The organism is Gordonia hankookensis, assembly GCF_014673215.1.
GTDB lineage: Bacteria > Actinomycetota > Actinomycetes > Mycobacteriales > Mycobacteriaceae > Gordonia > Gordonia hankookensis.
Genome location: NZ_JACWMS010000001.1, coordinates 1 through 57,671 on the forward strand (window position 1 = coordinate 1; position 57,671 = coordinate 57,671).

51 protein-coding genes and 1 tRNA gene (1 of these 52 running past the window's edge) are annotated in these 57,671 nt (G+C 66.1%); 13 read left to right on the top strand and 39 right to left on the bottom strand.

What is annotated here, in order from left to right:
- Positions 1 to 337: 337 nt before the first annotated feature.
- From tyrS to infC, 17 genes are all read right to left on the bottom strand, one after another.
- Positions 338 to 1,633, bottom strand: coding sequence for a tyrosine--tRNA ligase (gene tyrS / locus IDF66_RS00005; RefSeq protein ID WP_190265319.1), 1,296 nt, complete (start codon positions 1,631 to 1,633; stop codon positions 338 to 340).
- A gap of 54 nt (positions 1,634 to 1,687) precedes the next feature.
- Entirely contained in the window at positions 1,688 to 1,915 is a 228-nt protein-coding gene (locus IDF66_RS00010) for a Trm112 family protein (RefSeq protein WP_190265320.1), read from the bottom strand.
- Between the two features lie 112 nt (positions 1,916 to 2,027).
- Positions 2,028 to 4,997, bottom strand: a complete 2,970-nt coding sequence (locus tag IDF66_RS00015) for an AMP-binding protein (protein WP_190265321.1) — start codon at positions 4,995 to 4,997, stop codon at positions 2,028 to 2,030.
- 113 nt (positions 4,998 to 5,110) lie between these two features.
- Positions 5,111 to 6,553 (bottom strand): argininosuccinate lyase, encoded by a 1,443-nt coding sequence (argH, locus tag IDF66_RS00020; RefSeq protein ID WP_190265322.1) that lies wholly within the window; start codon positions 6,551 to 6,553, stop codon positions 5,111 to 5,113.
- On the bottom strand, positions 6,550 to 7,749 hold the full coding sequence (locus tag IDF66_RS00025; RefSeq protein ID WP_164309426.1) for an argininosuccinate synthase: 1,200 nt from the start codon (positions 7,747 to 7,749) through the stop codon (positions 6,550 to 6,552). Before IDF66_RS00025 ends, argH begins: the two co-directional genes overlap by 4 nt.
- A 105-nt stretch (positions 7,750 to 7,854) precedes the next feature.
- Positions 7,855 to 8,382 (bottom strand): arginine repressor, encoded by a 528-nt coding sequence (locus IDF66_RS00030; protein WP_164309427.1) that lies wholly within the window; start codon positions 8,380 to 8,382, stop codon positions 7,855 to 7,857.
- Entirely contained in the window at positions 8,379 to 9,302 is a 924-nt protein-coding gene (gene argF, locus IDF66_RS00035; protein ID WP_190265323.1) for an ornithine carbamoyltransferase, read from the bottom strand. The genes IDF66_RS00030 and argF overlap by 4 nt, the downstream gene beginning before the upstream one ends.
- On the bottom strand, positions 9,299 to 10,510 hold the full coding sequence (locus IDF66_RS00040) for an acetylornithine transaminase (protein WP_190265324.1): 1,212 nt from the start codon (positions 10,508 to 10,510) through the stop codon (positions 9,299 to 9,301). Before IDF66_RS00040 ends, argF begins: the two co-directional genes overlap by 4 nt.
- Entirely contained in the window at positions 10,507 to 11,376 is an 870-nt protein-coding gene (argB, locus tag IDF66_RS00045; RefSeq protein ID WP_190266216.1) for an acetylglutamate kinase, read from the bottom strand. Before argB ends, IDF66_RS00040 begins: the two co-directional genes overlap by 4 nt.
- Positions 11,377 to 11,594: 218 nt before the next feature.
- Positions 11,595 to 12,860 (bottom strand): bifunctional glutamate N-acetyltransferase/amino-acid acetyltransferase ArgJ, encoded by a 1,266-nt coding sequence (gene argJ / locus IDF66_RS00050; RefSeq protein WP_190265325.1) that lies wholly within the window; start codon positions 12,858 to 12,860, stop codon positions 11,595 to 11,597.
- The gene (gene argC, locus IDF66_RS00055) at positions 12,857 to 13,894 is read right to left on the bottom strand and encodes an N-acetyl-gamma-glutamyl-phosphate reductase (RefSeq protein WP_164309432.1); all 1,038 of its coding nucleotides are present in this window, start codon (positions 13,892 to 13,894) and stop codon (positions 12,857 to 12,859) included. Before argC ends, argJ begins: the two co-directional genes overlap by 4 nt.
- Positions 13,895 to 13,943: 49 nt before the next feature.
- On the bottom strand, positions 13,944 to 16,418 hold the full coding sequence (gene pheT, locus IDF66_RS00060; RefSeq protein WP_190265326.1) for a phenylalanine--tRNA ligase subunit beta: 2,475 nt from the start codon (positions 16,416 to 16,418) through the stop codon (positions 13,944 to 13,946).
- Between the two features lie 75 nt (positions 16,419 to 16,493).
- Positions 16,494 to 17,525, bottom strand: coding sequence for a phenylalanine--tRNA ligase subunit alpha (gene pheS / locus IDF66_RS00065; protein WP_190266217.1), 1,032 nt, complete (start codon positions 17,523 to 17,525; stop codon positions 16,494 to 16,496).
- 182 nt (positions 17,526 to 17,707) lie between these two features.
- On the bottom strand, positions 17,708 to 18,523 hold the full coding sequence (locus IDF66_RS00070; RefSeq protein WP_190265327.1) for a TrmH family RNA methyltransferase: 816 nt from the start codon (positions 18,521 to 18,523) through the stop codon (positions 17,708 to 17,710).
- 34 nt (positions 18,524 to 18,557) lie between these two features.
- Positions 18,558 to 18,938: a 50S ribosomal protein L20 gene (gene rplT, locus IDF66_RS00075; RefSeq protein ID WP_164309435.1), complete on the bottom strand. Its 381-nt coding sequence runs from the start codon at positions 18,936 to 18,938 to the stop codon at positions 18,558 to 18,560.
- A gap of 75 nt (positions 18,939 to 19,013) precedes the next feature.
- Complete coding sequence (rpmI, locus tag IDF66_RS00080) at positions 19,014 to 19,208, bottom strand: 50S ribosomal protein L35 (protein ID WP_161058883.1); 195 nt, start codon at positions 19,206 to 19,208, stop codon at positions 19,014 to 19,016.
- Between the two features lie 107 nt (positions 19,209 to 19,315).
- Positions 19,316 to 19,975 (bottom strand): translation initiation factor IF-3, encoded by a 660-nt coding sequence (infC, locus tag IDF66_RS00085; RefSeq protein WP_164309508.1) that lies wholly within the window; start codon positions 19,973 to 19,975, stop codon positions 19,316 to 19,318.
- A gap of 236 nt (positions 19,976 to 20,211) precedes the next feature.
- Between infC and IDF66_RS00090 the strand changes: the two genes are divergently transcribed.
- Entirely contained in the window at positions 20,212 to 20,637 is a 426-nt protein-coding gene (locus tag IDF66_RS00090) for a DUF1844 domain-containing protein (RefSeq protein WP_190265328.1), read from the top strand.
- 82 nt (positions 20,638 to 20,719) lie between these two features.
- Positions 20,720 to 21,076 (top strand): PspA domain-containing protein, encoded by a 357-nt coding sequence (locus tag IDF66_RS00095; RefSeq protein ID WP_190265329.1) that lies wholly within the window; start codon positions 20,720 to 20,722, stop codon positions 21,074 to 21,076.
- Positions 21,077 to 21,095: 19 nt separating this feature from the next.
- Here the strand turns inward: IDF66_RS00095 and uvrA are convergent, their stop codons facing one another.
- Complete coding sequence (gene uvrA / locus IDF66_RS00100; RefSeq protein WP_190265330.1) at positions 21,096 to 23,978, bottom strand: excinuclease ABC subunit UvrA; 2,883 nt, start codon at positions 23,976 to 23,978, stop codon at positions 21,096 to 21,098.
- A gap of 271 nt (positions 23,979 to 24,249) precedes the next feature.
- Here uvrA and IDF66_RS00105 point away from each other — a divergent pair, with 271 nt between their 5' ends.
- The 4 genes from IDF66_RS00105 to IDF66_RS00120 all read left to right on the top strand — a co-directional run bounded on the left by IDF66_RS00105 (position 24,250) and on the right by IDF66_RS00120 (position 29,234).
- Entirely contained in the window at positions 24,250 to 24,933 is a 684-nt protein-coding gene (locus tag IDF66_RS00105; protein ID WP_190265331.1) for an MBL fold metallo-hydrolase, read from the top strand.
- 130 nt (positions 24,934 to 25,063) lie between these two features.
- Positions 25,064 to 26,194: a DoxX family protein gene (locus IDF66_RS00110; RefSeq protein WP_190265332.1), complete on the top strand. Its 1,131-nt coding sequence runs from the start codon at positions 25,064 to 25,066 to the stop codon at positions 26,192 to 26,194.
- A 176-nt stretch (positions 26,195 to 26,370) separates the two neighbouring features.
- Positions 26,371 to 26,919, top strand: a complete 549-nt coding sequence (locus IDF66_RS00115) for a hypothetical protein (RefSeq protein ID WP_190265333.1) — start codon at positions 26,371 to 26,373, stop codon at positions 26,917 to 26,919.
- Positions 26,916 to 29,234, top strand: coding sequence for a HelD family protein (locus IDF66_RS00120; protein ID WP_190265334.1), 2,319 nt, complete (start codon positions 26,916 to 26,918; stop codon positions 29,232 to 29,234). The genes IDF66_RS00115 and IDF66_RS00120 overlap by 4 nt, the downstream gene beginning before the upstream one ends.
- A gap of 43 nt (positions 29,235 to 29,277) precedes the next feature.
- Here IDF66_RS00120 and IDF66_RS00125 read toward each other — a convergent pair whose 3' ends face one another.
- Together IDF66_RS00125 and uvrB are read right to left on the bottom strand one after the other, a co-directional pair.
- Positions 29,278 to 29,721: a universal stress protein gene (locus IDF66_RS00125; protein ID WP_164309441.1), complete on the bottom strand. Its 444-nt coding sequence runs from the start codon at positions 29,719 to 29,721 to the stop codon at positions 29,278 to 29,280.
- Positions 29,722 to 29,889: 168 nt separating this feature from the next.
- Positions 29,890 to 32,052: an excinuclease ABC subunit UvrB gene (gene uvrB / locus IDF66_RS00130; protein WP_164309442.1), complete on the bottom strand. Its 2,163-nt coding sequence runs from the start codon at positions 32,050 to 32,052 to the stop codon at positions 29,890 to 29,892.
- Positions 32,053 to 32,128: 76 nt separating this feature from the next.
- Here uvrB and IDF66_RS00135 point away from each other — a divergent pair, with 76 nt between their 5' ends.
- Positions 32,129 to 32,662: a DUF402 domain-containing protein gene (locus IDF66_RS00135; protein ID WP_164309443.1), complete on the top strand. Its 534-nt coding sequence runs from the start codon at positions 32,129 to 32,131 to the stop codon at positions 32,660 to 32,662.
- Between the two features lie 149 nt (positions 32,663 to 32,811).
- On the opposite strand, the gene IDF66_RS00140 is transcribed toward IDF66_RS00135, so the two are convergent.
- The 6 genes from IDF66_RS00140 to rpsA form a co-directional block, all read right to left on the bottom strand.
- Complete coding sequence (locus IDF66_RS00140) at positions 32,812 to 33,255, bottom strand: hypothetical protein (protein ID WP_190265335.1); 444 nt, start codon at positions 33,253 to 33,255, stop codon at positions 32,812 to 32,814.
- Between the two features lie 198 nt (positions 33,256 to 33,453).
- Positions 33,454 to 33,930, bottom strand: a complete 477-nt coding sequence (locus IDF66_RS00145; protein WP_190265336.1) for a hypothetical protein — start codon at positions 33,928 to 33,930, stop codon at positions 33,454 to 33,456.
- 189 nt (positions 33,931 to 34,119) lie between these two features.
- Positions 34,120 to 34,506, bottom strand: coding sequence for an SET domain-containing protein (locus tag IDF66_RS00150; protein ID WP_190265337.1), 387 nt, complete (start codon positions 34,504 to 34,506; stop codon positions 34,120 to 34,122).
- A gap of 172 nt (positions 34,507 to 34,678) precedes the next feature.
- Positions 34,679 to 35,872: a dephospho-CoA kinase gene (gene coaE / locus IDF66_RS00155; RefSeq protein ID WP_190265338.1), complete on the bottom strand. Its 1,194-nt coding sequence runs from the start codon at positions 35,870 to 35,872 to the stop codon at positions 34,679 to 34,681.
- Between the two features lie 52 nt (positions 35,873 to 35,924).
- Positions 35,925 to 37,163 (bottom strand): zinc metallochaperone AztD, encoded by a 1,239-nt coding sequence (gene aztD, locus IDF66_RS00160; RefSeq protein ID WP_190265339.1) that lies wholly within the window; start codon positions 37,161 to 37,163, stop codon positions 35,925 to 35,927.
- 138 nt (positions 37,164 to 37,301) lie between these two features.
- Positions 37,302 to 38,765 carry a 30S ribosomal protein S1 gene (gene rpsA / locus IDF66_RS00165; protein WP_164309449.1) on the bottom strand — a complete coding sequence of 488 codons (1,464 nt, stop codon included), beginning with the start codon at positions 38,763 to 38,765 and terminating at the stop codon, positions 37,302 to 37,304.
- A 207-nt stretch (positions 38,766 to 38,972) separates the two neighbouring features.
- On the opposite strand from rpsA, the gene IDF66_RS00170 reads away from it, so the two are divergent.
- From IDF66_RS00170 to IDF66_RS00180, 3 genes are all read left to right on the top strand, one after another.
- Positions 38,973 to 39,563 carry a 2'-5' RNA ligase family protein gene (locus IDF66_RS00170; protein WP_190265340.1) on the top strand — a complete coding sequence of 197 codons (591 nt, stop codon included), beginning with the start codon at positions 38,973 to 38,975 and terminating at the stop codon, positions 39,561 to 39,563.
- A 63-nt stretch (positions 39,564 to 39,626) separates the two neighbouring features.
- Positions 39,627 to 40,709, top strand: a complete 1,083-nt coding sequence (locus IDF66_RS00175) for a methyltransferase domain-containing protein (protein WP_190265341.1) — start codon at positions 39,627 to 39,629, stop codon at positions 40,707 to 40,709.
- Positions 40,710 to 40,714: 5 nt separating this feature from the next.
- Positions 40,715 to 41,554 (top strand): class I SAM-dependent methyltransferase, encoded by an 840-nt coding sequence (locus IDF66_RS00180; RefSeq protein ID WP_190265342.1) that lies wholly within the window; start codon positions 40,715 to 40,717, stop codon positions 41,552 to 41,554.
- A gap of 125 nt (positions 41,555 to 41,679) precedes the next feature.
- Here IDF66_RS00180 and IDF66_RS00185 read toward each other — a convergent pair whose 3' ends face one another.
- The 12 genes from IDF66_RS00185 to IDF66_RS00240 all read right to left on the bottom strand — a co-directional run bounded on the left by IDF66_RS00185 (position 41,680) and on the right by IDF66_RS00240 (position 55,101).
- The gene (locus IDF66_RS00185; RefSeq protein WP_317628526.1) at positions 41,680 to 42,453 is read right to left on the bottom strand and encodes an amino acid ABC transporter ATP-binding protein; all 774 of its coding nucleotides are present in this window, start codon (positions 42,451 to 42,453) and stop codon (positions 41,680 to 41,682) included.
- Positions 42,440 to 43,402 (bottom strand): amino acid ABC transporter permease, encoded by a 963-nt coding sequence (locus IDF66_RS00190; protein WP_190265343.1) that lies wholly within the window; start codon positions 43,400 to 43,402, stop codon positions 42,440 to 42,442. The genes IDF66_RS00185 and IDF66_RS00190 overlap by 14 nt, the downstream gene beginning before the upstream one ends.
- Positions 43,403 to 43,406: 4 nt before the next feature.
- Complete coding sequence (locus IDF66_RS00195) at positions 43,407 to 44,321, bottom strand: ABC transporter substrate-binding protein (RefSeq protein ID WP_190265344.1); 915 nt, start codon at positions 44,319 to 44,321, stop codon at positions 43,407 to 43,409.
- Between the two features lie 158 nt (positions 44,322 to 44,479).
- A complete protein-coding gene (locus IDF66_RS00200; RefSeq protein WP_190265345.1) occupies positions 44,480 to 45,532 on the bottom strand; it encodes an isocitrate/isopropylmalate dehydrogenase family protein in 1,053 nt (350 codons plus the stop codon).
- Positions 45,532 to 48,297, bottom strand: coding sequence for a DNA polymerase I (polA, locus tag IDF66_RS00205; RefSeq protein WP_190265346.1), 2,766 nt, complete (start codon positions 48,295 to 48,297; stop codon positions 45,532 to 45,534). The genes IDF66_RS00200 and polA overlap by 1 nt, the downstream gene beginning before the upstream one ends.
- A gap of 56 nt (positions 48,298 to 48,353) precedes the next feature.
- Positions 48,354 to 48,923, bottom strand: a complete 570-nt coding sequence (locus tag IDF66_RS00210; protein WP_190265347.1) for a GNAT family N-acetyltransferase — start codon at positions 48,921 to 48,923, stop codon at positions 48,354 to 48,356.
- A gap of 39 nt (positions 48,924 to 48,962) precedes the next feature.
- Positions 48,963 to 49,742, bottom strand: coding sequence for an ABC transporter ATP-binding protein (locus IDF66_RS00215; protein WP_223309073.1), 780 nt, complete (start codon positions 49,740 to 49,742; stop codon positions 48,963 to 48,965).
- Positions 49,726 to 50,697 (bottom strand): ABC transporter ATP-binding protein, encoded by a 972-nt coding sequence (locus IDF66_RS00220; RefSeq protein ID WP_317628527.1) that lies wholly within the window; start codon positions 50,695 to 50,697, stop codon positions 49,726 to 49,728. The genes IDF66_RS00215 and IDF66_RS00220 overlap by 17 nt, the downstream gene beginning before the upstream one ends.
- Positions 50,694 to 51,923: a branched-chain amino acid ABC transporter permease gene (locus IDF66_RS00225; protein WP_164309458.1), complete on the bottom strand. Its 1,230-nt coding sequence runs from the start codon at positions 51,921 to 51,923 to the stop codon at positions 50,694 to 50,696. The genes IDF66_RS00220 and IDF66_RS00225 overlap by 4 nt, the downstream gene beginning before the upstream one ends.
- The gene (locus IDF66_RS00230) at positions 51,920 to 52,960 is read right to left on the bottom strand and encodes a branched-chain amino acid ABC transporter permease (RefSeq protein ID WP_164309459.1); all 1,041 of its coding nucleotides are present in this window, start codon (positions 52,958 to 52,960) and stop codon (positions 51,920 to 51,922) included. Before IDF66_RS00230 ends, IDF66_RS00225 begins: the two co-directional genes overlap by 4 nt.
- A gap of 83 nt (positions 52,961 to 53,043) precedes the next feature.
- Entirely contained in the window at positions 53,044 to 54,276 is a 1,233-nt protein-coding gene (locus IDF66_RS00235; RefSeq protein ID WP_164309460.1) for a branched-chain amino acid ABC transporter substrate-binding protein, read from the bottom strand.
- Positions 54,277 to 54,474: 198 nt separating this feature from the next.
- Positions 54,475 to 55,101, bottom strand: a complete 627-nt coding sequence (locus IDF66_RS00240) for an ANTAR domain-containing response regulator (RefSeq protein ID WP_190265348.1) — start codon at positions 55,099 to 55,101, stop codon at positions 54,475 to 54,477.
- A gap of 140 nt (positions 55,102 to 55,241) precedes the next feature.
- Here IDF66_RS00240 and IDF66_RS00245 point away from each other — a divergent pair.
- The 3 genes from IDF66_RS00245 (at position 55,242) to IDF66_RS00255 (ending at position 56,829) form a co-directional block, all read left to right on the top strand.
- Positions 55,242 to 55,318 (top strand) — tRNA-Leu (locus IDF66_RS00245).
- 144 nt (positions 55,319 to 55,462) lie between these two features.
- Positions 55,463 to 55,624: a hypothetical protein gene (locus IDF66_RS00250; protein WP_190265349.1), complete on the top strand. Its 162-nt coding sequence runs from the start codon at positions 55,463 to 55,465 to the stop codon at positions 55,622 to 55,624.
- 599 nt (positions 55,625 to 56,223) lie between these two features.
- Entirely contained in the window at positions 56,224 to 56,829 is a 606-nt protein-coding gene (locus tag IDF66_RS00255) for a hypothetical protein (protein ID WP_190265350.1), read from the top strand.
- Between the two features lie 10 nt (positions 56,830 to 56,839).
- On the opposite strand, the gene IDF66_RS00260 is transcribed toward IDF66_RS00255, so the two are convergent.
- Positions 56,840 to 57,671, bottom strand: the 3' portion of a protein-coding gene (locus tag IDF66_RS00260; protein WP_190265351.1) for a DUF4236 domain-containing protein. 173 nt of this gene lie beyond the right edge of the window; 832 of the gene's 1,005 nt are visible here — the last part of the coding sequence; its start codon lies off the right edge, out of view; its stop codon occupies positions 56,840 to 56,842.

Below are 57,671 nucleotides of genomic sequence, written 5' to 3' on the forward strand. Positions count from 1 at the left end.
CCCAAAAAGCAGGTGCCACAAAAACAATCCATCTCATATCCACAAAACATGGACACACGATGCCAAACAAATGGCATCAGACAATTCATCAACACACTATCGAGTTCTCAAAGAACACACACCCACCAGACGCATCCGTTTCCGAACCCGGCTCCGATGAGCCTCCCCAGAGCGCAGCGAACCGCACTCTTGTTCTTGGGAGTGGCCCCGCACAGTTGGCCCGAACCAGTGGCTCGGGCACTTCAGTTTCCCCGGTCCTTGCTGGCCCCGGGGGTCTTGCTCTCTGCGGTGCATCGATTAAGTTACACAGGCGAGAACACAGCGTCAAATCGCCTGGTCAGAGCGATATTCTTGCGCCGGCAAAGCTCTTCTTCCCGCGCCGGATGACCAACCAGCTGCCGTGCAGCAGATCCGAGGCCTCCGGACGCCACTGCGGGTCGGTGATCTTCTCGTTGTTCACGTACGCGCCGCCCTCACCGATGGCTCGGCGAGCAGCCTTGTTGCTCTCCGACAGAGCGGTGTCCACCAAGAGCTCGACGATGGTCGGCTGTGTGCCGGCATAGTCGGCCACGGTCGTCTCACCGACCGCGGCGGCCAGGGTCTGCTCATCGAGATCGGCCAGTTCGGCACGTCCGAACAGCGCCTGGCTGGCAAGTTCGGCCGACTCGGTGTGGTGTTCACCGTGGATCAATGTGGTCATCTCGGCAGCCAGACGCTTCTGGGCCGTCCGCAGATGCGGACTCTCCTCGGTGACGCGCTCGAGTTCCGCGATCTCCTCGCGGCCGAGGAAGGTGAACCACTTCAGATAGCGCACGACATCGGCGTCTGCGGTGTTCACGAAGTACTGGTACCAGGCATATGGGCTGGTCAGCTCGGGATCGAGCCACAGACTGCCGCCACCGGTCGACTTACCGAACTTCTTGCCGTCCGAAGATGTCACCAGGGGCACGGTCATCGCGTGCAGGGTGGAGCCGTCGACACGTCGGGCCAGGTCGACCCCGCCGACGATGTTCCCCCACTGGTCGGAACCGCCGATCTGCAGTGTGCAGCCATGTCGGCGATGCAACTCGACGAAGTCGTTGGACTGCAGCAACAGGTAGCTGAACTCGGTGTAGCTGATGCCGTCGGCTTCCAGTCGACGACGAACCGTCTCCCTGGCCAGCATCACGTTGACCGAGAAGTGCTTGCCGATGTCGCGGAGGAACTCGATGGCCGACAGTTCGGCTGTCCAGTCCATGTTGTTGACCGTCAATGCACCGTTCGACGAGTCGTCGATCCGCACGAAGCGACGCAGCTGTGCGTCGATGCGGCCGGCCCACTCCGCGACGGTGTCCGCCGTGTTCATCGTGCGTTCACCGACCTCACGGGGGTCGCCGATCAGCCCGGTCGCCCCGCCCGCGAGCACAATCGGTCGGTGGCCGGCCTGCTGGAACCGGCTCAGGGTCAGCAACGGCACCAGGTGTCCCGCATGCAGGCTCGAGGCCGTGGGATCGAAGCCCGCATAGAGCGTGATCGGCCCGCGGGCCAATTCGGCGCGGAGCTCATCGATGTCGGTCGACTGGGCGATCAGGCCACGCCACGCGAGCTCGTCGAGGATGTCGGTGGTCGGGCGGTCAGACGTCTCGGCAGTCACCCTTCGATCTTGTCATCCAGGGCGCCGGCAGGCGTCGACCACCTGCATCGCGACCTATTCGGGCTTCGGCTCCGACGTGGTCAACGCAGCGTGTTCTGCATCGTCGACGCTGCGCGCCTCGTCGGCGAGCATCACCGGGATGCCGTCGGAATCGATCCGGTAGGCCACCCGGAGCCGAGGGTTGTAGAGCTCGTCACCGGCGTCGAGCAAGGGCCCGTGGTCCTGCGGGCACACCAGCCGCTCACGCGTGATCGGGTCGATGGCTGCGGCGCGTGACGTCACGTCTGCTCCCACTCTCTTGTCGCTCCTACCGGCCCGAGGGCTCCCTCTGCCACTCTAGTCTGTCTGCCTGCGTCCGCCCGGCGGGTGTCGGCACGCGGCATCTGCTGCGAAGTCATGCCCAATTGCCCTCTACCGCAACGTTTCTCGTGTAACGACGATAGCCCCCGTCGAGGTCTCGGTACCAGACCCGGGCACCTGGTCGGGGCAACCCCATCCTCGCGAACCGGGCGGCCAGCGGCCGGTAGGAATCGGAGACCGGGATCTCGTCGACCACCCAGATCAGATGTGGCCGCTCCTGCGCCGGTAGGGCCCCGAGCCCGATCCGCAGGGCAGAGACGGTCAGGGATTCCGGCCTCTCCCCCCGTCGACGGGTCGTCACGGCAGCCACCGCGACTTCGTGACCGGGTTCGCCGACTCCGTACACCGCGACCTGGTCGACGCCGCGCACCTGTGACAACGCGAACTCGATCGGCGGGATGTAGATCGGTCCCGCAGTGCTGCGGATGACCGACTCGACCGAGCCGAAGAACCAGAGGTCCCCGTTGGCGTCTCGTTGGAACAGATGGCCAGACACCTCCCAGCGGTCCCGCTCGGCGAACACATCGCGCAAGACCGTTGTCGACGTCTCGAACCGCTGACGTGCCTTGGCCATCAGCAACCCGACCTCGCCGACACCCGCCTTGCGGACGAACCCGGAGTCGTCGATGTCGAGCCGTCCTGCGTCGACGTCGAAGGCCGCGACCTCGACCGGGTTGGTCTCCGGCAGCGCCTGCCCCATCGAACCGACCTTGTCACCGGAGACGTTGGCCAGGATCGCCGAACCATCGGCGGTGGCGAAGAACTCGAGAACCCTGGCCCGCGGGAACCCTTCGAGGACCTCCGCCCAGAGACCCGACGGCATCCCCGAGCCGATGAACAGGCGGATGGGGTTGTACTGGTTGATCTGGAAATCCTCGGAGCGGACCACCTGCCGCAGCATCGACCAGGTGTACGAGACCACGGTGACGCCATAGCGGTGGACCTCGGCCGCAAATGTCTCGGCGTCGATCCGTTCCGACAGCGCGATGCGGGACCGGCCGACGACGGTCGCGCCGAGAGTCGTGAGCAGGCCTGATGCGTGATGCAGAGGTGGCAGACAGTAGACCGTGTCCCGGTCGGTCAGGCCGGCCGCCGAGGCGGCCCCGAACGCCGACATCGCGAAGCGATGATTGGTGACGGGCCAGGGTGCGAGGTTTCCGCCCGCGCGCGTGAAGAGGATGAAGGCGAGATCGCCTGCCAACCCTGGGTCACGGCGGTACCAGGACGGTATCCGGACCTCGTCGGGATCGATCTCCTCCATGTCGATGATCGTCCGGCCGTCCGCGGCGTGGATAGCGCGCGCCTCCGCGCTGCCACCACCGAGCACCAGCACACGGTCGGTGTGCTTGGCGGCGGCGTCCAGATGATTCGGATCGGTGATCACGATCGAGCACTCCCCGAGCCGCAGCATCTCCGGGATGTCGCCGTCGGCGGCCAGCAGGACCGCGACGGCTCCCAGTCGAGACAGCGCGGCGACCACGACGAGCGCACTCGGCCGGGTCTCCATGAGTACCCCGACGTGCACTCCTGGCCGGACACCGCAGTCGATCAGACCCGCGACCACGTTGTCGATGCGGGCGTTGACCTGGGCGTGGGTCAGTACGCGGTTCTCGAACAGGAACAGTTCGCTGGCGGCCGCACGCTTGCAGTTCTCCGACATCAACTTGCCCAGCGATATCCGTGTGCCGGATTGGATCTGTCCGAGCCGCAACAATCTCGGCACCGTCCGCACCGATTCCTGGGCCACCGCCCGCGAGGTCCGCTGCAGCGAGCTCGCAAGAGACATCAACTCGCGGGAGACACCAGCGCCTGCATCGGTCATCGAACCGAGTCCGTGCGTGATCCGTGACGAGATGCTGACCCCGGTACCGTTCGGGTCGAGGTTCTCCGACATCTCCTCGACCAGCGGCGGGCGGTCGCCTTTGCCGGACTGCCACAACACCCATTCCGACGTGGTCGGCCAGGTGTGCCCACCGGCGGTGCTGCCCACCACCAGGCCGAAATGTCCTACCGGGACGCGAGATTCGTACACGTCTGCCACCGGCGCGGCCTGCACGATCCCGCGAACCGCCAGCGGTTGCCCGATGTCGTCGGCCTCGCCGATGAACGCCAGTATGGGACAGGTGATCTCGGTCAGCGTGACGAGGTCACCATTGATGACGAAGCCGCCGGACATCATGCGGTTGTGCACCACGAACTGTCGCAGGAGCTCTGCGACGGCAGGCCCGGACCACGCCACCCAGCCCTCCGCCTCGATGAACCGACGCTGGTCCTCCCGCGGTAGCAGCGCGTCGCGATCGTGCAGCTTGCGCAGGAAATCGACCCGACTGCGTGCGGTCTTGACCGGGTCGACGAGTTGGAAACCGGCTCGCGCCATCCAGCCGGGTACCCAGAGCCGGTTGAAGACCTTGTCGGCCAGCAGTTCCGCTCCCGGCACCACCAGATTGGCGGGAAGGCCGAGAGGAAGGGCGGCCAGGACGTCCACCGGGCTGCCGAAGGTGATGAGGCTCGCGATGCCGGCGGAGCGTCGGTAGGCGGCCGTCTGGTAGGCGAACATGCCACCTTGGGAATAGCCGGCCAGGTGGACGTCGTGCCCGGTCGCCTCGATGATGAGGTCGATCGCCCTGCTGACCGCCACCACGTGATCGGCCAGGTCGCGCTCCATCCCGCCTTCCTCGGAGTCGGGCGAGCCGAAGTCGATGACCCAGGGGGTGATCCCGTGCCGATGCAGGATGGAGACCGCACCGTTGAGGTCGGTGACGTCATAGACGTTGGCGGACACCATCATCGGCGGCACGAGAACGATCTGCGGCCCATCGGTGGGTGTACCCGGGAAATAGCGGCGCAGCCGGAACATCTTCTCGGTCTCCACCACCGTGTACGGCGCGGGCTCGGTGCCGGTGTCGAAGCCCCCGAATCTCAGCACCTCGAGGCCGTTCTGAGCGGTCGCGAGAACCCGGTCGACCGCCGCTCCGATGTCTGGCAGCGCAGGAAGACCCACCATCGCGCTGTCCCCCTCCCCTCCGTCGAGTGATACCTGTCCGAGTGATGCGTGTCACTGTACCGACCTCCCCGCGGGCGGTGTCCTGAGCGCGCCGGAGCGCATCGGCCAAAGAGTCAGCCCGGCCAGCGGTCCCGTCGCGTGCGCACCTCGGCCTGCAGGTCGGACAGCTGTCGACCGACGGCCACCGATGCGGTCCCGCCGTGCGCATTGCGCGATTCGATCGATCCCCGCACGGTGAGCACGTCCCGCACCTCGGGTCGCAGGTCCGGGCTGATCGACGCCAGGGTCTCGTCGTCGAGATCGGCGAGCCCGACGCCACGCTCTTCGGCCGCGCGGACACTCGCCCCCGCGACCTCGTGCGCCACGCGGAACGGAACGCCTTGGCGAACAAGCCATTCCGCGATATCGGTGGCGAGAGTGAACCCGGCAGGAGCGAGTTCCGCCATGCGGTCCTCGTGGAATTCAAGTGTCGCGACGAGGCCGGTGACCGCAGGCAACAGCAGTTCCAGTTGTGCGACAGAGTCGAAGACCGGCTCCTTGTCTTCCTGGAGGTCCCGGTTGTATGCGAGCGGCTGAGCCTTGAGCGTGGCCAACAGTCCGGTCAGGTTGCCGATCAGGCGACCCGTCTTGCCGCGCATCAGTTCGGCGACGTCGGGGTTCTTCTTCTGCGGCATGATGGAACTCCCGGTCGACCAGGCGTCGGCGAGGGTCACGTAGCCGTATTCCGGGGTGCTCCACAAGATGACCTCTTCGGACAGCCGCGACAGGTCGACAGCGATCATCGCCAACACGAAGGCTCCCTCGGCGGCGAAATCACGTGCCGATGTCGCATCGATCGAGTTCTCGGCGGGCCGGTCGAATCCCAGATCCGCCGCGATCGCAGCCGGGTCCAGCCCGAGCGATGATCCGGCGAGCGCACCGGAACCGTAGGGAGAGACCGCGGTCCGACGATCCGCGTCGGCGAGACGGTCCACGTCCCGGATCAGCGGGTGCGCATGCGCGAGGAGGTGATGGGCGAGCAGGACCGGCTGCGCGGCCTGCAGATGGGTCTTGCCCGGCATCACCGCATCCGGATGCGCCTGGGCCTGGGCGATCAGCGCATCGACGACGTCGAGCACGCCCGCGGCCACACGGCCCATCGCCGCACGCAACCACATCCGGAAGAGGGTCGCGACCTGATCGTTGCGCGATCGACCGGCGCGGAGCCGGCCGCCGAGTTCCGGTCCCACCCGCTCGATCAGACCTCGCTCGAGCGCACCGTGGACGTCCTCGTCTGATTCGGCAGGTCCGAACGAACCGTCCGCGACGTCCGCCGAGAGCCGCGAGAGCCCCTCCAGCATCGCTGCGAGATCGTCGTCGGTGAGCAGGCCGGCTCGATTGAGCACCCGGGCGTGCGCCTTCGATGCCTCGACGTCGAACGGGGCGAGCGCCCAGTCGAAATGAGTCGACTTGCTGAGCGCGGCCATCGCCTCTGCAGGACCGCCGGCGAAGCGTCCACCCCAGAGCGATCCCTCGTTGGTGGCTCGCGGAGCGGGTCGATCAGGACCGTTGCTCACAGATCGAGATCCCGCCTCGCCGCGATCTTCGACGACAGCCCGTGCAACTCGACGAATCCGCGTGCCGCGGATTGGTCGAAGCTGTCGCCCTCGTCATAGGTGGCGAGGTTGAAGTCGTAGAGCGACTCCGGGCTGCGCCGACCGGTGACCGCGATGTGGCCGCCATGGAGAACCAGGCGGATGTCGCCGGTGACGTGCTCCTGGGTCGACGCGACGAACGCCTCCAGCGAGCGTCTCAGCGGCGAGAACCACAATCCGTCGTACACCTGTTCGGCCCACTTCTGGTCGGTGAGCCGCTTGTAGCGGCCGAGTTCACGTTCCAGCGTCACATGTTCGAGTTCCTCGTGCGCGCGGATGAGCACCATCGCACCGGGCGCCTCGTAGACCTCGCGGCTCTTGATGCCGACGAGCCGGTCCTCGACGACGTCGAGACGGCCGACACCCTGCGCACCGGCGCGGCGGTTCAGTTCCACGATCGCCTCGAGGACGCTCACCGGCCGGCCGTCGATGGCGATCGGACGCCCCTTGTCGAAGGAGATGATGACCTCGTCGGGAGACTGCCAGTTGATCGTCGGGTCCTCGGTGTAGCTGTAGACATCCTTGGTCGGCGCGTTCCAGAGATCCTCGAGGAACCCGGTCTCGACGGCGCGGCCCCACACGTTCTGGTCGATGGAGAACGGCGACTTCTTGGTCACGTTGATCGGGATGTCGTTCTGTTCGGCGAAGCTGATCGCCTTCTCCCGGGTCCACGCATAGTCGCGCACCGGTGCGAGAACGTCGAGATCGGGTGCGAGAGTGGCAAATCCGACCTCGAACCGCACCTGGTCGTTGCCCTTGCCGGTACACCCGTGGGCGACCACCGTGCCGCCGTGGTCGCGCGCCGCGGTCACCAGGTGCTTCGCGATCAGCGGGCGTGAGATCGCCGAGACCAGCGGGTACCGATCCATGTAGAGCGCGTTGGACGTGATCGCCGGCAGGCAGTACTCGTCGGCGAACTCGTCGCGGGCGTCGACCACCACGGCCTCCACCGCACCGCAGTCCAGTGCTCGTTGGCGCACCACGTCCATGTCCTCGCCGCCCTGACCGAGATCGAGGGCGACGGCAACCACCTCCTTGCCGGTCTCCTTGCCGATCCAGCTGATCGCAACCGAGGTGTCCAGTCCGCCCGAGTACGCGAGTACGACGCGTTCCGCCATGATTCTCTCCTGTAGTTCCTGCGCACCCGCGACGTATTCCTGTGCCGACTCCGGTGCCTTGTGATTGATTGTGTCTGAAAGGCCGAGCTGTGGGGCCACGTGGTGCTACACGAGGCCCTCGATTCGTCGGGACAACTCGGCGCCGTCCACCGGTTCGCGTGCGACGACGAAGATGGTGTCGTCGCCGGCGATGGTGCCGACCACGTCGGGCAGGCTTGCCCGGTCGATGGCGCTGGCCAGGTAATGGGCCGCCCCGGGCGGCGTCCGCAGCACAGCCAGATTGCCGCTGCTGTCGGTGGACACCAGCAGTTCCGACAGCAGGCGCGCCAGCCGGTCGGTGCCGCCGAACACCCCGCGGACGGGCGAACCGTCCTCGGGGACGACATACACGCCCGCGCCGCCGTCGGCCGCGCGGAGCTTCACCGCGCCGAGCTCGTCGAGATCGCGCGACAACGTCGCCTGTGTCGCGTCGATGCCTGCGTCGGCGAGGAGGTGCTGCAGTCCGGACTGACTCCGCACCTGGTGGGTGGACAGGATGTCGATGATCCGCGCATGACGGCCCGCCTTGGTGGCGGCGAGTCTGGTCTCGCCGTGCTCCGCGGCAGGCGAGGTGGAATCACCCGTGGTCGTCATCGTTGCTCCAACAACCAGATCAGCAGCGCCTTCTGGGCATGCAGGCGGTTCTCCGCCTCGTCCAGGACGACACTGGCCGGGCCGTCGAGGACGTCGTCGGTGATCTCCTCGCCTCGGTGTGCGGGCAGGCAGTGCAGCACGATTGCCGCGGGGTCGGCATGCGCCAGCAGCTCGCGGTTGATCTGATACGGGATGAACGGTCCCTGCCGGTCCTTGCCGTCACTCTCCTGGCCCATCGAGGTCCAGGTGTCGGTGACCAGGACGTCGGCGCCGGACACGGCCTCGACCGGATCCGTCACGATCCGCACCGATCCGTCGGTGAGCCCGGCTCGTCGCCGCGTCGCCTCGACGACGTCGGCGTCCGGTTCGAAACCCGCAGGCGCACTGATGGTGACGTGCATGCCTGCCGTGACACCCCCGAGAGCGAGCGAATGGGCCATGTTGTTCGCGCCGTCGCCGAGGTAGGTCATCGACAACCCCGACGTCGTCCCTTTGCGCTCGATGATCGTCTGCAGATCGGCGAGCACCTGACACGGGTGGAAGGTGTCCGACAGAGCGTTCACGATCGGGACGGTGGCCGTCGACGCCATCGCCTCGAGGCGGTCCTGACCGAAGGTCCGCCAGACCACCGCGTCGACGAACCGCGACAGCACGCAACCGGTGTCCTCGATCGTCTCGTCGCGGCCGAGTTGCGTCGTGGTGCCGTCGACGACGACCGCGTGCCCGCCCATCTGAGCGATGCCCATCTCGAAGGAGAACCTCGTCCGAGTCGAGTTCTTGTCGAAGATGACCCCGACGCCCCGCGGACCCTCCAGCGGACGATGCGCGAACGGCGCGGCCTTGACCTCGGCGGCGAGCGCCAGCACCTGCGCCTGTTCGTCGGGAGTGAGGTCGTCGTCGCGTAAGAAATGGCGGGTCATGCGGTCTTCCCCTGCGGGTCGTCGGACGGTTGGGTCGGCGCCGTGGCCGCGTCCAGGATCGCCGGCAGCGCAGCAACGAAGGCCGCGCCCTGTTCCTCGGTCAGGATCAGCGGTGGCGCCAGACGAAGGACATCGGGCGCCGGTGCATTGATGAGGAACCCGGCCTGTCTGGCCGCGAGTTCGGTCTCGACGGCGACGGGATTGTTCAACACCACGCCGAGCAGCAGGCCCGATCCACGCACGTGAGAGACCTGGGGATGGCCGAGGTCCTCGATTCCGGTCGCTATCGACTTTCCCAGGGACGCAACGTGATCGATGAGGCCATCCTCGTCGATCACGCGCAGCACCGCCAGCGCCGCCGCGGTACAGGTCGGGTTGCCGCCGAAGGTGGTGCCGTGCTGACCCGGTTCGAAGAGATCAGCCGCCGGTCCCGAAGCGATACACGCACCGATCGGCAGTCCGCCACCGAGCCCCTTCGCCAACGTCATCACGTCGGGCACGACACCCGCGGCCTGATGAGCGAAAAACGAACCGGTACGGGCGATCCCGGTCTGGACCTCGTCGAAGATCAGGAGTGCGCCGCGTTCGGAGGTGATCCGCCGGGCGGCGGCCAGATACCCCGCCGGCGGCACGACGACGCCACTCTCACCGAGGATGGGTTCCAGGATGACCGCCGCGGTGTTCTCGGTGACCGCGGCGTCGAGGTCGTCGACGACCCCGTACGGGACGAAGCGCACGCCCGGCGGCATCGGCTCGAAGGGCGCCCGTTTGGCGGGTTGGCCCGTCATCGCGAGTGCGCCCATGGTGCGGCCGTGGAAGGCACGCTCGGCCGCGACGATCTCCGGACGCCCGGTGCGCCGCGCCAGTTTGAACGCGGCCTCGTTCGCCTCGGTACCCGAATTGCAGAAGAACACGCGACCCGGGTGGCCGAACTTGTCCAGCAAGCGCTCGGCGAGTTCGACTGCGGGCGCACTGATGTAGAGATTGGACACATGGCCCAGGGTCTGGAGTTGGGTGTTCACCGCATCGATGATCGCGGGGTGCGCATGTCCGAGCGAGTTGACGGCGATGCCACCCAGCAGGTCGAGGTACTCCTTCCCGTTCGCGTCACGGACGACGGCTCCCGACCCGCTGGTCAGTGCGATCGCCGGCGTGCCGTAATTGTTCATCAGCGCGGCCGACCACCGCTGCTGCAATGGCTCGGTCATGATGCGCCCCCTGGTTTCTCGGAGTCGGCGACGACGGTCGTCCCGGTCGAGCTCTCGGTCAGCAATTGGGCGAGCACCGAATGTGGCACCCGCCCGTCGATCACGTGGGCCTGGCGCACGCTGCCGTTCACGGCCCGCAGACACGCTTCCATCTTCGGCACCATGCCCGCGTCGAGGGACCCGAGAAGGGCGTCGACCTCGGACGTGGTGATCGTCTCCACCAACGACGTGCGGTCCGGCCAGTCGGTGTAGAGACCCTCGACATCGGTGAGCATCACCAACCGCGACGCCCCGAGTGCATCGGCGAGTGCACCCGCGGCGGTGTCGGCGTTGATGTTGTGCACAACCCCGTCGCGGTCCGGGGCGATGGTCGAGACCACCGGGATGCGGCCGGCGGCCACCAGGTCGAGCACCGCGGAGGTGTTCACCGAGGTGATGTCGCCCACCAGACCGATGTCGGTGGCGACACCGTCGACGAGAACCGTTCGGCGAGAAGCCGTGAAGAGATGCGCATCCTCGCCGGTGATACCCACCGCGTAGGGCCCGTGAGCGTTGATGAGCCCCACCAGCTCGCGCCCGACCTGCCCGAAGAGCACCATCCGCGCGATGTCCATCACCTCAGGGGTGGTGACCCGGAATCCGCCGCGGAACTCGCCCTCGAGGCCGAGTCGCTTCAACATCGCGGAGATCTGCGGACCGCCGCCGTGCACGACCACCGGGTGGATACCGCACGCGCGCAGGAGGACCATGTCCGTCGCGAACGCCCGCTTGAGATCGTCGTCGATCATCGCGTTGCCGCCGTACTTGACCACCACCGTGGCACCGTGCAGCGCCTGCAGGGCCGGAAGCGATTCGGCCAGCACCATCGCCTTGTCGAGCGCGCTCAGAGCTGTCGCGCCGATCGAGCCATCTCCCCCGCCGATCGAGCCGCCTTCCCCGCCGATCGAGCCGTCTCCCCCGCCGATCGAGCCGTCTCCCCCGCCGATCGAGCCGCCTTCCCCGCCGATCGAGCCATCTCCCCCGCCGATCGAGCCGCCTTCCCCGCCGATCGAGCCGCCTCCCCCGCCGATCGAGCTTGTCGAGATCATGACGAGTACGCCGAGTTCTCTTCGACGTACCCGTGGGACAGGTCCGTGGTGCGGATGTCGGCGGTGGCCTCGCCCAGTCCGAGTTCGATCCGTACCGCGATGTCGGCGCCGGTCAGGTCGACGTCACGTGCTCCGGGTGCTCCGCACCCGTTCACGCACACCGGATTCCCGTTGAACGACACCGTGATCCGATCCGGGTCGATCGTGACGGGCGCGATGCCCACGGCGGCGAGGACCCGCCCCCAGTTGGGATCCGACCCGAACAGTGCGGTTTTCACGAGCGAATCCCGCGCCACCGTGCGGGCGACGGTCACGGCATCGTCCTCGGTGACTGCTCCACTCACCGTGATCACCACCCTTTTGGTGACACCCTCGGCGTCGGCCATCAGCTGGGCGGCGAGGTCGTCGCACACCGCGAACACCGCGGCGTCGAGGTCATCCTGGTCGACCGGGATCTGGCTGGCCCCCGAACTCAGCAGGAGCACGGTGTCGTTGGTGGAGCTCGATCCGTCCACGTCCAGGCGGTCGAGAGTGCGAGCGGTCGCCTTGCGCAGTGCCGTATCGAGCTGCTCCGCGGTGGCCTTCGCATCGGTGGTCAGGACGACGAGCATCGTCGCCAGCGATGGCGCGAGCATCCCGGCGCCCTTGCCCATCGCACCGACATTCCAGCCCTTGGGATGGTGCAGCGCAACCTGTTTCGGCACCGTGTCGGTGGTCATGATCGCATGCGCGGCGTCGGTACCTCCAGAGAGACCGCCGCCCATCTCGTGCACGATCTCGGTCACGCCGGCAAGGACCTTGTCCATCGGCAGCCGGTCGCCGATCAGACCGGTCGAGCAGACCGCGACCTCGACCGCACCGGTTTCGGTTCCCCAGTTGCTCAACGCCTCGGCGACCGCCTCGGCCGTGGCATGGGTGTCCTGGAAACCTTCCGGCCCCGTACACGCGTTGGCGCCACCCGAGTTGAGGATCACCGCGCGCAGGCGACCCGTGGTGAGGACCTGCCGACTCCACAGCACCGGCGCGGCCTTGACCTGGTTACGCGTGAAGACGCCTGCCGCCGCGTAGTCGGGCCCCTCGTTGAAGACGAGAGCGAGGTCCTCGGCGCCCGAGGCCTTGATGCCGGCCGCGATGCCCGCAGCACGGAACCCGAGCGGCGCGGTCACGCCCTGATCGCGGACCAACCGTGGCGCATCCAGTGGCGCGCCGGGCGTGATCCGGTCGTCGTCGGACGGCGCATTCGACTCCGATGAGGTCGTCACGGTGCCACCCCCACGGTGCTCAGGCCCTCTGCCTCGTCCCAGCCGAGGGCGAGGTTCATCGATTGCACCGCCGCGCCTCCGGTGCCCTTGGTCAGGTTGTCGATGGCCGCTACCGCCACCATCGTCCCCGCACGTTCGTCGACGGTGACCGCGATCTGGACGGCGTTGCTGCCGATCACCGACCCGGTCGTCGGGAGCACCCCTTCCGGGAGCACGTGAACGAAGGTCTCGTCGCCGTAGGCCTTCTCGTAGGCGGCCCGGATCTCGGTGGCCGATGCGCTCGTACGGGCCGTGCAGGTGGCGAGGATGCCTCGCGCCATCGGCACGAGGACGGGCGTGAACGAGACGGAGACCGGGAGATCGGCCGCCGCGGAGAGCGCCTGCGCGATCTCCGGCGTGTGCCGATGCGCTCCACCGATCCCGTAGGCCCGCGCGGAACCGATCACCTCGGACGCCAGCAGATCGATCTTCGGTGCGCGACCGGCTCCGGAGGCCCCGCTCACCGCGACGACGCTGACCTGTGGCTCGACGAGACCGGCGGCGACCGCAGGACGCAGGGCGAGGACGGACACCGTCGGGTAGCAGCCGGGCACCGCGATCCGGCTCGCATCACGAAGGATCTCCCGGTTGCCCGGCAACTCGGGAAGACCGTACGGCCAGGTGCCGGCATGCTCGCTGCCGTAGTAGTCGACCCAGTCCTGAGCGTTCTGGAGGCGATGATCGGCGCCGCAATCGATGATCAGCGTGGTCGGCGGCAGCGCGTCGGCGATCTCGCCGGACTTGCCGTGCGGGAGCCCGAGGAACACGACATCGTGGCCTGCCAGGACGTCGGCAGTGGTCTCCTGGAGTTCCCGGTCGGCGAGTGGCAGGAGGTGTGGATGCAGCGAACCGAGCGTGCTGCCCGCATTGCCGCCGGCAGTGAGCGCACCGATCTCCAGGTCCCCTGATCGCAGGCGAGGATGCCCACACAGGAGTCGAAGGATCTCTCCGCCCGCATAGCCGCTCGCACCGGCGACTGCCACCTTGGTCGTCATGCGATCATTATGCACGCTGATGCAAATCAATTCACGTGCGGGTCGGGCCTCAGCGTAGTCGTGCGCCGAGCCGTTCACCCGCGTGCGCGACGGCCGCGAGCTTCGCCTCGTTGGCCTCGTCCTCCGTGAGCGTCCGGTCGGACGCGCGGAACCGCAGCGCGAAGGTGAGTGACTTGCTCCCGTCGCCGACCTGCTCGCCGGTGAACACGTCGAACAGGTCGATGGCCTCGAGCAGATCGCCTGCCCCGATGCGCAGCGCAGCGGCGACATCGCCGGCAGACACACTGTCCGGGACCACGACCGCGACATCCTGCAGCACGGCCGGGAACGGCGAGACGCGTGGTGCCGGCAGGCGTTCGACGAGCGGCAGCGCGTCGACGTCGATCTCGACGGCACACAACCGCTTGGGCAGACCGGCACGTTCGAGCACCGCCGGGTGCAGCTCTCCCGCATAACCGACCGTCACACCGTCGACACCGAGTCGCGCGCAGCGGCCGGGATGCCACGGCCGTTCGTCCGCGGCCGACAACTCCAGTTCGACACCGGCGGCGCGACCGATGGTCCGGGCCGCCTCGAAGGCGTCGACATGGTCGGCGGTGCGTCCCGGCCCCCACGGGCCTGCGGGATCGCGGAGCCCGGTCAGAACCACCGCGACATGCAAGGGCTGATGCGGCAACGACGCATCGAGGGCTGCGATCTGCTCGTCGGTGGGCCTGCGCGTGACGTCGAGCGCATCCACCGCGGCGACGTGATCACCCGCCAGCACAACCTGACCGATGGTGAACAGCGACAGGTCCCGCTGGCCGCGCGCGATGTTGCGGGCGGTCATCTCCAGCAGCCCCGGGAGCAGGGTGGTGTTGAGTTCCGGACGATCGGACTCCAGCGGATTGAGCACCTTGACGGTGCGGCGCCGCTCGTCGTCGGCGGGCAGATCCCAGACGTCGAAGACCCCGACGGGCATGAACGGGTACGGCAGGACCTCGACATAGCCGTCGAGAGCGAGGGTCCGCCCGATGCCGCGACGGCGCCGTTGCGCCGCAGTCAGACCGGTACCGGCCGGCGCATGTGGCACCACGGCCGGAATGTCCTCGAGCCCCTCGAGGCGCAACACCTCCTCGACCAGATCCGCGCGCTCCCGCAGATCGGGACGCCAGGACGGCGGTGTGACCGTCAGAGGATCTGCGCCGGCGACCGTGCAGCCCACCTCGGCCAGACGTGCCGCGGTGGTCCCGGCCGGATACGGAATCCCGGCGGTGCGGTCGGGCTCATCGAGGGCGATGGTGATCGGCGGCACGGCGGTTCTCGCCACCCGCGCCTCGCTCAGGGGTGACGCGATGGCTCCCCCGGCGATCTCCACGATCAGTCGCGCTGCCCGGTCCGACGCCACCGCGGTGACGTCCGGATCCACAGTGCGCTCGAATCGCTTGCTCGCCTCCGATGTCAGCTTGTGCCGTTTGCCGGTACGGAACACCCGGACGGGATCGAAGGTCGCCGCCTCGAGCAGCACCGTCGTCGTCTCGTCGGCGACCTCGGTGGATGCCCCGCCCATCACACCGGCCAATGCGACGGGTCCACTGTCGTCGGCGATCACGACGTCTTCGGGATCGAGGACACGCACCACATCGTCGAGGGTGGTCAGTTTCTCGCCTGCCTGAGCGGGGCGAACCGTGATGGTGCCGGCGAGTTTCTCCGCATCGAAGGCGTGCAACGGCTGCCCGAGCTCGATCATCACGTAGTTGGTGACGTCGACGATCGCGGAGATGGGCCGGATACCCGCCACCAGTAGCCGCTTCTGCATCCACCACGGAGAGGTGGCGGTGGAATCCACACCGGAGATGACCCGTGCGGTATATCTCGTGGCCGACGAGTCCTCGTCGATCGCCACCGGCCAGGCATCGCCCGCCGCGGAGGCCAACGCGTCGGCACCGATGCCCGGATCGACGAACGGCACGCCGAAGCTGCCGGCGAGTTCACGGCCGAGTCCGCGCACGGAGAAGGCATAGCCACGGTCGGGCGTGACGTTGATGTCGATGGCGGTGTCGGCGAGACCCAGGACCTCGCGGGCATCGTCGCCCGGTTCGGCGGTACCCGGCGCAAGCACGAGAATTCCACTGTGGTCGTGGCCGATCCCGAGTTCGGACACCGAACAGATCATCCCGTCGGAGACGCGTCCGTAGGTCTTGCGCGAGGCGATCTCGAAGGGCCCGGGCAGCACCACCCCCGGCAGTGCTGCCACGATCAGGTCACCGACGGCGAAGTTGCGTGCGCCACAGACGATGCCGCGCGGCTGCTCCTCGCCGACCTCGACGGTGCAGAACCGGATCGGCTTCTTGAACTCGGTGAGCTCCTCGATGGTCTCCACCCGGCCGATCACCAGCGGACCCGTGATCACCGGGAACGGCTCGACATCCTCGATCTCGAAACCGACGCGGACGAATCCCTGGTCGATCTCCGCGGCCGTCGCCGACCACTGGGGGTCTCCTTGGCGGAGCACCTCGGTGAACCAGGACTGTGGGGCACGCACGTCAACCAACTACTTTCATCGATCGGGCTTGTCGCGGATATGGAGTTGCCGGTGGTCGGGCTCGGTGACGGTCGATCAGACCGCCGGGCCGAACGGGACGGTGAAACGGATGTCCCCTTCGACCATGTCACGCATGTCGGAGATGTCGTTGCGGAACTGCAGGGTTCGTTCGAGGCCCATCCCGAAGGCGAAGCCCGAGTACACGTCTGGGTCGATTCCACTGGCGCGCAACACATTCGGGTTGACCATGCCGCAGCCACCCCACTCGACCCAGCCGGCTCCACCCTTCTTGCCGGGGAACCAGACGTCCACCTCGGCCGACGGCTCGGTGAACGGGAAGTAGCTCGGCCGCATCCGGGTGGTCGTCTCCGGACCGAACAGCGCCCGCGCGAAGACCTCCAAGGTGCCGCGCAGATTCGCCAGCGTCAGGCCCTTGTCGACGGCCAGTCCCTCGATCTGATGAAAGACCGGCGTGTGGGTGGCGTCGAGCTCGTCGGTGCGGAACGTCCGCCCGGGGCATGCGACGTAGATCGGTACGTCGCGACTCAGCATGGACCGCACCTGCACCGGAGATGTATGCGTCCGCAGCACCTGTCGCGACCCTTCGGGTGCGATGTAGAAGGTGTCCTGCATCGAACGAGCGGGATGGTCTGGCAGGAAGTTGAGCGCATCGAAGTTGTGGTGCTCGGTCTCCACCTCCGGCCCCTCGGCGACCTCCCAACCCATCCCGATGAACACATCGGCGACCTGTTCGGCGATCACCGTGATCGGGTGCCGCGCGCCGACGCGTCGTCGCCCGCTGGGCAACGTGACGTCGACGGCCTCCGCCACCAGTACGGCCGCATCCCGTTCGGCCTGCAGCGTCGCCGTCCGGAGGTCGAATGCCGCGGTGACCCGCCCGCGGACCTCGTTGACCGTCTTTCCGGCGGCCGAACGCTGGTCTTTCGGGATCGCGCCAAGCGCCCGCCGAGCGAGAGCGATCGGAGACCGATCGCCGAGGTGCGCCGTCTTGGCGTGTGCGAGTTCGTCGAGGTCTGCGGCCGCCTCGAACGCGGCGACGGCCGCCGCGGCTGCGGCGTCGAGTTCGTGCGGTTCGGGGAACCGCATCTCCTGGGCGTCGTCGGCAGGGCTGGCCACGGTCGGCGATCTCCTCGGTCGGTCGAAAATGTCGGATCTCGGGTGACCATGCTTCGTCCGGACACCCGAGCTACCAGCCTAGACGACCAACGACTCGCGCTGAGGCGCAGGTGGGCGCTGCTATCGCGTCGGCCGGCCGCCCTGTCGGGCGGTCATCGCCCGTCGCCTGCCGGACCCGATGCGCGGACACGTGCACTCGCGTACAGACAGATGGCCGCCGCGGCCGCCAGGTTGAGGCTCTCGGCGCGGCCACGGATGGGGATCGACACCCGATGGTCCGCGCGTCCGGCCACCGCGTCGTCGAGGCCGTGCGCCTCGTTGCCGAACATCCAGGCGCACCGTCCGGCAAGGACGTCGTCGGCGTCGTCGAGGGACAGCTCACCGTCGGCCGCGGTCGCCAGCACGCTGATGCCTGCGGCCCGGATGGTGGCCAGACCCGCTGCAACCTCCCGCTCGCGCACGATCGGCACATGGAACACGCTGCCCGCCGAGGAGCGCACACATTTCCCGTTGTGCGGATCCACCGAGTCGCCGAGCAGGATCACCGCCTCGGCGCCCATCGCATCGGCACACCGGATGAGGGTGCCGAGGTTTCCGGGCTCACGCGGCTCCACCGCGACGGCCAGCAGGCCCGGTGACATGTCCAACACGTCCTGGAGCGATCGATCGAGCAGCGCGGAGATCGCGAACACGCCGGGAGCGGTGGTGGCCTCGGTCAGCTTGGCCACCGCCCGCTCGGACAGGATCTCGACGGGGAGGCCACTCGTGCGTGCAGAGTCGACGAGAGCAGCGAACCGCTCGATATCGCCCTCGCGCACCAGGATTCGCTGAGCCCGTCGGGTCGCGAGTGCTGATTCGACGGCGTTGGCCCCTTCCACGAGGAACCGTCCCTCGGAGCGCCGGACCGACGTGCGATGGAGTTTTGCATACGACACGACCCGTGATGATCGTTCGGAGAGAACTTCCATCACGGGTCGTGGGATGTCGTCAGACGCGCCGTTGTCAGGCAGCGGGCGCGTTCACATCGTCCGGCAGCGCCTTGCGCGCGACCTCGACGAGACCGGTGAAGGCCTCCGGGTCGGTGACGGCGATGTCGGCGAGCACCTTGCGGTCGACCTCGACACCGGCGGCCTTCAGGCCCTGGATGAAGCGGTTGTAGGTGATGTCGTTGGCGCGGGCGGCAGCGTTGATACGCGCGATCCACAGCTTGCGGAACTCACCCTTGCGGGCGCGACGGTCCCGGTAGGCGTAGGTCATCGAGTGGAGCTGCTGCTCCTTCGCCTTGCGGTACAGACGCGAACGCTGTCCGCGGTAACCCTTGGAAGCCTCCAGGGTCGAACGACGCTTCTTCTGGGCGTTCACCGCCCTTTTCACGCGTGCCATGTCTCAAATCCTTTGTTCGTCAGATGTCTGGTGGGTCCCCGGCCTCCGGCGGCGGGGCGCAGTCTTCGGTCGGCGTCAGCGGTTGAGGAGCCGCTTGATACGCGGGGTGTCGTTCTCGCTCACGACGGCGATCCCGTCGAGACGGCGAGTACGGCGCGAGGACTTGTGCTCCAGGAGGTGGCGACGGTTGGCCTTCTGGCGAACGATCTTGCCGCTGCCGGTCACCTTGAATCGCTTTGCGGTGCCTTTGTGGGTCTTGCTCTTCGGCATGTTCTTCCTTCGTTCGAGCGAGCGGAAGCCCACCCGTGGTGACCGGGTGGTTCTCGCGCGCTGATGGTCAGTACTCAGTGGCGGACGGTGTTACCCATCCCCCTTCGCTATTGGTTGGTCTCGGCGTCTTGCGCGGCGGCGTCGGGGCGCGGTCCACGGTCGCGGCCCTGCTGGGCCTTCTGCCGGGTCTTCGCACCCTTGTGCGGCGCCAGCACCATCGTCATGTTCCGGCCGTCCTGCTTGGCCGAGGTCTCGATGAAGCCGTAGTCGGCGACGTCGTTGCCCAGGCGCTGCAGAAGTCGGTAGCCCAGTTCGGGGCGCGACTGCTCGCGACCGCGGAACATGATGGTGACCTTCACCTTGGACCCGGCCTCGAGGAACCGTACGACGTGACCCTTCTTGGTCTCGTAGTCGTGGTCGTCGATCTTCGGGCGGAGCTTCTGCTCCTTGACGACGGTCATCTGCTGGTTGCGACGCGATTCGCGCTGCTTCTGCGCGGCTTCGTACTTGAACTTGCCGTAGTCCATGATCTTGCACACGGGCGGCCGTGCGTCGGGGGCGACCTCGACCAGGTCCAGGTCGGCCTCGATGGCCAGGCGAAGCGCATCTTCAACACGCACGATGCCCACCTGCTCCGAGTTCGGTCCGACGAGTCGGACCTCAGGGACGCGGATGCGCTCGTTGATGCGGGTCTCAGTGCTGATGGGGCCTCCTAGATCAGTGTTCTCTGGTGACCGCGGCCCAGGATCGCTGGGATGCGCAAGCAGGTGGCTCTCCAGCAGAAGAGCCCCGCGACGCTGATGGCGTCCGCAGGGCTCCGTTACCGACCGGTTCTCCGACGCACTCGTCGGACCGACGAATCTGCGCTGCGCAATGCGGCGAGACCTCGGTATGAACCGGACCGTACAACTGCGGGTGAAACCGCGTCGTGACGGTGGGAGCGGAACTCCACTTGCGACCCCGGCGCTAACCGGGGCGGTCGTGCTATGGGAGTCTAACAGCCATGACCGAGAACTCCTATTCGTCACCTGCACAGATGCCCGGTGGGGGCGCCGCTGACAGTGGCGAGGGAATCATCGGTTCGGAGCAGACCGATATCGACAACGTCCGCGACCTCGCCGATATTCCGGCGATCGAGGTGGTCACCAAGGCGATCGTGCTGCTCATGAGCGCGGCCGCCGAGAAGCTGGGCCTGGCCGAGGGAGCCGACGAGGACGCCGTCGACCTTGATGAGGCGCGACGGCTCATCACCTCGCTGGCCGGCCTCGTGCAGGCCTCCACCGAATATCTCGGCATCCATGCTGCCCCGATCCGCGACGGCCTCAAGGGCCTTCAGCTGGCGTTCCGTGAGGCGAGCGCTCATCCGGACGCGCCGGGTGAGGGTCCGGGCGAGAAGTACACCGGGCCGGTCCGCGGCAAGAGTCGCTGACCGCCCTCCGCCTCCCTTGGACCCGGGTGCGCACCCTGCAGAGTCCATCTCGCCGGCCGCGACAGCGAACTACGCTGGCGGTATGACATCACCCGACGACGCGTCCAGCGCCGACCAGCACCACCGCGCCGGTTCCTCGCCGGACGATCCGGAAGCGTCGGCCACGTCCGCCGACGTCGTCGACGCGGAAATCGTCTCCCCCACCGGAACACCGGTCCCGTTCCCGCCCCTACCCGATCCCGACTACACCGACCAGGGCGTACCGACCTTCGACTTCGTCCGCGACAAGATCGAGAACCGGGTCACCACGGCGATCGGCTCCGAGGAGCTCGCAGAGGCCTCACCCGAGGGGCAACAGGTCGACGAGATGATGCGCAAGCGCGACGAGGCCGCCAAGAAGAAGCTCGACGAGATCCGCAAGTCGATGGGCAAGGGCTGACGCCCCCCTCCGAGCCGACTCAGCCCGCCGAGGCCACATCCTCGTCGAGCTCGAGGATGTCGGCCAGGAACTTCCCGGTGTGACTCTCCGGCACCGCCGCGATGTCTTCGGGTGTTCCCTCGGCCACCACGGTGCCGCCGCCCGTACCCCCCTCGGGACCCATGTCGATCACCCAGTCCGCCGTCTTGATGACGTCGAGGTTGTGCTCGATGACGATGACGGTGTTGCCCTTGTCGACCAGGCCGCTGATGACGCCGAGCAGCTTCTTGATGTCCTCGAAGTGCAAGCCGGTGGTCGGCTCGTCGAGGATGTAGGCCGTCCGACCGGTCGAACGCTTCTGGAGTTCGGCGGCCAGTTTCACGCGCTGCGCCTCGCCGCCGGAGAGCGTCGGCGCCGGCTGGCCGAGTCGCACGTACCCGAGCCCGACGTCGACCAGCGTCTTCAGGTAGCGATGGATCGACGTGACCGGCTCGAAGAACTCTGCGGCCTCCTCGATCGGCATGTCGAGGACCTCGGAGATGGTCTTGCCCTTGTAATGGACCTCGAGCGTCTCGCGGTTGTACCGCGCCCCGTGACAGACCTCGCACGGCACGTAGACGTCGGGGAGGAAGTTCATCTCGATCTTGATCGTGCCTTCACCGGTGCACGCCTCGCAGCGCCCGCCCTTGACGTTGAAGGAGAACCGGCCCGGCTGATAGCCGCGCACCTTCGCCTCGGTGGTCGCGGCGAACAACGTCCGGATCTTGTCGAAGACGCCGGTGTACGTCGCCGGATTGGACCGCGGTGTGCGGCCGATCGGCGACTGGTCGACCTGGACGAGCTTGTCGAGGTGATCGAGACCCTTCACGCGCGTGTGCCGACCGGGCACCTGTCGCGCACCGTTGAGCTTGTTGGCCAACACGGTTGCGAGGATGTCGTTGACGAGCGTCGACTTCCCCGAGCCGGACACGCCGGTGATGGCGGTGAGCACGCCGAGCGGGAACGGCACGTCGATCCCGCGCAGGTTGTGCTCCCGCGCACCGACGACGGTGAGTTGCTTGCGCCGGGAGATGGGCCGTCGGATCGGCGGCACCGGCAGCGTGTCCCGGCCGGACAGGTAGGCGCCGGTGAGCGACCGGCGGTTGCGGAGCAGATCCTTGTAGCTGCCGCTGTGCACCACCTCGCCCCCGTGCTCGCCGGCACGTGGTCCGATGTCGACGATCCAATCCGCCGAGCGGATGGTGTCCTCATCGTGCTCGACGACGATCAGGGTGTTCCCGAGATCCCGCAGGCGCGTGAGGGTTTCGATGAGGCGCCGATTGTCGCGCTGATGGAGCCCGATCGACGGCTCGTCGAGGACGTAGAGCACGCCGGCGAGGCCGGAGCCGATCTGAGTCGCCAACCGAATACGCTGCGCCTCACCGCCGGACAACGAGCCCGCCGCGCGCGACAACGACAGGTACTCGAGCCCGACGTCGAGCAGGAATGTGATGCGGGCCTGAACCTCTTTGAGAACCCGTCCGGCGATGGCCTGCTGGCGCGCATCGAGTTCCAGGCCGTTGAGGTACTCCGCGCATTCCGACACCGACAACGCACACACCTCCGCGATCGACTTCGGGCCGAAGGTCGGATGGTCGAGGGTGACGGAGAGGATCTCGGGCCGCAGGCGCGCGCCCTGACAGGCCGGGCACGGCACGTCGCGCATGTACCCCTCGTACCGCTCCTTCATCTGCTCGGACTCGGTCTGATCCATGCGTCGGGCCAGGAACGACAGCACACCTTCGAATTCGGTGTAGTACGAGCGAGTTCGCCCGTACCGATTCCGGAACTTCACATGGACCTGATGGTCGCTGCCGTTGAGGATGGCGTTGCGCGCCTTGGCGGGCAGTTTCCGCCACGGGGTGTCGACGTCGAAGCCCATCTGATCGGCGAGGCCACCCATCAGGCGCAGGAAGTAGTCCGCGTTGTGCCCGCCCGACCACGGGGCGATGGCACCGTCGGCCAATGAGAGGTCGGGGTCGGGTACCACCAGTTCCTCGTCGACCTCTTTGCGGATGCCGAGACCGTCGCACTCCGGGCATGCACCGTAGGGCGAGTTGAACGAGAACGACCGCGGTTCGAGATCGTCGATGGCGATCGGGTGCCCATTCGGGCACGCCATACGTTCGGAGAACCGACGTTCCCGGTGCGCATCGGACTCGTCGAGGTCGACGAAGTCGAGTACCACGATGCCGTCGGCGAGGCGCAGCGCCGTCTCGACGGAATCGGTCAGACGCTGTTTGGCGCTCGCCTTGACCGCGAGGCGGTCCACGACGACCTCGATGTCGTGCTTCTCCTGCTTCTTCAGCTTCGGCGGATCGGTCAGCTGGTGAACGGTGCCGTCGACCCGCGCACGGGAGAAACCCTGGGTCTGCAGCTCGGCGAAGAGGTCGACGAACTCGCCCTTGCGGGTACGTACCACCGGGGCGAGTACCTGGAACCGCACGCCCTGATCCATCTCGAGGACCTGGTCGACGATCTGCTGCGGAGTCTGCTTGGCGATCAGCGCGCCGCACTCCGGGCAATGGGCCCGGCCGGCGCGGGCGTAGAGCAGTCGGAGGTAGTCGTAGACCTCGGTGATCGTGCCGACCGTGGATCGCGGATTGCGGTTGGTCGACTTCTGGTCGATGGAGACGGCAGGCGAGAGTCCCTCGATGAAGTCCACGTCGGGCTTGTCCATCTGACCGAGGAACTGACGCGCGTATGCCGACAACGACTCGACGTAGCGGCGCTGCCCCTCGGCGAAGATCGTGTCGAACGCGAGCGACGACTTCCCCGATCCCGACAGCCCGGTGAACACGATGAGGCTGTCCCGGGGGAGATCCACGTCGATACCGCGCAGGTTGTGTTCACGGGCGCCGCGGACGATGAGACGGTCAACCACTTGGAGTCCTCATTCGTTGCTGACCCGGCGTTCGCTCGGGTGCTGGTGTGTGAGCCGGCTGGACGCGATCCAGGCCGTGGCCAGACCGCACCGCGCATACCCTAACGACGACCACCGACAAGATCGGAGGGCTCGGCCGGCCTCCCGTTGCTGGAGAGATCTCGACGAAGGGCATGTTCGATGGTCAGTCGACCAATGCTCCACGATACTCTCGCCGATCGACCGGCGATCTCCGTCGCCCGGCCCGTCGCCGTGGCATAACCTGGCGGCCATGAGCCCCCAGGACGTTTCCCTCAACGACACCTACACCGGCGATCTCTCGGAGTCCCCTCGGCCGCAACGACGGACACTCGGGTCGGCGACGATCGTGAAGATGTCCGTCGGGCCGATGGACAACAACGTCTACGTGATCACCTCCACGACGACCGGTGACCAGCTGATCATCGACGCCGCCAACGATGCCGACCGCATCCTCGAGGTGGTCCGGTCGCTGCCGGGCACCCCGACGCTGATCTTCACCACACATCAGCATTTCGACCACTGGCAGGCCCTGACCGAGGTGGCCCGCGAGCTCGGTGTGCCAACGGCTGCCGGGCGCCTGGACGCCCACGAGCTGCCCATCGCTCCGGATCGGCTGATCGACGACGGCGACACCATCGTGGTGGGCGACCTCACCTTCGACGCGATCCACCTCGTCGGCCACACCCCCGGCTCGATCGCGCTCGCGTACACCGACGACGACGGCGTGCACATCTTCACCGGCGACTGTCTCTTCCCGGGCGGCGTCGGCAAGACCTGGGAGCCCGGCCACTTCGACACCTTGATCGACGATGTGTCCGCGAAGGTCTTCGATCGCTACCCGGATTCGACCGTCGTCTATCCCGGACACGGCAAGGACACCACACTGGGCGCCGAGCGCCCGTCGCTGCCCGAATGGCGCCGGCGCGGCTGGTGACCGAGCGGCGCGCGGATACCGCCGGGCGCCTGCGTGCCTGCGATCGTTGTCCGAGCCCGGTAGCCTCGATGAGGTTCACCACTCAAGACGCGGGGGTGGACATCCGAGCTCTGTCACGAGGAGGCCGTCAATGTTGATCCGCCGAATTGCCCGACCCATGCTGGCCACCGTGTTCGTTGCCTCCGGCATCGACGCGCTACGCAATCCTCAGCCCAGGGCCGACATGTCGCGCGATCTCGTCGACAAATCGGTTCAGGCCCTCCCGAACAGCGTCACCGACAACGTCCCGACCGAGCCGGAGATCCTCGTGCGCGTCAACGGCGCGATCCAGATCGGCGGAGGAGTTCTGCTGGCGACGGGCAAGTTCCCGCGGATCGCCGCGTTGGGTCTGGCCGGTTCACTGGTCCCAACAACGCTGGCCGGACACGCCTTCTGGGAGGAGACCGACCCCGACGTCCGCGCTCGGCAGCGCACCCAGTTCTACAAGAACGTGAGCCTGCTCGGCGGACTGCTGATCGCAGCCGTCGACACCGAGGGCAAGCCCTCACTCGCGTGGCGAGGTCGCCGGAAGGCCGGTGAGGCGAGCCAGGCGATCACCGCTGCGCTGCCGATCGGTGTCGCAGCATCGGAATCGACCTGGGGCACGCTCCGTGAACGCTCCGCGGAGGGCGCCCACGTGCTCGGCGAGCGCTCCGCCGAGGCCGCCGAGGTCATCAAACATCGCGCGCCCGAGATCGCCGAGGCGGCTCGTGACCGTTCTGTCGAGGCCGCCGAGATCATCAAGCACCGTGCGCCCGAGATCGCCGAGGCGGCTCGTGACCGTTCTGTCGAGGCCGCCGAGATCATCAAGCACCGTGCGCCCGAGATCGCCGAGGCGGCTCGTGACCGTTCTGTCGAGGCCGCCGAGATCATCCGGCAGCGTGCACCAGAGCTCGCCGGCGAAGCCCAGAAGCGCTCCGCGGACTTCGCCGAGGTTGCCCAGAAGCGTTCGGACAAGGCCGCGAAGGTCGCACAGAAGCGCTCCGAGAAAACCGCCAAGAAGCTGCAGAAGCGTGCCGACAAGGCCGCCGAGCGCATCATCGACCGTGCACCCGAGTTGGCCGAGGCCATTCGCGAGAAGTCCTCCGACGCCGCACAGGCCGTCAAGAGCCGTGCACCCGGGCTCGCGGATCAGGCCTCCGCACTGGCGACCACGGCGAAGGACAAGGCAAGCGAAGGCGCAGACGAGGGCCGGCGGCGCTGGCGAGAGGCCCGCTCATAGACCCGCTTCCCGACCCCCGCCACCCGAGCGGGCCGAGCACCGACACCAGGACGGCATTCCCCGCCCATGGTTATCCGTGGGCGACGCCCGACGACGTCGACGATGAACTCCTCGAGCCGGATTCGCTCGCCGGCCGTGAACTCGTCGTCGCCGTCGGGTCCAACGCGTCACCCGTCGTGCTACGCACGAAACTCGCCGCGCTGATCCGCGACGTGAACCCGCCAATGGTCCGCCTGACTGTTTCCGATCTCGCCGTCGGGCACTCCGCGCACGTCTCCGCACACGGATACATCCCCGCGGCGCCGTATTTCTCCCCCGGGGCACAGTTGCACACCGTCGGCGCATGGCTCACCGACGACGAGACCACTGTCCTCGACCACACCGAACCGAATTACGATCGTATGATGCTTTCCACCGCCGACCACCCGGTCGTTGCGGCAACCGTTGTCCCAAAGACGTTCTCGCTCTACGTGTCCCGGCACGGCGTTCTCGGTGACCCTCGGACCGCGAGTCCTCTTCCGCTGGGCTCGCAGGGCGACGTCGTCGAATGGCTCGGCGCCCGCCTGGCACATCCGGCATTGGGCGGACCCACAGACGCCGTGTGCCGCCGGCTGGCAGAGCCTGCGGTCGGCGCGCGGATCACCACCTCGTTCCGGTCGGCGGACCTGGCCCGCGACGCCGGATTGGCGTCGACCCGATCTCGCGAAGGCATGGCCCGACGGTGAGTTCGACAGACACGGAACACCCTGAGACCGACGTGGACTCGCGGATCACCGAAGAACAGGCCCACCTCGACCAGGTCTATGGGCGACTCGATCGGATGCGCGCCAACACGCAGCGACGCCTCTCCTCGACGTTGCGCGAGAAGGGCGGTACTCCGCAGGCGCGCTCCGAACGCGAGTCGTACGAACGGCTCTACACCGACGATCTCGCCAAGTTCGATGCCGCCGAACACAATCTGTACTTCGGCAGACTCGATCTCGACGACGGTGAGATCCGCCGGATCGGCCGGATCGGCGTGCTCGACGACGACGACACGGACACCACGCTGCTTCTCGATTGGCGCGCCCCCCTGTCACGTCCGTTCTACCTGGCCACGCCCGCCGCACCGGAGGACGTCGACCGACGCCGGCATGTCCGGACCCGGAGCAGGCGGGTGCGGGCGGTCAACGACGAGTACCTGACTCTCGGCGACGCCTCGCCCGACGACGTCGGGCACGGGGACGTGGTCAACGAGACCGCTCTGGTCGCCGCGCTGAACGCCGCGCGCACCGGCGAGATGACCGACATCGTCGAGACGATTCAGCGCGAGCAGGATCTGATCATCCGGTCCCCACATCGCGGGGTCACCGTGATCCAGGGTGGACCCGGTACCGGGAAGACGGCCGTGGCTCTGCACCGGGCCGCATACCTGCTGTACACTCACCGGGACATCTTGTCGCGCAGTGGCATTCTGATCATCGGCCCCAACGACGACTTCCTGACCTACATCGGCCAGGTTCTCCCGTCACTCGGTGAGTCGGGCGTGCTGCTGTCCACCATCGGCGATCTCTATCCCGGCGTCCACGCGACAGCGACCGAGACCCGCCACGCCGCAGCCGTGAAGGGCGACCCCCGCATGGTGGATCTGCTGAAACGTGCCGTGCGTGCCCGGCAGTCGCTGCCACCCAAGCCTGTTCCGGTGGACTTCGACACCTATCAGGTGATGATCGACTCCCCACTGATCAAGGCGGCCCGAGCAAAGGCACGGAGTTCGCGGCGCGCACACAATCTTGCGCAACCGGTCTTCCTCCGCGCCGCGCTGGACGGATTGGCCCAGGCCCATGCGCGCGCGATCGGCTCGAGTCTGCTCGATGGGTCCCAGTTGCTCAGCGGTGCCGACATCGCCGACATCCGCGACGAGATGGGCCAGGATCCCGAGATCCGGAGAGCACTCCTACGCTATTGGCCGTCGTTGACGCCGCAAGCGATGTTGCGCGAACTCCTCGCCGACCCCGCCGCGATACGGAAGGCATCACCCGGCTGGTCCGACGAGGATCGCAATGCTCTGCATCGCAGGTCCCCCCGGCCGCGGACCGACGGCGGTGATCTCACCCCCGCAGATGTGCCACTGCTCGACGAACTCGCGGAGTTGATCGGCTACGGCACCGACGATGCCGAGCGGGCCGAACGTGAACGCTGGCGCCGTCAGCTCGCCGACGCCCAGGACGCACTGGACATCCTCACCGGCTCCGCGCCGCAGGATCTCGAGGACGAGCTCGATCCGGAGATCCTGATGGCCTATGACCTGATCGATGCCGAGCAGCTGGCCGCCCGCCAGACCGAGACGCAGCGGCTGACGACCGCCGAACGCGCGCACGGTGACCGGAATTGGGCCTTCGGGCATGTCATCGTGGACGAGGCACAGGAGTTGTCGGCGATGGCGTGGCGAATGGTGATGCGCCGCATACCGAACCGGCGGATGACGATCATCGGTGACACCGCCCAGACCGGAGATCTGGCCGGCACGCGGTCGTGGGGTGATGTGCTGTCACCGTATGTCGCGGACCGCTGGCATCTGCGTGAACTGACCGTCAACTACCGGACACCGGCAGAGATCATGACCTATGCGACACGCATGCTCGCGCAGATCAGTCCGACGCAGTCCCCGCCGACATCGCTGCGGAGCAACGGGATCGAACCGGTCGCGATCCACACCGACGTCGCCAAGCGTGCACAGATCGCCGTCGAGGCGGCGAGGCGTCCCGAACTCGCCGGTGTCACCGCGGTGATCGTGCCCGCGCGGCTCCACGACGAAGTGGTGGCCGAGACGAGCGACATCGATTCGCCACCACGAGTTCTCACCGTGGGCGCATGCAAGGGCCTCGAGTTCGACAACATCGTCGTGGTCGAACCCTCGGCGATCATCGCCGATTCCCCACGCGGCTACTCGGATCTCTATGTGGCACTGACCCGGGCGACGCAGCGGCTGACAGTGGTCCACGCCACCGATCTACCCGCGGAGCTACGCGACGTGACGAACGCCCCCGACACCTGGTGACGGTGTCGAGGGCGTTCGGTTGTCGGTGATCGCGCGGTAATCGCTACGTCGTGTGCACGATCAGCACGTCGCAGGCGGACTTTCGTGCGACATCGGCCGGAACCGAGCCGAGCAGCCGCCCGGCGATCGAGTTCAAGCCGCGGTTTCCGACGACCAGCAGATCCGCGTTGACGTCGGCGACCAGCTGCAGCAAAGCGTCGACCGGCGCTCCCTTGACCGAACGGGAGTCGATGTTGCCTGCGCCCGCGATGGTCGCACGCTCCTTGGCCGTGCGCAGGATCTCTTCGGTCGGCGACGATCCGGTGATCTGGTACGCCTCGTCCTTCAGGACATCGGCCGCGCCGCCCGCTCCACGATCGTTCGGAAAGTAGGCGCACGCGATGACCAGCGACGCCGACTCACCTGCCAGCGCCCCCGCACGATCGACAGCCCTCAACGACGACTCAGAGCCATCGGTGCCCACGACGACCGTCTTGTATGCGCTCATCCCAACCTCCACGAGTCAGTCTGCCCCGCAGTCACGAGGCAGGTGTCATCCCCACACTGTAGAACCCCTGACCCGGCAGAGTAGTTGGCGGCGTGCCGGTTTGTCCGCACTTCGTGGTTATCCGCACATTCCGAACAACGGTGGGATCCACCACCCACGGTCGGCGGGTCATTTGATGCCGGCCGCGTCCATGCCCCGCAGTTCCTTCTTCAGGTCGGCGATCTCGTCGCGAAGCCGGCCCGCGAGTTCGAACTGCAGGTCGCGTGCGGCACTCATCATCTGATCGGTGAGCTGGGCGACCAGGTCGGCGAGTTCGGCCCGTGGCATCGATGATGTATCGCGTTTCTCGATGACGCCCGCACTGCCGCCTCTGGCCTTGGAGACCTCACCCTGGGCCCGACGTCCGCGACTCGCGTTACGACCCGAGCCACCCACCGCAACCGCCTCGTCCTCGGCTTCCCGATAGACCTGGTCGAGGATGTCGGCGATCTTCTTGCGCAACGGCTTCGGGTCGATGCCCATCTCCGTGTTGTAGGCGACCTGCTTCTCCCGGCGACGTTCGGTCTCGTCGATCGCGTTGCGCATCGAATCCGTGATCTTGTCCGCATACATGTGCACCTCACCGGACACGTTGCGCGCCGCACGGCCGATGGTCTGGATCAACGACGTCGTGGATCGCAGGAAGCCCTCCTTGTCGGCGTCGAGGATGGCGACCAGGGACACCTCCGGGAGGTCGAGGCCCTCGCGGAGCAGGTTGATGCCGACCAGCACGTCGTATTCGCCGGATCGCAACTGACGAAGGAGTTCGACGCGACGCAGCGTGTCGACCTCCGAATGCAGATAGCGCACCCGGATCCCGAGCTCGAGCAGATAGTCGGTGAGGTCTTCGGCCATCTTCTTCGTCAGCGTGGTCACCAGGACCCGCTCGTCACGCTCGGTGCGTTCCCGGATCTCGTGGACGAGATCGTCGATCTGTCCCTTCGTGGGCTTGACCACCACCTCCGGGTCGATCAGACCGGTCGGCCGGATCACCTGTTCCACGAATTCCCCGTTGGCCTGGCCGAGTTCATACGGACCCGGAGTCGCCGACAGATACACCGTCTGTCCGATCCGGTCGACGAACTCGTCCCACGTGAGTGGCCGGTTGTCGACCGCCGACGGCAACCGGAACCCGTAATCGACGAGATTCCGCTTGCGCGACATGTCACCTTCGTACATCCCGCCGATCTGCGGCACGGTCACATGGGATTCGTCGATGACCATGAGGAAGTCGTCCGGGAAGTAGTCGATGAGGGTCGCCGGCGCACTGCCCGCGGAGCGCCCGTCGATATGGCGCGAGTAATTCTCGATACCGGAGCAGAAACCCACCTGTCGCATCATCTCCAGGTCGTAGGAGGTACGCATGCGGAGTCGTTGTGCCTCCAGCAGTTTGCCCTTCGACTCGAGCTCGGCCAGCCTGGCCTCGAGCTCCTCCTCGATACCCTTCATCGCCTTCTCCATACGCTCCGGTCCGGCGACATAGTGCGTCGCCGGAAAGATCCGCAGCGAATCGACCTGACGCACAACGTCTCCGGTCAGGGGATGCAGATAGTAGAGCGACTCCACCTCGTCGCCGAAGAACTCGATGCGCACGGCCAGTTCCTCGTAGGACGGGATGATCTCGACCGTGTCGCCACGCACGCGGAAGCTGCCCCGGGTGAAGGCCGTGTCGTTGCGGGTGTACTGCACATCGACGAGGAGCCGCAACAAGGCGTCCCGGTCGATCTCGTCACCGACGGACATCTCGACCGACCGGTCCATGTACGACTGTGGCGTGCCCAGACCGTAGATGCACGACACCGACGCCACCACGACCACGTCCCGGCGCGACAGCAGATTGGAGGTCGCCGAGTGGCGCAAGCGTTCGACGTCGTCGTTGATCGACGAGTCCTTCTCGATGTAGGTGTCGGTCTGCGCGATGTACGCCTCTGGTTGGTAATAGTCGTAGTACGAGACGAAGTACTCGACGGCGTTGTTGGGCAGCATCTCGCGCAGCTCGTTCGCGAGCTGGGCGGCCAGCGTCTTGTTCGGCGCCATCACCAGGGTCGGACGCTGGACCCGCTCGATGAGCCAGGCGGTGGTGGCCGATTTACCGGTACCGGTGGCACCGAGCAGGACGATGTCCTTCTCACCCGCCGCGATCCGTCGTTCGAGGTCATCGATGGCGGCGGGCTGGTCACCGGCCGGTTCGTACTCGCTGACCACCTCGAACCGGCCTTCGGTGCGCTCGATCTCCCCGATCGGCCGGAACTCGGAATGCGCGAGGACCGGATGTTCTGCTGCAAAAGCCATAATGCCAGGGTAAACGCGCGGTACGACAGTTGTGTTCCGTCGGCGGCGTCGGCATCGGCGACATAGGGTGACGGCCATGACGGGAGCACCGCATCCGCCCAAGCGGGAAGTCTTCGACGTGCCGGCGATGACCAACACCGACAACAAGGGGTTCGTCCGGCCGGTCGAACGGTATGAGGTCACCGATCACGGCCTCTACATGTCCCGGCCGGCCGATCACCCCCGGTTCTTCCATCTCGAGTCATGGCTGCTGCCCGACCTCGGGCTGCGGGCGAACATCTTCCACTTCGCCGCAGGTCATCGGGATGGCCAGCGCCTGTACCTCGATGTCGGGCGGTTCGGTTGGCCCGACCACGACGGTCGCTGGCACGCTGAGGACTGGTATCTCGATCTCGTCGACGTGCCCGGGCACCCTCTCGCACTCGTCGACGTCGATGAGCTGTTCGAGGCCCACACCGCGGGATTGCTGGGGACGGCGGAGTGCGAGGAGGCGGTCGCGATCGCGACCCGAGCGCTCATCGGTGCCGCCGAACACGGGCATGACGTACAGGCCTGGCTGGATGCAGCCGTCGGTGCGCGGGTGTTCTTCCACGATCACCGTGCGAGCTGACGAATCGGTACCCGGTGGACACCGGCAGGATCGGTGACGTCGGGACGAGTTCGTCCCCGTGAGCCGGGAGCCGAGGGCCACTCACCTCGGAGGGAGCTCACGGGGACGATTCCAGACCTTCATGATTCCGGGTCCGGACACCTCCCGGGTCAGGGATTCGTGATGAGGCAGCCTCCGCCGAGAATGAACGAGGGCAACTGGATACCCGTACCGACCTGGGCTGTGGTCGTCTTCGAGACGCCGCCCTGGGTTGCCGTGATCGTGTAGCTGCCCCGTGCCGAGGGCTTCCAGGTGGCGGTCACTGTGCCGGCCTTGGGCTTCTCGTCGATCAGGGTCTGCGACGATCCGCCGTTGCGCGCCACCGTGATGGTGACGTTGTCTGCGGTTGCCGAGTAGTCGTCCACCGTTGCGGCCACGTCGTAGGAGCAGCCCGTCCCGTAGCGGTTCATGACCAATCCGTATCCCGACGGGGTGGTGATCTCCACCTTCGCCACCGCGGCGCTCGCCGGCGCCGCCATCACGATGCCGGCCGCGCCGACGCTCGCGATCGCTGCCGCCGACCACAGGAACCGCTTCGCATTACTTGCCATCATGTTCTCTCCGTTGCTGATTCGTGCTGATGCCCCCAACCGATGCACGGGGACCCGCCAATCATGCCGTCATTCCCCGCCGAAATCCCGGTTTACGGGAGAGACTCGCCGAGAACGGAAATACCACGGACAGAACGCGATCGGGGCGTTGCGAACCGTGTTCGCAACGCCCCGATCGGTCAGATCGGAATGATCACATCCTCAGGGTGCGAGGATGACACAGCCACTGAACGGAAGCTCCACCGAGCCGGTGTCCGGGATCTCGAATCCCCGGCCGACCTGAACCGTCTTGGTGACCCATGTTGGCTGCTGCGAATCGTTCACGTCGTCGCTCTGACGTGCTCGAAGTGTGTACTCGCCCGGGGTTTCCGGCGTGAACTCGAACGTCGCTTTGTTACCCGTCGGCGTCTTGTTCTCCATGTTGCTCGCCTTCCCATCCGGGCCGGTCGCGATGTAAAAGACAGTGCCCTTCGGCAACTTGTTGTTGATGGTCACCGAGACGTCGTACTCACATCCGGTGCCGTAGCGATCCGCAACCGAGCCATAGCCCGATGGTGTGGTGATCTCCAGATCTGTCACAGCGGCACTGGCAGGCGCGGCCATGACGAGAGCTGCGGCTCCGGCGCCGACGAGGGCGGTGGCGGCTCCGACGATACGACGACCCTTGGTGAAACCCATGTGGTGATCTCCTTGAAGTTTGTGGATACGGCCGTATCCCAAATATTCACGACCGCTCTCAGGTATTCCACAGTTACCGCGTATGGGCAACCTCTACGGTTCGAGATCCCCAATTGGATCCACGGAATTCACGTCACCCCGATGGCAGATCATCAGCGGTTCCGGTCCGGCCGGTCCCCCCTGATCGAATCAGAGGATGATGCAGGAACTGCCGGTGTAAACAGCCTGCACGACCGTGAGTTCGCCGGTCGTCTTCGTCGAATTCCCTTGCTTGGCAGTGATCGTGTACTTGCCTGGCAGCAGCGGAATCCAGCTGTAGACCGCCTTGTTGTCCTTCGGCGTGACCGACTGCGAGCCGGGCACCGTGCCGGTGACCGTGAACTGCACCGGATCCGCGGAGCCGTCGGTCGTCGCGATGACACCGTACCCACATCCCGCGCCGTACCGGTTCTCCCCGACCGATCCGAGCAGTGCCGAATTGTCGACCTGCAGATCCTCCGTCAGCGCCGCGTTCGCCGGCGCGGCGAGCACTGCTCCCGCTGCCGCGACACTCGCGAACGCTACGGCCGCCGACACGGCACGGCCTCTCGTGCATACACCCATGGCTGTTCTCCCTCGACTCAGAGCAGTGACGTAGGTCGCACCTGGCAGGTGCGCGCTTCACGCTAGCAAAGCTCGACACGCACAGCCGGACGAAGCGGCAAATCTGGCCACGGACGTATCCAGAGTTCGTCCGATCGCGGGACAGTCACCCGTCGGCGCGCTCACGCTTCCACTCGGCGACACGGCGATAGGCGTCGTCGAACCACGGTTCCTTCGCCGCCACATACCTGTCGAGATCGCCGTCCGCCCCGGCCATCGCCGTCTTCTTGATCTGGGAGTACTCGTCGCGTGCGGCATCGTCGGCGCGTAGCCAGTCACGGAAGTCGATCGCGAACGCGCCGCCCGGCGAGCCGGCGGGGCGCAGGTGCACGTTGACCGGACGCCCAGGGTCCGCTGAGACGTGAAAGCGCTTCCCCCACAGCCCTTCGTCGACCGATCCCGTCGCCGGGTCCGGCTTGGGACGGTCGCCGTCGATACCGGGGATGCGCGGAAACCCGCCGTCGGCAAGCACGTCGACGAGCGCATCGGCCACGCCGAGGTCGGCAACGGTGATCTGGACGTCGATCGTCGGTTTCGCGACCAGGCCCGGGACCGCGGTGGAGCCGATGTGGTCGATGGCCGTGGCCTTGTCTCCGACCACCGCCCACAATCGGTTCACGATCCGGGCACCGTTGGCCGCCCACGCCGGGTCCGGATCGGCCAGCGTGACCGGACCCCGCACCCCGGTTCGGGACCGGACATTCTGATCGAAGGGCACCAGACGGCCGTCCCACAGCGCCGCGGCCGCCGCCGCGAGATCCTCCGGTGTTCCCGAGTTGTCGAGCCACACATCGGCCACCGCACGCCGTTGCTCATCGGTGGCCTGCGCCCCGATCCGGGCGCGGGCGTCGGCCTCCGGCATCCCACGTGCCGTGGTCAATCGTGCAATCCGCACCTCGGCGTCCGCATGCACGATCACGACCAGGTGGAAGAACGGGGCCATGTTCCCCTCGACCAACAGAGGAATGTCCTGCACGACGATCGCGTCGTCCGGAGCGGCGTCGAGGAGCTCCTGAGTGCGCTTGCCGACCAGCGGATGCGTGATCGAGTTGAGCTTGGTGCGCTGCTCATCGTCGACGAATGCCTTGGCCGCGAGCGCCGCCCGATCGAGGGTGCCGTCGCCGGCGAGGATGTCCTCGCCGAATGCCTCCACCAGCGCCGCCAATCCGGGCGTCCCGGGCTCGACCACCTCACGCGCGATCTTGTCGGCGTCGATGTGGTACCCGCCTCGTTCGATGAAGGTCTTCGCCACCGTCGATTTCCCGGCACCGATGCCGCCGGACAGCCCGAGTCTGATCACCCGACCAGTCTCGCAAAACCGTCCGACGCCGGTTGCGTCGGGCAGTGCTCGGTCAGCCGGTGACCCCGGTGAGTTCGATCGTCGCTCGAGGAAGTTCCACCTGCGTCTGCTTCTCCCCGGTCGCGAGATCGACGGCGATCAGTGCCTTGGCAGTCGGATCCGCTACGAAGGCGGTGCCGTCCTGGACGTGCACATTCGGCATCGCCGCCTGCCACTCGTCGGGCTCGGTCCACCCACGGATGACGTCGATCCTCCGCGTCTCGGTGCCGGTGACCGGGTCGTACACGTGAAGCGCGCCGTCGGTGCCGAGGATCACCGCCGAACCGTTCGGACCACGCTCGATGGACCGGAAGCTGTAACTCGCCGGGAACGGCACGACGCGCATCTGGCCGGTTCTCGTGTCGGTGAGCGTGAATCGGTTCGGGCGCTCGAGTTCGGCGTTCGCATCGGTCTTGTAGTCGCCGAGGACGACGGACGACTCGTCGGAGCCCGCCTGATTTCCGATACGGCCGTAGGTGTCCGGGCTCGGGACCTTCTGGATCTCGTTGCCGCGCACGATCAGCATGCCGTCCTCGCATCCGAACGTGAGCGCTCCATGGCCGGCCGCGGCCTCACCGTGGACACCGGGACACTGATCGTTACGAGCGATCTCCGTGCGATCCTTGTCCAGGATGACGATGCCCGTTCGGGTCTGCTCGTCGCCCGACGTCACCACCAATGAGCCGTCGCCGCGCGCGACGGCGACACCGTGATGGGGCTCCGGAACTGTGTACTCGGAAGATTTCGCATTGCCCCGCAACAGCTCTGCCGGTTCGACGATGTCGACCCCGCCGGTGCCGTCACTGAACAACGTGATCCGGGAGTCGTGCGGCACCACATGGCCCGCCTCCTCCCCACCGAATCGCATGTCCGTCATCGTCGGTGGCGCTGTGTAGTGATGTCCGTGATCGCCGTGCTGCCGCGTCCAGGTGCCCATGTCCAGAACTCGGAATCCACCTGTCTCCGAGACGAACACGTGGCGACCGTTGTCGGCGTCGTGGAGACGGATGAATCCGTCGGCCGGTATGTCGGCCACCTGCCGCAGCGATTGCGCGTCGAGGATCAGGATGCCGCCGTCGTAGCTCAGCGCCAATCTCGGTGTCGCGGTCTGCTGTTCGACCGGCGCCGAACTCACCTGCGCACTGCTGGTGGAGTGCGATTCCTCCGTATCGGCACCGCAGGCGGTGAAAGCGCATGACGATGCGACGACCACCGCGACGACCTGTGTCAGTTTTGTCCGTTGTGATTGCACGCGGGACAGTCAACTTCTTGATGAAAATTATTGTCAACAACTTATGGTTGCGTGCACTCCGAGAACCGACCCGGAGATGACAAAGCTCCCCGGCTCGAAACGAGCCGGGGAGCTTTGTGTGGAACTACGAACCGCGAATCAGGCGTTACCCGAAAGCTTCTCGCGCAGTGCGGCGAGCTGCTCGTCGCTGGCCAGCGAGCCACCGGTCGAAGCCGGAGCGTTGCTGGAGCTCGAGCGACCCTCCGATGCCGACGAGTAGTCCGACGGGGCCTTCTCGGCCTCGGCTGCGGCAGCAGCGAACTTCTCGATCTGGGCGGTGTGCATCTTGTGGCGACGCTCGGCCTCGGCGTACCGGGCCTCCCATGCCTCACGCTGCTTCTCGAAGCCCTCGAGCCATTCGTTGGTCTCGGCGTCGAAGCCCTCCGGGAAGATGTAGTTGCCCTGCTCGTCGTAGCTGTCGGCCATGCCGTACTTCGAGGGGTCGAACTCCTCGGTGTAGTCCTCGTTGGCCTGCTTCAGCGACAGCGAGATCCGGCGACGCTCGAGGTCGATGTCGATGACCTTGACCATCGCGTCGTCGCCGACGGCGACAACCTGATCCGGCACCTCGACGTGGCGCTCGGCCAGCTCGGAGATGTGGACCAGACCCTCGATGCCCTCGTCGACGCGAACGAACGCACCGAACGGAACCAGCTTGGTGACCTTGCCCGGCACGATCTGACCGATCGCATGGGTGCGGGCGAACTGACGCCACGGGTCTTCCTGGGTCGCCTTGAGCGACAGCGATACGCGCTCGCGGTCCAGATCGACGTCGAGGACCTCGACGGTGACCTCGTCGCCCACCGCGACGACCTCGGACGGGTGATCGATGTGCTTCCAGGACAGCTCGGAGACGTGCACCAGGCCGTCGACGCCGCCGAGATCGACGAAGGCGCCGAAGTTGACGATCGAGGACACGACGCCCTTGCGGACCTGGCCCTTCTGCAGCTGGTGCAAGAACTCGCTGCGAACCTCGGACTGGGTCTGCTCCAGCCAGGCGCGGCGCGACAGCACCACGTTGTTGCGGTTCTTGTCGAGCTCGATGATCTTGGCCTCGATCTCCTTGCCGATGTACGGCTGGAGGTCGCGGACGCGACGCATCTCCACCAGCGACGCCGGGAGGAAGCCACGCAGACCGATGTCCAGGATCAGGCCGCCCTTGACGACCTCGATGACGGTGCCCTTGACGGCCTCGTCCTTTTCCTTGAGCTCCTCGATGGTGCCCCAGGCGCGCTCGTACTGGGCGCGCTTCTTGGACAGGATCAGGCGGCCTTCTTTGTCCTCCTTGGTGAGGACCAGTGCCTCGACCTCGTCACCGACGTTGACGACCTCATTGGGGTCGACGTCGTGCTTGATCGAGAGTTCACGGGAAGGGATGACGCCTTCGGTCTTGTAACCGATGTCGAGCAGAACCTCGTCACGATCGACCTTGACGATGGTGCCCTCGACGATGTCGCCATCGTTGAAGTACTTGATCGTGGAGTCGATGGCGGCGAGAAAATCCTCGGCCGAGCCGATGTCATTGACGGCTACTTGCGGCGAGGTGATCGTGGGGGACGACATATGTTGAGTTGCTCCGGACAGGTGTGTAGTAGGTACAGTTTTTTCGAGTCTGTGGAACGGCATGGACCGCCTCCGTGCGATTCGACCGACGAGCAGTCGTCCACCGGATTGGCATGCTGAACCGCGCGTTATCGAGCACACGCGCGTGAGCAAGCGTACTCCAGGGCCGCTGTACTGGGCAAATACGTGCCACAAGGAGGTCGACGCGTGGTCCATTCACTCGAGTTGCTCCTCGACGAAGTCTCTGACCAGTACATACGTGACGAATGGCACACGCTGGACAGCGCAGGCCTGCCCAATCAGAGCACCATCCGATCCGGCACCAACCGCCCGCACGTGACGCTCGCAGCCGCGAAGCACATCGCCGGGTCGGCCGACGCGGCACTGACCCCGGTGAGTCTGCGACTGCCGTTCACCGCCACGATCGGGGCGCCGATCCTGTTCGCCCAGGGTTCCCGGGTCACGCTGGCACGGCTCGTCGTCCCGTCGACCGAACTGCTGTCGATCCACGCCCAGACGATCCGGTTGGTCGCCGATCACCTGGTTGCCGATCACCCGAGCGGCAGTCATCCAGGCGACAGTCATCCCGGCGAGACGGGGCCTGCGATGATGCCGCACAGCACACCCGGCCGCTGGACACCACACGTCACGCTCGCCCGCCGGCTGGACCCGGAACAACTCACCCGCGCGCTCGGCGCCCTCGACACCCGAGCCACCGTCGACGGCTCGTTCGTGGGGCTACGGCATTGGGATGGTGACGCGAAGACCGAGCACGTGCTGGGTGGACGCGCCTGCTGAGCAACCAATGACCAGCGAGATCAGTGCTGGCCCTTCTCGGCGGCACCGGAGCATCATTGATGCATGACCACGTCAGCGGGCAACGTCAGCGCGGATGAGTTCGCGGAACGTCTCTTCTCCTCGGCCCTCGCGACCGCAGAGACGATGAGCGTCTACCTGGGCGACCGGCTGGGTTGGTACTCCACTCTCGTCGAGCGCGGGCCGCTGACCGCCGACGAACTGGCCGAACACAGCGGAACCAACGCCCGCTACGCGCAGGAGTGGCTGGAGATGCAGGCCGCATACGGCATCCTCGACGCCGACCTGACCGCCGATCCCGTCCGGTTCTCGATCTCCCCCGGGGTGGCCGAGGTCCTCACCGACAGGTCCAGCCTCTCGTTCCTGGGGACCGTGCCCCAGATGTTCGCGGCGTCGTTCAGTCATCTGCCCGAACTGCTCGAGGCCTATCGCACCGGAGGCGGCGTCAGCTGGGAACGGCTTGGCGTGGACGCCCGCGAATCCCAGGCCGGGATGAACCGACCGTGGTTCGACCGACAACTGGCTCCCGCACTGGCCGGGGTCGGGCATCTGCACGGCAGACTGTCGCGGCCCGGCGCCCGGATCGCCGACATCGGGTTCGGGGGCGGACACTCCACCGTCGCGCTGGCGAATGCCTACCCCGAGGCGACGTTGGTCGGGCTCGACATCGACGCCGAATCGGTGGCGATGGCCCGGCGCACTGCTGCCGATGCGGGTGTCTCCGATCGCGTGGAGTTCGTGCTCGCCGACGGCGCGGACACGTCCGCCCGTGGCCCGTTCGATGTCGCGTTTGCCTTCGAGTGTCTGCACGACATGCCGCGTCCCGTCGACGTGCTCTCGGCCGCACGTGCCTCGCTCGCGCCCGGCGGCTCGATGGTCGTCATGGACGAAGCGGTGTCGGATGAGTTCGCCGGGCCCGCAGACGATCTGGACAAGATCATGTACGGGTTCTCGTTGTTCGTGTGCCTACCCGATTCGATGAGTTCGCCACCTTCGGCCGCGACGGGGACGGTGATGCGCCCGTCGACGCTCACGTCGTACGCACACCAGGCAGGCTTCACCCGGGTGGACACCCTCCCGATCGAGGACTTCAGTTTCTTCAGGTTCTACGAACTCGTGACAGACTGAGGCCGATGATCGAGGACGACACCACACAGGAAGCTTCTGTGCGGCCGCCACGGCTGCTGACCGGCGTCGATTCGGCGACGAGCGACCGCGCGAATCGGTGGTGGTGGGATCACGACGCGCAGAACTATCACGACGAACACGGCGAGTTCCTCGGCACCTATGCCGCCGGCGGCGACTTCATCTGGTGTCCGGAGGGTTTGCGCGAGGCCGACATCGGACTGCTCGGTGACGTGGTGGGCCGCGATGTCCTGGAGGTCGGGTGCGGGTCGGCGCCCTGTGCGCGATGGCTGGCGGGTCAGGGTGCCCGCGCCGTCGGGGTCGATCTGTCGCGACGCATGCTCGGCATCGGTCTGGCCGCGATGGCCGCCGACGGCATGCACGTCCCGCTCGTCCAGGCGACGGCCGAGTCACTGCCCTTCGCCGACGGATCATTCGACGTCGCGTGTTCGGCGTTCGGTGCCGTTCCGTTCGTGGCGGATTCGGCCGGGGTGATGGCCGAGGTCGCCCGCGTCCTGCGGCCCGGCGGGCGATGGGTGTTCGCCGTCAATCACCCGATGCGCTGGATGTTCCTCGACGATCCGGGGCCGGAAGGGCTCGTCGTGCGCATCCCGTATTTCGACCGCACGCCGTACACCGAGGCCGACGACACCGGGGCGATCACCTACGTGGAACACCACCGGACCGTCGGCGACCGGGTACGCGAGATCCGCTCCGCCGGTCTGCTTCTCGACGACATCGTGGAACCGGAATGGCCTGAGGGATTCGACAAGGAATGGGGCCAGTGGAGCCCGTTCCGTGGTCAGTACTTCCCGGGAACCGCGATCTTCTGTTGTCGTAAGCCGTAGCTGTCGGGCGTGCGCCCCGGTGGCAGCCACCTCGCCGCGATGACACCACCCCGGTTCCGAACCACGGTGGTGTCACCTTGTCGAGGTGAACGCGACAGTGCACCGGTCAGCGCTACGCGCCACGCTCACAACAGCTTCGACAAGAACCCCTTCGTCCGCTCGTGCTGCGGATTCGCCAGCACCTCTCGGGGGACACCCTGTTCCACAACGACACCGCCGTCCATGAACACCAACTGATCGGCGACCTCACGCGCGAAGCCCATCTCGTGGGTCACCACCACCATCGTCATGCCGGTCGCGGCCAACTCGCGCATGACCCCAAGAACCTCGCCGACGAGTTCCGGATCCAACGCCGAGGTCGGTTCGTCGAACAGCATGAGCTTGGGTTCCATGGCCAACGCACGGGCGATCGCGACGCGTTGTTGCTGCCCGCCCGACAGCTGCGCCGGGTAGGTGTCGGCCTTCTCCGACAAGCCCACCCGTTCGAGCAGATATCGCGCCCGCTCGATGGCGTCCTTCCTGCTCTGCTTCTTCACCTGCGTCGGCGCCTCGATCACGTTCTCCAACGCGGTTCGATGCGGGAACAGGTTGAAATGCTGGAACACCATGCCGATGTCACGGCGCTGCTTGGCGGCATCCTTCGGACTCATCTCGTGGAGCTTGTCCCCGCGCTCGTGATAACCGATGAGATCCCCGTCGACGTAGAGCCGGCCGGCATTGACGACCTCGAGATGATTGACACATCGCAGGAACGTCGACTTGCCGGAGCCGGACGGACCGATGAGGCAGAGCACCTCCCCGCGGCCGACCTCCAAGCTGATGCCCTTGAGGACCTGCAGCGATCCGAAGTTCTTGTGGACCCGGTCCGCGTGCACCATCGGGCGCTCAACGACGCTCATCGCTCTCCCCATCCACGACCGGCGCATTCTGTACGGCGGCCATGGCTTTCAGTTGCCGGGCCGTCATCTGTCTGCTCGCCCCCTTCGAGTAGTAGCGCTCCAGGTAGTACTGGCCGACCATCAGCACGCTCGTCACGATCAGGTACCAGGTCGATGCCACCATCAGCAGTGGGATCGGCTGGAAATTGACGCCCGAGATGTCGCGGGCACGACCGTAGACCTCACCGGTGAACGGCACGGCCGCCACGAGGCTGGTGGTCTTGAGCATGCTGATCACCTCGTTGCCGGTGGGCGGGATGATCACACGCATCGCCTGGGGCAGCACGGTCCGGCGCATCGTCTGCGCCCACGACATACCCAACGCCACCGATGCCTCCGACTGTCCCTCCCCGACCGAGGAGACACCGGCCCGGACGATCTCGGCCATGTAGGCGGCCTCGTTGAGAGCGAGACCGATCATCGCGAACGTGAAGGCGGCGTTGAGGGACTGGATGTCGAAGTGCGCGAATTGGTACACGAACGGGATCCCCAGATCGATCTGCTTGTAGATCGACGGGAACAGTCCCCAGAACACCAACTGCACGTACACGGGAGTCCCGCGGAACACCCATAGATAGACCCACGCCGTGTACCGCAGGACCGGGTTCGGCGACAGTCGCATGATCGCGAGCAGGACACCCAGGATGATCGCTATGAGCATCGCGAGCACGGTCAGGGCAAGCGTGTACCAGACACCGGACAGTATGCGGGTGTCGAACAGGTACTTGGCATACGTGTCCCATGCGTAGGCCGCGTTGGTGGCCGCGCCGTAGACGAACAGAGCGGCCAGCACCAACACGACCGCCGCGGCGGCCCACTGACCGGGATGACGCAGGGGCACGGCTTTGATCGGGTCCGGATCGGTGGGGTCGGCCCCGGTCGGTTGCGGACCCGTGGACGGAGAGCTCACGTGCCTAGCTGACCGCGCCGTTGATCACCGAGTTCGGGATGGTGCCCGACTGCACGCCCCAGTTCTCGGCGATCTGCTTGTACTGGCCGTTGTCGATGAGATGCTGCACAGCCTTCTGCAGGGCCCCGGCCAACGGCGATCCCTTGGCCACCGGGTAGCCGTACGGAGCAGACTCGAAGACCCCGCCTGCCGGCTCGAGCGCGCCCTCGGACCGCTTGATCGCGTAGGCGGTCACCGGCGAATCCGCCGACATCGCGTCCACCTTGCCGAGTACCAGGGCGTTGACCGCCTCATCCTGCGAATCGAACTTGGTCTTCTGGATGGCGGGCTTGCCCGCATCCGTGCAGGCCTTGCTCTTGGCCGGGACCTCGTCGGTGTCCTCGACGGTGGTCGACTGCACGGCGACACGCTTTCCGCAGGCGTTGTTCGGATCGATGGACCCGCCCTTCTGCTGGGCCCACTGGATACCCGCGCTGTAGTAGGTGACGAAGTCGACCTGCTTCTCGCGCTCCTTGCTGTCGGTGAACGACGACATGCCCACGTTGTACGTACCCTGCTGGACCGCCGGGATGATCTTGTCGAAGTCGGCCTCCTTGAACACCGGCTTCAACCCCAGCACCCCACCGATCGCGTTCATGAGATCGACGTCGTAGCCGATGATGTTGCCGCCCGCGTCCTTGAACTCGTTGGGCTGATACGGCACGTTCACCCCGACGATCAGCTGGCCCGACTCCTTGATGTTGCCGGGTACCAGATCGGCGATCTCCTGGACCTTGGCCGCCTCCACCTTCGCCGACGACGACGCGGGACCCGACGACTCGGAACCCTCGTTGTTGGAACACCCTGCCAAGGCGAGAGCCAGGACCGCGAAGAGTGCCACCAGCACGCCACCCAGTCGGGAAGATCGCAGAAAACGCATCACACACCCCATCTGTTCACAATTCTCCATGCATCTGCATGTTCGGCGCACGACGGCACAGGCGGCCGTCGTCGACGCACATGACGAACTTAATGGCTACCAAGCCGATCCACCGGCTAGTTACCAGAGATTTACCGGATGCCCGGTCGCCCCGAGTCTCAGATCCGCTCGACCACTGCCTCCGTGAACTCACGGGTCGTCGCCGTGCCGCCCAGATCCGCCGTGGCCATCGACTGCGCAAGCGTGTCGGCGACCGCCGCTTCCATCCGCCCCGCCACCGCGACGAGCCCACCATCCGATGACGCCACACCGTGCCTGCGCATCGCCATCGCCGTCGACAGGATCATCGCGACGGGATTCGCCAGCCCACGGCCCGCGATGTCGGGAGCCGCGCCATGGGTCGCCTGTGCCATCACCTTGGTGTCCGAACAGTTCACCGACGCAGCCAGTCCCAGGGATCCGGCCAACTCACCCGCAAGATCCGACAGGATGTCGCCGAAGAGATTCTCGGCCACGATCACATCGAAATCGGATGGGCGCCGGACGAGGTGGGCGGCCATCGCGTCGACGTGCTGTTCGTCGACGACCACGTCGGGGAAGTCGGCGGCCACCTGCAGACACACGTCGCGGAAGAGTCCGGTGGTGAGACGCAGGACATTTGCCTTGTGCACGACGGTCACATGTGACGACCGCTCGCGCGCGGCCTCGAAGGCCACCCGCGCGATCCGTTCCGATGCTTGTCGCGTGATCACCCCGACCGAGAGCGCCACATCGGGAGTCGGCATGAACTCACCGCTGCCGGCAAACATGTTGCGGTCGGCGTAGAGCCCTTCGGTGTTCTCCCGGACGATCAGCACGTCGATGTCCCTCGCGGTGGCGCGTACTCCGCCGAAGGCGCGCGCGGGCCGGAGGTTGGCGAACAACTCGTAGCGGGTCCGGATCACCGCGCCCGGAGTCCGCTCGGCGTGCGGCATGGGATAACTCGCGGAGTCGTGCGGCCCCATCACCCACACGTCGAGATCATCGAGAGCGCACAATGTCTCGTCGGGAACCGGGTTGTCGTGACTGTCGATCGCGGTGCGCCCGAAGGGCAACTCGACCCATTCGACACCGATGCCCTCGGCATGGGCCGCGGCCTGGGCAACCGCGATGGCCGCGGGCACGATCTCGGGTCCGATACCGTCGCCGGTCAACACCCCGATACGTGTCATCAGTGCGCCGCGTCGTCCCAGGAACGACCGAATCCGACCGAGACCTCCAGTGGGACAGACAGACTGATCGCACTGCCCATTTCCTCGCGCACCACGGCCTCCACCGCGTCGCGCTCGCCGGTGGCGACCTCGACGACCAGTTCGTCGTGGACCTGCAGGAGCATGCGCGACCGCAGTTCCTCACGCTCGAGACGTCCGTAGACGTTGATCATCGCGACCTTGATGATGTCCGCCGCGGTGCCCTGGATGGGAGCGTTGAGCGCCATCCGCTCCGCGGATTGACGTCGTTGCCAGTTGTCGCTGTTGAGATCCGGCAGATACCGACGCCTGCCGAACAACGTCGCGGTGTACTCGTTACGACGGGCCTCGGCGACGACGTCGTGCAGGTAGTCACGGACACCACCGAACCGCGCGAAGTAGGCCTCCATCTGTTCCTTGGCGTCGTCGCGGCTGATCTTCAACTGTGCGGCGAGACCGAAGGCGCTGAGGCCGTAGGCGAGGCCGTACGACATCGCCTTGACCCGATGGCGCATCTCCGTGGTGACCTCGTCTATCGGAACGCCGAACGCGCGCGATCCCACGAAGTTGTGCAGATCCTCGCCGGTGTTGAAGGCCTCGATCAGCCCGGCGTCCTCCGAGAGATGCGCCATGATGCGCATCTCGATCTGGCTGTAGTCCGCGGTCATCAGGCAGTCGTAGCCGAGACCCGCGGAATCGGCGCCGACGATGAATCCCTTGCGGATCTGCCGCCCGGCCTCGGTCCGGACCGGGATGTTCTGCAGGTTGGGCTCGGTCGACGACAGCCGGCCCGTCGCGGCGACCGTCTGGTTGAACGTCGTGTGGACGCGTCCGTCGTCGGCCACGGATTTCAGCAGACCGTCGACGGTGACCTTCAGCCGGGTCGCGTCACGGTGCTCCAGCAGATGTGCGAGGAAGGGATGCTCGGTCTTCTCGTACAGGCTCTGCAACGCGTCGGCGTCGGTGGTGTAGCCGGTCTTGGTCTTCTTGGTCTTGGGCATGTCGAGCTTGTCGAACAGCACCGTCTGCAGCTGTTTCGGCGAACCGAGGTTGATCTGCTCGCCGATCACCTCGTACGCAGCGTCGGCGGCGGTGCGGATGCGTTGGGCGAAGTCACTTTCCAGCTCACCGAAGTGGTCGACGTCGACGGCGATCCCGGCCGCCTCGAGCTGAGCGAGGACGAACAGCAGCGGCAGTTCCATCTCGGTCAGCAGTGGCTTCGAGTCGATCTGCTCGAGCTCGGTGTCCAGCGTGTCGGCGAGTTCGGCGACCGCCCGCGCCTCCAGCATCTGATGCTCGGCATGCTGGGCATCGCCTGCGTCCTCGTCGAGCAGTGACATCTGCCCGTCGTCGGGCGCGGCGTCGTCGCGGAGTTCCCGACGCAGGTAGCGCAACGTGAGGTCGTCGAGATTGAACGTGCGCTGCCCTGGACGGACGAGATAGGCCGCCAGCGAGGTGTCGCTGGTGACGCCCGCGAGGGTCCAGCCGCGCGCCCGGACCGCGTGGATCGCCCACTTCACCTCGTGCAGCGCCTTGGGCCGTTCGGTGTCGGCGAGCCACGCCCCCAGAGCCTTCTCGTCGTCGGCGTCGAGCCCGGTGACATCCAGATAGGCCGACGTCCCGTCGGCGGCGGCGACGGCGATGCCGGTGGCATCGGCGCCCACCACCTGATGTGGCGACGTCACGGCCACGCCGCTGCGGCCGGTCGCGGTGTGCTCCTCCAGCCATGCTCGGACCTCGCCGGCACCGAGAATTGTCCCGTCGAGGTCGAAACCCGATTCTGCCTCGGGCTCAACGGAACTCAATGTCGAGAACAACCGGTCGCGGAGCACCCGGAACTCGAGGTCGTCGAAGAGCTGATGGATACGGTCCCGGTCCCAGCCGACCATGGCCAGCTCGTCTGGTCCGGCGGGCAGCTGCATGTCACGGACGAGTTCGGTGAGTTGCCGGTTGGTCTGCACCGAGGCCAGGTGGGCGCGCAACGCATCGCCGACCTTGCCCTTCACCTCGTCGACATGGTCCACCAGCGATGCCAGCGATCCGTATTCGCGAATCCACTTCGACGCGGTCTTCTCCCCCACACCCGGGATGCCGGGCAGATTGTCACTGGGATCGCCGCGGAGCGCCGCGTAGTCCGGGTACTGCGTGGGAGTGAGGCCGTACTTCTTCTCCACCTCGTCCGGGGTGAACCGGGTCAGGTCCGAAACCCCCTTCTTGGGGTAGAGCACGGTGACCGAATCATCGACGAGCTGCAGCGAATCACGGTCTCCGGTCACCACCAGAACCTGATACCCCTCGGCCTCGGCCTGGGTTGCCAGCGTCGCGATGATGTCGTCGGCCTCGTAACCCTCTATGGCCATCACCGGGATGCCCAGGGCGTCGAGAACCTCCTTGGTGAGGTCGACCTGCCCGTTGAACTCGTCCGGGGACTTGGAGCGCTGGGCCTTGTACTCGGGGAACATCTCGGAGCGGAACGTCTTGCGTGACACGTCGAAGGCCGCGGCGACGTGGGTCGGCTCCTCATCGCGCAGCAGGTTGATCAGCATCGATGTGAAGCCGTAGACGGCGTTGGTGGTCTGACCGGTCGCCGTCTTGAAGTTCTCGGCCGGGAGCGCGAAGAACGCCCGATACGCCAGCGAGTGCCCGTCGAGCAGCATCAGGACCGGCTTGCGTTCCTTGCCTGACGGGGCTTTCGCGGGGCCTGACGGGGCTTTCGCGGGCGCTGTCGAACTCTTCGCGGGACTCACCCCAGCGAGTCTAATGACACCGCCCGACAGCTCGAGGGGGTGTTCGACCCGGATGGTCAGCCTCGCCGATACATCGGCCAGACGGTCGGACCGCCGTAGGGCAACGTGACCTCGGTGGTCACCACGAATCCGTACCGCTCATACAGCGGGATGTTGGCCTCGTTCGAACTCTCCAGATACGCGGGCGCGTCGACCCGATCCAGGCCTGCACTCAGCAGGGCGCTCCCGATCCCGACGCCCTTGACCGCGGCACCCACCTGACCGAGGTACCAGTGCGGCTCCTTCGGGCGCACCTTGCCGAACTCCTGTTCCAGGATCGAGCCGCGACGGATTCGCCCGCGCAGCGCTCGGACGAAACCCCATACGGAACCGAGCTGCTGGGTGGCGGTCAGACGATGGCCGGGTGGATCCCACACCGCGGCACCGATCGGGACCCCGTCACGGGTGGCGAGATCGATCGACGCCGCGTCGCCGTGCACCCATCGCAGCAAGGTGTGGAAGATCTGCTTGTCGTGCCGCGGGTCCGGGCAGAGCCAGCGGATCACCGGATCCTCGACGAAAGCCTGCGCGAGCAGCGAACTCACCAGCTCCCGGTCGTGGCTCGACGTGACTGCGATGGCAGGCATGGGCCGAGCCTAGACGATGTGTCACCGTCCCCGACAGTGTCAGGCGACACCCAGGTACGCCTCCCGCACCGCGTCGTCGACGAGGAGGTCCTTGCCCGCGCCCTCCTTGGTGATCACGCCCGTCTCCAGGATGTAGCCGCGCGTCGACCGGCTCAGTGCCTGCTGGGCGTTCTGTTCGACGAGCAGGATGGTGGTGCCCTCGGAGTTGATCTGCGCGATGATGCGGAAGATCTGCTGGATCACCATGGGCGCCAACCCCATCGACGGCTCGTCGAGCAGGAGCAGTTTGGGCCGGGCCATCAGCGCGCGGCCGATCGCGAGCATCTGCTGCTCACCGCCGGACATGGTTCCGCCGAATTGCTTCCGGCGCTCCCCGAGCCTCGGGAAGAGGTCGAAGACGTGCTCGAGCGACTCCTGATAGGCGGCTTTGGACGTGAACTTCCGTCCATAGCAACCCATGTCGAGGTTCTCCAGCACCGTCATCCCGGGGAAGATGCGACGTCCCTCGGGCACCTGGATGATGCCGCGCTTGACCCGCTGGTGTGCTGCGAGGCCTGCGATCGACTCACCGTCGAAGAGGATGTCACCCTCGGTCAGTCGATTGAGCCCGGAGATGCCACGCATCGTCGTCGACTTGCCTGCACCGTTGGCGCCCAGCAACGTGACCAACTCCCCCGCGCCAACCTGCAGCGAGATGCCGTGCAGGGCCCGGATCCGTCCGTAGTGGATCACCACGTCACGCAGTTCGAGAACCGGCGTCGACCCGGACGGTGCGTCCGGCGTGTCCTGCGACGGGGCTGACTCAGGCGGATTCGTCATCGGGAACTCCCAGGTAGGCGGCAACGACGGCCGGGTTGTCGCGGACCTCTCGCGGTGACCCGTCGGCGATCTTGCGACCGAACTCGAGGACGACGATGCGGTCGGTCACGCCCATCACCAGACGCATGTCGTGCTCGATGAGGAGCACGGTGTACCCGTCATCACGGATCTTCTGGATCAGACCCATCAAGGCGGTCTTCTCGCTCGGGTTGAACCCCGCTGCCGGTTCGTCGAGGCAGAGCAGTTTGGGCTCGGTCGCCATCGCACGGGCGATCTCGAGGCGCCGCTGATCGCCATAGGGCAGATTCGATGCCTTCTCCGCCGCCCGCGGTCCGATGCCGACGAACTCGAGCAGCGCCATGCCCCGGTCGACGGCGTCGCGTTCCTCCCGATAGTGACGCGGGGTGCGGAAGATGCCACCGAACACCGACGTCTTGTGCCGTGCATCGGTGCCGACACAGACGTTCTCGAGCGCGGTCATCTCCCCCCACAACCGCACGTTCTGGAAAGTGCGGGCGATGCCCCGCCGAGTGATCTTGTGCTGCTTGATCTTCCCGAGCGGCGCGCCATCGAAGGTGACGGTGCCACGGGTCGGCCGATAGACCCCGGTGATGGCGTTGAAGCAGGTGGTCTTGCCGGCACCGTTCGGCCCGATCAGGCCCAGGATCTCACCGCGCTTGATGTCGAAGGTGACGTCGTCGAGGGCAGCGAGACCACCGAACTCGACTGTCAGACCGTTGACCTCGAGCAGGGTTTCACCGGTCGCGGTGGCGATGTCACGTTGGGGCGCAACGGCCTCGGCGACTGCCTCCGGGTCGGCGAGGTCGGGGTCGATGGCCGCCGGATCGACGATGGCGGTGGCCGACGGGTCGGCGACCGCCTCGGCGATCTGCTCGTCATGGTCGGGGACACCGCGTCCGGTCCCCTGGTCGTCGGGCTCACGATGCCTGCTCACGCCTCCACCTCCTCACCGCGGGTCCGTCCGCTGCTCGGCGCACGTTTCACCGCTCCGTAGATCCGTCTGCCGAAGGTGATCAAGCGGGCTCTGGCCGGGAACAGACCCTGCGGACGGAAGATCATCAACACCACGAGGGCGATCCCGAAGAACAGGTACTTGAACTCGCTGAGCGACTGGCCGCCGATCTCGACCCCCTGGACTCGTGCAGGGAGATAGACGATCAGGAAGGCCCCCGCGATCACGCCCAGTTTGTTGCCCTGACCACCCAGTACGACCGCACACAGGAAGAGCATCGAGTTGATGACGGTGAACGCCTTGGGGTCGACGTACTGGACCTGGCCTGCGTAGACGGCACCCGACAGGCCACCGATACCCGCACCGATCACGAACGCCCAGAGCTTGTACTTGAAGGTCGGCACGCCCATGATCTCCGCGGCGTCCTCGTCCTCGCGGATCGCCACCCACGACCGGCCGACCCGGCTGCGTTCGAGATTGCCGATGATGATGAGGACCAGGATCACCAACGCGATACCGAGCCAGTACCACCACACACCGTAGTTCAGGGTGCCGGCGTTGTTGGCGCTGGAGAACACCCCATCGGGGTGCGCGTCGTTCTGTCCGACCTCGGGGAACAGCACACCCTGCAGGCCCGAGGCCCCGTTGGTGACGTCGCCGAGATTGTCGGCGAGGAGTCGGACGATCTCACCGAAACCGAGCGTCACGATGGCGAGATAGTCACCGCGGACCCGCAGCGTCGGGGTGCCCAGGATGACGCCGGTGATGCCGGTGATGACGATGGCCAACGGCACACACGCCAGCCATCCCCACGGCCCGGAGAAGATCCCGTGATCGGTGCTGTTCCACAGCGGGCTCGCGGGACTGGTCATCAGCGCCACGACGTAGGCACCGACGGCATAGAAGCCGACATACCCGAGGTCGAGCAGTCCGGTTTGGCCGACCACCACGTTCAGCCCGATGGCGATCAGTGCGGTCATCGCGAAGGTCGCCATCACCACACCGAAATCGGTTGCCGTGGTGGTGATCAGCGGCGGATTGACGACGGGGAGCAGACCGACCACGATGATCGCAGGAACGCCCACGAGCCACTGCATGACGCGGGGCAGGCCGTTCCACCAGGTCCGGATCGCATCGCCGACGCCCCGGGGTTCGGGCGCGTTCGGATCGTCGGGCACCGTGGCGCCTGCGGGCTGCTGAGTCGTCATACCCGTGCCTTCCCGAGCTTCTCACCGAGGATGCCCGTCGGGCGGAACATCAGCACCAGGATGAGCAGGACGAAGGCGACGACGTCCCGCCACTGGTTGCCGAGCACCACCGATCCATAGTTTTCCATGACACCGAGCAGAAGTCCGCCGAGCAGCGCACCCCGAACGTTGCCGATGCCGCCGAGGACGGCGGCGCAGAACGCTTTGATACCGAGGATGAAACCGCCGTAGTAGACGATGTTCGTCGGGACGCGCAGCGTGTAGAGCAACGCGGCCGCACCCGCGAGCAGACCACCGATCAGGAAGGTCACCGTGATGATTCGTTCCCGCGACACACCCATCAGCAATGCGGCGTCCGGGTCTTGCGCAACCGACTGGATGCCGCGGCCCAGTCGCGTGCGGTTGATCATGTAGTCGGTCCCGAGTGCCAGCACCAACGCCGAGATGATGATGATGAGCGTCAGGTTGTAGACGGGCGCCCCGAAGAGGCTGAACTCTTTGACCGGCTGTACCAGCCGGATCGTCGGTTGCGCACTGGATCCGCCCAGCGGCGGATCGATGGGCAGCTTCGGCAGGACGTAGTGCACGAACTCCTGCAGCACGAACGACATACCGATCGCCGTGATCAGAAAGGCGAGCGGTTTGGCTTTCCGCTTACGCAGCGGACGGTAGGCAACGAACTCCAAACCGACTGCGGCACCACCTGATACGGCCATCCCGCACAGCCCTGCCAAAAGCAGATAGAGGACGGTCATCACAGTGCCCTCGGAGTAGGTGTTTCCCGACGGGGTGAAGCCGAGCAGCAGCAGGCCGATGTACTGGCCGAACATGCCGAGCATGAAGACCTCGGAATGTGCGAAGTTGATCAGCCGCAGCACGCCGTAGACGAGGGTGTAACCCACCGCGACCAGTGCGTAGATCGCACCGTAGGTGAGCCCCTCGATGGTCAGGCCCCAGAAGCCGTCCTTGAGCGCGCCGAGATCGAAGGTGATGGTCGATGCCACCGATGTCGTCTCGGCCAACGAGTACACGATCATGCGTGCCTTTCAGCCACGAGAATCCCCCACAGACCACGGTGCGTCCGGGCTGGTGTGCCCGGACGCACCGTGATGGTTGTGCCTTATTTGACGTCGTATACCCAGATCAGCGAGGACGTCAGCTCGCCGGTGGGGCTCCACTGATACTCGCGCGCCAGGCCCGGGCCCTTGTAGCTGCGAACGAACGACAGCAACTCGGGGCGGGTGCGCTTGCCCTCGTTGATTCCCTTCATCAGGATCGAGGCGAGGTCGTAGGCCTCCACCGAGTAGACGCCGGGCGGCTGGTTGAAGGCGGCCTGGTAGTCCTTCTTGAACTGCGACGGTGCAGGACCGCACGGGCACGAGAGGATCGCACCCTTGGCACTGTCACCGGCCTGCGCGGTGAACTGCGGATCATTGGCGCCGTCACCCGAGACAAAGGTGGCCTGTGAGCCTGCGGTCTTCAGCTGCTGGGCCAGCGGAGCTGCCTCGGCGTAATAGCCCGAGTAGAAGATCGCGTCCGGGTTGGCGGCCGTGACCTTCGAGATGATCGCCGAGAACTCACGATCGCCCTTCTTGACGTCGCCGGAGCAGGAGGCATCGGCGGCCGAGCCGAGCGATTGGGTCATCGCCTTCGCCAGTCCGACACCGTAGTCGGTGTCGTCCTTGATGACACAGACCTTCTTCTTGCCCATCGTGCCGGTCAGGTACTTCGCGACCGCCGGGCCTTGCACATCGTCGTTGGCAAGACCGCGGAAGAAGGTCTTCCAGCCGTTGTCGGTCAGGGTCGGGTTGGTGGCCGAAGCGGTCACCGAGACCAGGCCTGCCTGGTTGAAGATGCCGCCGGTCGCCTTGGTCTCACCGGAGAAGGCGGGACCGATCAGGCCCACGATGGCGTCGTCGTTGGCGATCTGGGGTGCGACCTGGGTGGCCTTCTGGGGGTCACCCTCGGTGTCGAAGGGTTTGAGGGTGATCTGGCAGTTCGGGTTCGCCTTGTTGTGCTCGTCGACCGCGAGCTGCGCACCGTTCTTGATGTTGATGCCCAGTGCGGCATCCGCGCCGGTCAGAGCACCCGCCATCGCGATCGTCGTCTTGGGGCATTGGGCCTGGCCGTCGCCGGCCGGATTGAGGGCTGCCGACTCCGCGGCGCCCTGGACCTCATTGCCCTGGGTGTCGATCTGAGCCAGGGGCGCGATCTCGAGACCCGAACTCGCGGCAGCCGAACCGCTGGAACCGGATTCGGTCCCGGAGTCACTGGATTTGCTGCTACACGCTGATACGGCGAGCACGCTCGCCATCGCCAGCGCGAGAGCACCTGTCGCCACACGACGATGCATTCTCTTACCTCTTCACTTCCCACCCACCCGGCGGAACGTCGACCCGTTCTGGACCGATCGTCTGCGCCAAGAGATCTGCTGAGGAGACCTTGAGAAAACATAGTCCGAAACACCGGCGCCCGCGATGGATTGGAACCAAACGTCCATGTTGGGCGGAAGCGTGTTTTCACAGATTTAACGGCGCGGGCGCCGCGACGGTCAGCTGTCGGGGCCCAGAGTCTCGACGACCACCTGCGCGACAGCCTTCATCGTCGTGCGACGGTCCATTGCGGCGCGCTGAATCCACTTGAACGCCTCGGGCTCTGAGAGTGACTGCTTTTCCATCAGGAGTCCCTTGGCGCGTTCGACCAGTTTCCGGGTCTCGAGACGGTCGGAGATCGTGGCGACCTCTTTCTCGAGCGCGGCCACCTCGTTGTAGCGGCTCACCGCCACCTCGATCGCCGGGACCAGATCGGCCTTGGTGAACGGTTTGACCAGATAGGCCATCGCACCGGCGTCACGCGCCTTCTCGATGAACTCGCGCTGGCTGAACGCGGTCAGCATCACCACGGCAGCCAACTTCTTCTGCGCGATCTCAGACGCCGCATCGATGCCGTCGCGAACCGGCATCTTCACGTCCATGATCACCAGGTCCGGTGTCAGGCTCTCGGTCAGCTCGACCGCGACCTGTCCGTTGGGGGCCTCTCCGACGACCTCGTAGCCCTCTTCGCGGAGCATCTCGATGAGATCCATCCGGATCAGCGAGTCGTCCTCGGCAACGAGCACCCGATGGGTTGTCGTCTGTTCGCCGGTCCGATCCGCAGCCCTGTCTGCCACCGTCACCATCCCCTCCTCCACTTCGAACTGGCCACGACCAGCGCGAACCTACAAGCACCGATGCGAGCAGCGTACCGGTTGACCGGCCCCTCGGCCGATCATCTAAAGTGGACTCTCGCGGCAGCCGCGCCACGCGGCCGACCGCAGATGCCCTCGTAGCCCAATTGGCAGAGGCAACGGATTCAAAACCCGTCCAGTGTGAGTTCGAGTCTCACCGAGGGCACCACGAAACCCCTGTTCAGCAGGGGTTTTGTTCTTTCTGGACTTGCCATGCGGGATCGTCTGCATGGCATGTGCATGAAATGAAGGTGTCCCCAACAGGGCTTTTGTAACCCCTTCGGCAAGTAGTCAAGCCGGAAGGACAAGCCTCATGTCTAGCCCTTCACGGGTGCCAGATCGCACCTACATTCGTCGTCGCGCGGTAGCCGGCGGTGCCCTGACCGTCCTCACGGTCATCAGCTTCTACGCCCTGCCAATCCTGGCGCGGACCGTCTGTATCCACTTCGGCCTCTGCTCCGGGGGTGCCGCGTGAACGTTCTACAGCATGTCGGGTACCGGGCCGCGACCAAACAGATCAACCGCTTGGCCTCCACCACCGAGGGCTGCGCAATGACCGCTACAGCCATCCTGGACCGCCTCATCTTCCGTGACACCGACTACGCCCACGGTTACCACCCGCGCATTTGTCGAGATCACCAGCGGCCAAGAACTCAGCGAGCTAATCGACGCCCTGACAGCCGCTAGAAACGTCATAGACGGGCTTGACCCGCAAAGTCCCACCCGTTAACCCGATTTCGTTGCAACTACGGCCATCTCAGCCCCGATAAGGGCGTGCCCTGACCGTCCATCGGTTCGGGTTCGATTCCCGACAGGGCACCACGGCGTCATCGCAGAGCGAGCCGTAACTCAGCCCGCTCCGAGTAGCACAGTCCATCATCTCGGACGATGGCCACCAGGGCATCGCGACCAACGGTGCCATGACTTCGCTCGCCGGCAAACCCCGATGGGCTACCTGCCGTGGCCGAGGGTCTATCGGGCAATGGTCATCGGGCAACCAAGGGGAAGCGGGACACGCGCACAGCACTCGCCAGGGTTCCGTCGGCTCTGCACCTACCGGCATACCCTCGAACCGTGACCGAGAGCTACCGCGACCAAGTCGTCATTGAGATGCGCGAGAACCCCGACCACACCAAAGTGCTCGACGGCTATCGCATCGTCATCCAGCCGAACGGAACCATTGACCTCGACTGGTTGAACGACACCCTCGAAGCGATGTTCCACAGCGTCGATGAGAACGGTGCAGTCGTCCAAACCCCTGACGTGCAATCGCCTTACATGCTCGTCCAGCGCCGATCCGAGACGCACTGGGGAGCGGCAGGAGCGCAAGCACAGTTCCTCATCGAGACCGCTGCACATATCAGTTCAACCGGTCTGGACACGATCATAGGTATAGCCATCGGAAGCCTCATCAGCGAGCTACGGCAGCGCGGCCACACAGTGAGACACGGCAAGCTCGAAGAACTCGACCAGGACGACATCGTCGCCCACGGCCTACGCGCCATCGAGACCAGGTTCGGCATCCCACAATCGAATCTGCGACACAGGTCAGACGGCACCGACCAGACCGGCCAATACATCGTGACCGCAGTCGACAATGATGGCGTCACTTACGAGGTCACGTTCATCGTGCGGGGCGGACGAACGGAGGTCGGAAAATCGTTGCGGACAATGCCATAACCCGAGCTTTTTAGTCTCCAGCCGGCAACTCGGCTAACGCCTCCTCCAAGCCCGGATAGTTTGGGTTCCGCGCGTACAACGCCTGCAACTGCATCCGCGCGACGGACCCACCATGGCGATCAGCGGCATACGTCTTGGCCCGCTCGAAGTCGTACAAGTCCATCATCGGCAAGCAGCGAGACACCCCACCAATCGCGCCATCAAGGGCCATCCGAGCATCGTGTAGCTTGCCCAGCCCACGCAATGCACACCCCCGCAGAATCAGACCAAGCGCCACCAACGGATCAGTCGACGCACCCGATAACCATCGAGTCGCGAACACAACATCGTCGTAGCGACCAAGGTTGTACAGAAACGCGGCTTCCAAAGCAGTGCGGAACTCACTTGGCTCCGCTGCCCCTAGTGCGGCTAGCCCTGCTTCAAGATCACCGCCTTGGTTGTAAATGCTCGCAAGCATGAGCGCTGCCCCCGACCTACTCACCGGAACGAGCGCCGTAGCGCCCAAGACTTCCAACGGAATGCCCGCAGGATGACGCGCGTAGAACCCTGCGGACATCGTCGACGCCGACCCGGCCAGAGCGGCAGCGAAGCGAGTCTTCGCTTCCGACAGATGACCACCAGCCCAAAACGCGACACCCATAACGACGTTAGCGGCCTCACCCAAGTCAGGATGAGCTAACCACTCCCCCAAAACTTCCGGCTTCTTAGCAGACTTGCCGACAGCCTTCGTGAACTTCTTTTCGTCCCTGGATTGCGGCATGGCCGCACTCGCGGGGTGACGCTGACCATCACCGGGCAGAGCATTTCCCGGCTGCGAACTACCGCCGGTCACCTTCTTTGTC

Coding starts and splice junctions, on each gene's coding strand:
- rplT (WP_164309435.1), bottom strand. CDS start 18,938: ATGGCACGCGTGAAAAGGGCGGTGAACGCCCAGAAGAAGCGTCGTTCG.
- IDF66_RS00195 (WP_190265344.1), bottom strand. CDS start 44,321: ATGCGTTTTCTGCGATCTTCCCGACTGGGTGGCGTGCTGGTGGCACTC.
- IDF66_RS00225 (WP_164309458.1), bottom strand. CDS start 51,923: ATGACGACTCAGCAGCCCGCAGGCGCCACGGTGCCCGACGATCCGAAC.
- IDF66_RS00015 (WP_190265321.1), bottom strand. CDS start 4,997: ATGGTGGGTCTTCCTGCGCTGCCAGACATCGGAGCGGCGGTCGACCGG.
- pheS (WP_190266217.1), bottom strand. CDS start 17,525: ATGCGGTTCCCCGAACCGCACGAACTCGACGCCGCAGCCGCGGCGGCC.
- argF (WP_190265323.1), bottom strand. CDS start 9,302: ATGACCCGCCATTTCTTACGCGACGACGACCTCACTCCCGACGAACAG.
- IDF66_RS00180 (WP_190265342.1), top strand. CDS start 40,715: ATGATCGAGGACGACACCACACAGGAAGCTTCTGTGCGGCCGCCACGG.
- rpmI (WP_161058883.1), bottom strand. CDS start 19,208: ATGCCGAAGAGCAAGACCCACAAAGGCACCGCAAAGCGATTCAAGGTG.
- IDF66_RS00235 (WP_164309460.1), bottom strand. CDS start 54,276: ATGCATCGTCGTGTGGCGACAGGTGCTCTCGCGCTGGCGATGGCGAGC.
- IDF66_RS00095 (WP_190265329.1), top strand. CDS start 20,720: ATGACATCACCCGACGACGCGTCCAGCGCCGACCAGCACCACCGCGCC.
- IDF66_RS00030 (WP_164309427.1), bottom strand. CDS start 8,382: ATGACGACCACGGGTGATTCCACCTCGCCTGCCGCGGAGCACGGCGAG.
- IDF66_RS00125 (WP_164309441.1), bottom strand. CDS start 29,721: ATGAGCGCATACAAGACGGTCGTCGTGGGCACCGATGGCTCTGAGTCG.
- IDF66_RS00105 (WP_190265331.1), top strand. CDS start 24,250: ATGAGCCCCCAGGACGTTTCCCTCAACGACACCTACACCGGCGATCTC.
- IDF66_RS00240 (WP_190265348.1), bottom strand. CDS start 55,101: ATGGTGACGGTGGCAGACAGGGCTGCGGATCGGACCGGCGAACAGACG.
- IDF66_RS00070 (WP_190265327.1), bottom strand. CDS start 18,523: ATGGAAGTTCTCTCCGAACGATCATCACGGGTCGTGTCGTATGCAAAA.
- argB (WP_190266216.1), bottom strand. CDS start 11,376: ATGGTGCTGGCCGAATCGCTTCCGGCCCTGCAGGCGCTGCACGGTGCC.
- IDF66_RS00110 (WP_190265332.1), top strand. CDS start 25,064: ATGTTGATCCGCCGAATTGCCCGACCCATGCTGGCCACCGTGTTCGTT.
- rpsA (WP_164309449.1), bottom strand. CDS start 38,765: ATGTCGTCCCCCACGATCACCTCGCCGCAAGTAGCCGTCAATGACATC.
- IDF66_RS00210 (WP_190265347.1), bottom strand. CDS start 48,923: ATGCCTGCCATCGCAGTCACGTCGAGCCACGACCGGGAGCTGGTGAGT.
- IDF66_RS00215 (WP_223309073.1), bottom strand. CDS start 49,742: ATGACGAATCCGCCTGAGTCAGCCCCGTCGCAGGACACGCCGGACGCA.
- IDF66_RS00145 (WP_190265336.1), bottom strand. CDS start 33,930: ATGGGTTTCACCAAGGGTCGTCGTATCGTCGGAGCCGCCACCGCCCTC.
- IDF66_RS00090 (WP_190265328.1), top strand. CDS start 20,212: ATGACCGAGAACTCCTATTCGTCACCTGCACAGATGCCCGGTGGGGGC.
- IDF66_RS00040 (WP_190265324.1), bottom strand. CDS start 10,510: ATGACCGAGCCATTGCAGCAGCGGTGGTCGGCCGCGCTGATGAACAAT.
- IDF66_RS00230 (WP_164309459.1), bottom strand. CDS start 52,960: ATGATCGTGTACTCGTTGGCCGAGACGACATCGGTGGCATCGACCATC.
- uvrB (WP_164309442.1), bottom strand. CDS start 32,052: ATGGCTTTTGCAGCAGAACATCCGGTCCTCGCGCATTCCGAGTTCCGG.
- IDF66_RS00025 (WP_164309426.1), bottom strand. CDS start 7,749: ATGGCGGAACGCGTCGTACTCGCGTACTCGGGCGGACTGGACACCTCG.
- IDF66_RS00175 (WP_190265341.1), top strand. CDS start 39,627: ATGACCACGTCAGCGGGCAACGTCAGCGCGGATGAGTTCGCGGAACGT.
- IDF66_RS00135 (WP_164309443.1), top strand. CDS start 32,129: ATGACGGGAGCACCGCATCCGCCCAAGCGGGAAGTCTTCGACGTGCCG.
- IDF66_RS00185 (WP_317628526.1), bottom strand. CDS start 42,453: ATGAGCGTCGTTGAGCGCCCGATGGTGCACGCGGACCGGGTCCACAAG.
- IDF66_RS00140 (WP_190265335.1), bottom strand. CDS start 33,255: ATGATGGCAAGTAATGCGAAGCGGTTCCTGTGGTCGGCGGCAGCGATC.
- IDF66_RS00250 (WP_190265349.1), top strand. CDS start 55,463: ATGTCTAGCCCTTCACGGGTGCCAGATCGCACCTACATTCGTCGTCGC.
- argC (WP_164309432.1), bottom strand. CDS start 13,894: ATGACGACCAAGGTGGCAGTCGCCGGTGCGAGCGGCTATGCGGGCGGA.
- IDF66_RS00200 (WP_190265345.1), bottom strand. CDS start 45,532: ATGACACGTATCGGGGTGTTGACCGGCGACGGTATCGGACCCGAGATC.